This window comes from Exiguobacterium sp. SH3S1 (assembly GCF_004337105.1).
Lineage (GTDB): Bacteria > Bacillota > Bacilli > Exiguobacteriales > Exiguobacteriaceae > Exiguobacterium > Exiguobacterium aurantiacum_A.
Genome location: NZ_SJUW01000001.1, coordinates 401,559 through 458,747 on the forward strand (window position 1 = coordinate 401,559; position 57,189 = coordinate 458,747).

The window sequence follows — 57,189 nt, forward strand, 5'->3', positions numbered from 1 at the left end:
AGTTCGATCAATTTTGTCTGTGGTGACACGTACGTGAGCGGACGGATGAGTGAACGGATATCCGTCACTTCATCTCGCATCATCGAGCGAAGGAAGTCACGTTCCGACAACACCCCGATGACGTTGTCGATCGAGTCTTTATACACCGGGAGACGAGAATGCCCCCCGCTAAAGATCGTGTCTTTGACCTCTTCGAGCGTATCGTCGATATCGACGGCGAGGATGTCGATCCGCGGCGTCAACACGTCATCGACGGTGATGTCGTTGAAAGAGAAGGCGCTATGCACCAGTTCGGCTTCTTTCTCACCGAGGACTCCTTCTTCTTCACCCATATCGACGAGCACTTTCAACTCTTCTTCCGTCACCGACGGTTCTTTGTCGGCCATCCCAATCATGCGAAGCGTCAAGCGCTTGAGACCTGTAAAGATCATCGTGACCGGCTTCAGGATTTTAACAAGGAACAACAAGATTCCGCTGATCAAAAGTGAATACTTTTCAGCGAATTCTTTGGCGAGTGATTTCGGCAAGATCTCACCGAAGATCAAGATGACAACGGTCGTCGCGAACGTCGAGACAATCAAGCCGGTTCCACCCGAGAAGATACTCGTGGCGATCGCCGTCGAAACGGTCGCGGCACCAATGTTGACGATGTTGTTCCCGACGAGGATCGTCGAGAGCGTATCGTCAAACCGGTCGACGAGGTGGAGGACACGTTTGGCGCCCTTGTCCCCGTCTTCACTCATCCGGATCATCCGGACGCGGTTCACGCTCGAGAGCGCGGTCTCTGCTGAAGAGAAGAAAGCTGACAAAAATACTAGAACTGCATAAAGAATTAAACTAGACGAGGGCACAGGGTCCACGTTTACTTCACACTCCATTTCCTATTTAAAAGATTATTCGACAAATTCGAATTCAAAATCAGAGATCGCAACGACGTCGCCATCTTGAGCACCTAGCTTACGAAGGTCCTCATCGACGCCCATTTGACGCATCTGACGGGCGAATCGTTTGATCGAGTCATCGTGATCGAAGTTCGTCATCTTGAATAGTTTCTCGATGCGCGGCCCCGTGATCACGAAGCGTTGGTACTCATCGACATGAATCTGATACCCTTTCTCTTCCTTCTCGTAACGATAGACGACACGTGGTGTGGCCGTTTTCGCTTCGAGCTCTTCGAGTGGGAATTCAGGTGTCGCGTCGACGAGATTAGCTACTTCGATGAGCAAGTTGCGAAGTCCTTCTTTCGCGAGTGCCGAAATCGGGAAGACTTTGACGTCATCGCCGACTTTCTGTTGGAACTCTTTAAGAAGTTCTGGCGCATCCGGCATATCCATCTTGTTGGCGACGACGATCTGTGGACGCTCGAGGAGACGTAAATTGTACGACTCGAGCTCACGGTTGATCGTCGTGTAGTCTTCGAACGGGTCACGTCCTTCGATCCCACTCATATCGATCATATGGACGATGACTTTCGTCCGTTCGATATGACGCAAGAACTGGTGACCGAGACCGACGCCTTGGCTCGCACCTTCGATAAGTCCAGGAAGGTCGGCCATGACGAAGTCACGGTCGTCAGCTGTTTTGACGACACCGAGGTTCGGTGTGATCGTCGTGAAGTGGTACGCTCCGATTTTCGGACGTGCCGATGAGACGACCGACAAGAGCGTCGATTTCCCGACTGACGGGAATCCGACGAGACCGACGTCGGCGAGGAGTTTCAGTTCAAGACGCAACTCGCGCTCTTGGCCTGGTTCCCCGTTTTCAGCGATTTCTGGTGCCGGGTTCGACGGTGTCGCAAATCGACAGTTTCCGCGTCCACCGCGGCCGCCTTTAGCGATCGTGGCCCGTTGGCCGTGCTCGGTAAGGTCGGCAATGACAGTATCCGTCACTGAATCGAAGACGATTGTGCCTGGCGGGACTTTGACGACGAGCGGCTTCGCTTTGCGTCCGTGCATCCCTTTCGACATTCCTTTTTCACCGTTATAGGCGATGAACTTCTTAGAGAAGCGGAAATCAACGAGCGTCCGTAATCCTTCTTCTACTTCAAAGACGACGTCGCCACCGTGACCACCGTCACCACCTGCTGGTCCACCGTCTGGAACATACTTCTCGCGGCGGAACGCGACCATTCCTTTACCACCGTCTCCAGCTTTTACAAAAATATTCACCTGATCGACAAACATTTAATTCCCTCCTTTTAAACGAAACGTAGAACATTCTACAGTCTGTTCGTGCACTTCGTCTGACGTGAACACATCTCCCGGCACGTTGCCGAAGACGCGAACCGCCAGTCCGTCCGTGAACGTCACATGAATCGGTCCATCCGTTCCTGACAGAAGACGGACAAGTTTATCCGCCACGCGTGCGTCGTCCAACGACGCACGGTCGGTCGATACCTTATAGGTCAACCGCCCTTCCCAATTCGCCTGTATGATGACGAGACTAGTCGCCGGCATATTTAAGCGAACGAGCGCACTCTCCTCGTCGGCGTGCTGACGATAACGTTCGTACAGCTCCTCGAGTCTATCAGGCTCGAGCGCCGCATACAAGGAGATCATCTGAAGCCGATTCATCCATTCGTGACGGACGGTCGATAATAATTTCAGTGTTGCCTGTGAGTCCATTTGATCCTCTCCTAGTAAAAAAGACTCTAACCAAATAAGTGGCTAGAGTCTTTTGCGTGGTTCTACTTACGCAACTGGGTAAACGCTCACTTGTTTCTTGTCGCGACCAAGACGCTCGAAGCGTACTACGCCGTCAACTTTAGCAAACAATGTGTCGTCGCCACCACGGCCGACGTTTTCACCTGGGTGAATTTTCGTACCGCGTTGACGGTAGAGAATCGATCCAGCTGAAACTGTCTGTCCGTCAGCGCGTTTAGCGCCGAGGCGTTTCGAAATCGAGTCACGACCGTTTTTAGTCGATCCTACTCCCTTTTTCGATGCGAAGAACTGAAGGTTCAATTGTAACATGAGGTCCACCTCCTATTGTTCAATTTGGATATAATCACCGTAACTTTGGGCGATCGTGTCTAGTTGCACGAGCATCCCTTCTAATAACAGCTGGGTGCGAGTCATATCCTGCGGTGATAGTTCAGGATATGTCTCGACATAAAAGTAACCACCCTCTGTTTTGTCTGCCATTTCTACAAGAAGCGACTGGCCTGCGAGTACCTCAACAGCGTTATACGCCCCAAAAATGATAGCGGAAACGCCGGCACACACTAAGTCAGAACCGGGTTCAGCAAAGTTGGCGTGACCTGTCACTTCGACGGAACGAATCGACTTCGTCTCGTCTCGTCTGACCATTACTCGAATCATAAAGCTTACGCTTCGATTTTCTCGATGCGAACTTTCGTGTAAGGCTGACGGTGACCTTGCTTACGACGGTAGTTTTTCTTAGCTTTCATTTTGAAGACAGTGATCTTTTTCGCGCGACCGTGTTTAACGACAGTTGCTACTACTTTAGCGCCCTCTACGAATGGAGCTCCGACTTTAACATCGTCACCACCAACGAAAAGAACTTCACCGAATTCTACAGTACCCTCGACATCAGCATCGAGTTTTTCGATGTAGATCTCTTGACCTGCTTCAACTTTGATTTGCTTACCACCAGTTTTGATGATTGCGTACATATACGTGCACCTCCTTATTAAACTCAGACTCGCCATCCAGGGCAGGGCGAAACCGTTTCAACCCGTTCTGTGCGGTTGTAGCCATTTGGGTGCTTCCAAACGAACTAACGTTATAGATATTACCACTCTCGCGCGAAGCTTGTCAATGACGAGATACGAAGTTCTCACATTCCTCGAGTGTACCATGAAAAGCGACATCGGGCTCTCCTTCTATAAAGAACACATGAAGACCTGACGCGTCCCAGGCCCCGTCTTGCCACTTCGCCGGCAGCGACAGTACGACCGCCTCCTGTTTTCCGTCTAGCTCCATGAGCGTGCGTTCAAGCCGTGAGAACACGGCCAGCTTCGACGGTGCACCGTTATACGTCATCCGGTCTTGAATCGAACGTCCGGTCCGCTCGCGTGATAGTTCGAACAGTCCCATCCGTGTGAAGCCGTACACTTCGACACGACGTGGGTCACGGGCCCCGAGTTCTTTCATTCGTTTCAAAAGTCGGTCTTGTCCGTCTTTTGACCCGCGTAAAAAGTCGATGACGACCATGCCGCCGATGTTGCGCAGGCGGAGCTGTTCCATAATCGCATACAGTGCCGCCTCATTGATCGTGTCGGCGGCGCGTCCTTTATCTTTGACGGCGACGTTCTTGCCGCTGTTGACGTCGATGACGGTCATCGTCTCGACTTGTTCGACCAAGACGTAAGACCCGCCTTCGAGCCAGACGACACGGTTCTCGAGCTTCTCGATCGCTGTGTCTAAACGCGCGGCTTCTTTCATCCGGCCTTTGCCGATATGGCGTTCGACCGGGACGTCGAGCCGCTTCAAACGCTCTTGCGCCTCTTTATCGTTCAACAGTACCGACTCGACCGAATGGCGCCGGACGAACTGCTCACAGAGCAGTTCGTCTTGACCGCGGCGCGCCGTCTCGACGTCAGCAGCCCGGGCCCTCAACAAGGCCAGCTCCTCGCGAAGCGCCTCGGGACTGGCTTGTCCTGATTCGGTCCGGAACAACACACCTTCCGCCTCATTGAGCGTGAACACTTTCGATAGCCGGTCCTGCGTAGCGAGGTCGAGCTTACGGCTGAACAACTGGCGCCGTCCATACGGGAAGTAGACGAGATAGCGCCCTCCGAACCGAATGTTCTCGGTCACTTTGTGGTGCTTACCCCCGATGCCCTCTTTCGTCACTTGGACGAGACGTTTCTCCCCGACGACGGCCGCCTGACCGATGCCCAGTACTTCCGGGTAGACAGCGAGCGCCCGGAGCGTCTCGGCGATCGGCAAGAAAAACGTCGTCTCGCCGTTGACGAGGAAGGCGGCGCCGAGTGACGGATGGATCCGCTCGATCGCGGCTTCAAGGATCGTCCCGACCGAGAGCTGGTCGACAAAGCGCTCCTCGACTTCAAGCAGACGCTCGCCGTCGACGAGCATGGCCCGCTCGATCGACGGGGTCCGTTCATAGATGAGTTTCATACGAGCACTCCTTTCGACACAAAAAGGCAACTTTCGTTGCCTTAGGCTTTTTTCATTCCAAACTTCAATAGCAATCGTGCCCAAAATCCGGTCGGTTGTTGGTCCGTCTGGATGGACATGAGCGGCACCGACTCACCGAGAATACGGCGCGTGATGTTGCGATACGCTTGTCCTGCGTTATTGTCCGGGTTCATCGTCACCGGGACACCTCGGTTTGCCGCGGCGATGACTTCTTCATCATCGACGACGACGCCGAGCAGGTCGATCGACAGGATGCGCATGATGTCATCGATGTCGAGCATGTCGCCCGATGCGACGAGATGATTCTTCACGCGGTTGACGATGAGTTTAGGCGCCGCGACGTGTTCCGCTTGTTCGAGCATACCGATGATGCGGTCCGCGTCTTGGACGGCCGCCTTCTCAGGCGTCGTCACGACGATAGCCTCGTCGGCGCCGGCGATGGCGTTCATGAACCCTTGCTCGATACCGGCCGGGCAGTCGATCAAGACGAAATCATATTCCGTCTTCAACTGGTCGATGATCTCTTTGACTTGCTCCGGTTGGACCGACGTCTTGTCTTTTGACTGGGCCGCCGGCAACAGATACATCTCTTCAAACCGTTTGTCACGGACGAGCGCTTGGGGCAACTTGCACTGCCCGTTGATGACGTCGACGAGGTTATAGATGCTCCGGTTGTCGAGTCCTAGGATGATATCCAAGTTCCGTAGACCGATGTCCGTATCGACGAGACAGACCGAGTGTCCGGACAATGCGAGACCCGTCCCGAGGTTAGCGGTCGTCGTCGTCTTGCCGACGCCACCTTTCCCCGACGTCACGACGATGGCCCGACCTTTCTTCACTTCTTTTGCTGTATGTACAGGCTCTACTACTTGCTCCATCAAACTCACCCTCTCTGTAATTCCATTGCATATGCGTCTTTAAGCCCTGTCATGACTTGGCGGAGACGCGTCATTTCAATGCCATGATTCGTCTGATACGCGCAGCCCATCTCGATCTCTGGCATCTCGGTATCATCGTCTGGCGTGAGCACGTGCTCACCGATCGCTAGAAACAGCGGATGCAACAGACTTGCGGTAATGACCGCGTCCTCCCATCCTTCGACACCGGCCCGGACATTTCCTCGTATCGTGCCTAAACAATAGATACTTCCTGTCGCCCGAACTTCAGACCCCGGATTGACGTCGCCGATAATGAGCACCGAACCCTCAAATGAGAGCACTTGCCCGCTGCGGATCGTCCCGCTATGGTAATGGAACGTCTTTTTCCCGTAAGTCGCTTTCGCCTCTTCGGTCAACATGACCTCGCTCGACAGCTCCTCGATATAAAAAACGCCATGACGAGCAACGACTTCACGAATTTGACGTGACAGCTCCTCGTCCAAATAACGAGTACCCGCGTGCAACTTGAGTGCAATCTCCCCAGAGGGCGGCTCCATTTCTTGTAACGTGGCCTCAAGCTCTCCGAGCACCTCATCGACGCCACTCCGTGGATTGAAGTGGATTGCAATACCGTTGCGATGTCCTTTTATCGTAATGTGTCGTTTACGCTCCATCATGGCTACCCTCTTTTCGCTACAGGGCGCACCGCCACGTATCGCGTCATCGGATAATAAAGAATCGCGACGGCGATCACATTGACGACGAGCGTCCCTGGAATCTGTTCAACTAATAGTGTTTGTATGGTCATGGTCGTCCCACCGACCGCTGCCATGATACCGTATATCCCGAAGGAGAAGACGAGGATCATGAACGTGAACGTGATGACGACCGAGAAGAAGTTCTCACCTATATATTTTAACACGAAGCTGACTAAGAGAGGAATGAGTGAAAAAGTAAATAAGTAAATTCCGAGCAAGTCGGTGTAGACGATGTCATACAACAACCCGAATACGAGACCGAATCCGAGTGCCGACTCAAACCGGCCATACAAACTGACGTACATTAACCCAATCAACGTCAAATACACGAACGGCGTCGCGTAGTGCCATGAAAAGATGGCAGCCCATGTCCCTTCAATAAGAAAGAGGAGGAACAGGGCGATGAACACTTTCATGTTACTCACCCGCTGCTCCTCCTTCCTCGGGACCCGTCAAAAACGGTTCGTCTAGCGTTCGATCGATGACAAACATTTGCGAGAACTCGTTGAAGTCCGCCTCTGGCGTGATGCGGGCAACTTGAGACACGCCATATTCATCGGTCTCGATCGTCTTCACCTTACCGATGACGAGACCGGCCGGATAACGTCCGCCGAGCCCTGACGTCGAGACGATCTCGCCTTCTTTCAACTTGACGCTGTTCGAAACCTTTGTGAAAAAGAGTTCGTTCGTCTCGCTGTCGAAGCCGTCGATCGTTCCGTACGCCGCCTTACCGTCCGCATCCTTAACGACCGCCGAGACGTTGTTCGTCCGGTTGTTGTCGCTCAAGAGCTGAACTTGTGACGTATAGGCGCTCGTTTGAATGACGCGTCCGACCATGCCGCCGGCGGCCGTCACGGCCATGCCTTTTTCAACGCCACGTTCTTGCCCGACGTTGATCGTCACATAGCGCTGCCAGTCGTTCGGCGTGCGCCCGATGACCTCGGCCGGAATCAAATCAAAGTCACGGAGCGAGCTTTCGCCAGCCGCGACCATTTGACGCAACTCCTCGTTCTCACGGCGCAGGTCGTCGGCTTCGACGGACACTTCGGCGTATTTCGTCAAATGTTGCTTCAATTCGCGGTTCTCTTCATAAATATCACGGACGTTCGAAATCGAGGACACGGTACTATCCATCCAGCCGATCGGCACCGTGAACACTCGTTGGAACGTTCCGACCACATCACGCGTGACGTCTTGGTACCAGGCGGATTCCGACCGTCCTCGAATCGAAACCCCTAAAATGACGAGAAATAAGATGATACCGATCAGCGTGATGATGAGCTTTTTATTGCGTACAAACCGGCTCATCGTTTAACACCTTTCATCGACGTGACGAGATGCCTGATTTTGAACGGAGGACGTCCATCATTTCAAGAGATTTTCCAGTCCCGATCGCAACGCAATCGAGCGGTTCATCCGCAATGAGTGTCGGGATGTGCGTCTCATCAGAGATGACACCGTCCAAGTTTTTAAGGAGCGCGCCGCCGCCTGTCAGAACGATGCCGCGGTCCATGACGTCGGCTGCGAGTTCTGGCGGTGTTTGTTCGAGCGTTTGTTTCACACCGGCTAGAATCGCGTCTACCGTGTCTGAAAGCGCCTCGCACACTTCAACTGCCCCTACTTCGATCTGTTTCGGGAGACCGGTCACGAGGTCGCGTCCGCGGATCTCCATCGTTTCGTTTTCGTTCGACTCGTCGATGCGGGCCGAACCGATTTCCATCTTGAGCGCTTCTGACGTACGTTCCCCGATCATGAGGTTGTATTTGTTTTTAATGTAACGAATAATGGCGTCATCCATTTCGTCACCACCGACACGGATCGACTGGCTTGTCACGATGCCGCCGAGTGAGATCACTGCGACTTCGGTCGTACCACCACCGATATCAACGACCATCGAGCCTGTTGGTTCCCAAACTGGGAGACCGGCGCCGATTGCTGCCGCGAACGGTTCTTCAATCGTGTACGCTTCGCGAGCGCCTGCTTGCTTGGCCGCATCTTCAACCGCACGTTTTTCAACTGACGTGATGCCGCTTGGCACACAGATCATGACGTTCGTCTTCGATGAGAACAACCCGCTCTTCGATTTTTGTGCTTGCTCCATGAAATATTTGATCATCGTTGCAGTCGTTTCGAAGTCAGCGATAACCCCATCTTTCATCGGACGGCGTGCCGTGACGTTCCCCGGCGTACGTCCAATCATATCTTTGGCCTGATTACCTACGGCCTCAATTCTACCTGTATCTGTACGGAACGCCACTACGGACGGTTCACGAACAACGATGCCTTGACCTTTTACATAAACGAGCGTATTTGCCGTTCCAAGGTCGATTCCGATTTCTCGGTTAAAACTACGAAACATACGTACTGCCCCTCTCCTGGTTACACTAATTATTATTATAACGGAAAAATCATGTTTGAAAACGTTCAATCGATTACAGGTTATTTACAATCCCCTTCATCTCAGTCCTGTTCCACCGTATATTAGTGTGCCTGCTTTTCAACAAAAACGCAAATCAAAAAGCAGACGTCTGAAGGCGTCTGCTTAGATGAACCGATCATTTAGAGACCGGGTTGGAGCGGCAGCAACAGCATTGCCGCGTAAACGACGACCGAAAAGATGAGGAGCGGCCGAAAGAAACGGGACGGCCGCTCGCGCGTCGCACCCGCCAAAAAGCTCGCCATCGTCACGGTGAACAAGTAAATCCCGACGTAAACGAAGACAAGTTGCGGGATGACACGCCACGCTTGACTGTCTCCTGACGCATTTACCCAGGCGATGAACAGACCAATGTAGGCGATGAGCGACACAATTCCGAGTCCGACCCCGACGAGCGGCGGGTAGCGGTCAAGCCAATGCCCGTCTTTTGAAAACTGTTGAAATAGCGCCATACTCACAAAGACGAACAACGCGAAGACGACGAGCGACAACGCGAACGGCTCGAGCGGAACAAAACTCGCGGCGAGCGCGATTCCAATCATAACAATCCAAACTAGTTTCTCCATACGAACACCTCGATATTTATTTTAACATAATTATTTGAGCAGCAAGATTAATCAAGCGGGAGACGCTTAGCAATAAATCAAAAGGTAATTACGTTATCATTTCCTATTGTTGCCAATTAATATTAATGTTATTGTAGTATCTTATTATTGAAAGGAGAGGTTTGAATGAAGTTTTATAAGAAAACCTGGTTTACAGTCTTAACGCTGCTCTTATTTTTCCCACTCGGCTTATTTTTAATGTGGAAATATAAAAAGTTCAATAATATTGGACGAATTGTGATTAGTGTACTCTTTGGTTTCATATTTATAGGAAGCTTGTTTGGGGATGAAGCACCTGATCAAGTACATACGACTGAATCTACAGAAGAAGTTGCTAAGGCAGAGAAAGAAAAGGATGAAGAGGCTGAGGCCGTTGCCAAAGCTGAGGAAGAGAAGAAACAAAAAGCCGAAGCTGAAGCCGCTGCTAAAGCTGAGGAAGAGAAGAAGCAAAAGGCTGAAGCTGAAGCCGCTGCTAAAGCCGAGGAAGAAAAGAAACAAAAGGCCGAAGCTGAAGCCGCTGCCAAAGCCGAGGAAGAAAAGAAACAAAAGGCCGAAGCTGAAGCCGCTGCCAAAGCCGAGGAAGAGAAGAAACAAAAGGCCGAAGCTGAAGCCGCTGCTAAAAAAGACACCATGAGTACGGCTCTCGGAAACATTTCTAAACGACCGGTCATGAACGGAACTAACACTGAACGGATTGGTACTTATGTACGGGTCCATTCTGATCGTTCGCTACTAACCAAAGAAAGTTTAAAAGACTTCACTAAAAACGATTTACCTAAATTTGAAGACGCGAATTGGATTCTTGTCGACTTAAACGATGGCTATGGTATTCACTTCCTAGGAACAATGCCGATCGCTGATTATGGGAAAGCGGATGACGACTCTCTATCTGAGATTTACGAAAATTATATGATCGATGCAGACACGAATCAGATTGAGAAACATATTTATGAAGGTAAATCTGGCTATAAGCCACTCTTTTAACAACGGAGCTAACAATGAACTGCCCCATAAAAGTTGGACATGAAAATCCAGCTTCTATGGGGCAGTTTTTGTATTAACAGCAAAGGATAGATCCTAAATTTGTAGATTCACCTTTACTTTCTAGCTAAATATAACGTTAACCGTTCATATACCCACGTTGCTTCATACTGACATAATGATCTTCGCCGATGATGACGTGGTCGAGGCAAGCGATCCCGACGATGTTGCCCGCTTCGACCAAGCGCTCGGACACTTCGATGTCTTCCCGGCTCGGCGTCGCGTCCCCGCTCGGATGGTTATGCAGAGCGATGAAACAAGCCGCCGACAGCTTGAGCGCTTCGCGGAAGACGTCGCGCGGATGGACGATCGACGAATTTAACCCGCCGACGAACAATGTCTTGCGCGCAATCAATTGATTTTTCGTGTTTAAGTACAAACAGACGAAATGTTCTTGATTAAGTAGCCGGAGCTCATCACGCAGCAGTTCATACGCGTCCTGCGGCGACCGGATCGTCGGCATGTCGACTTTCGGCTCCTCGACGTAACGGATGCCGATCGTGAACGCCGCGAGCAACTGCTCGGCTTTCTTCTTCGTCATCCCTTCAATTTGACAGAGGTCGTGCACGGACGCCTGTGACAGCGCCCGAAGCGTCGGATATACATCTGACAACCGCCGGGCCGTCGCCTGCGGGTCCCCGCCCCGTCCACCGATTTGAAGCAGTCTGGCAATAGCGGATTCAACACTTCGGTCGAGCACCATAGTCATTCCTTCACCTACTCTCGCATCATTCACAGAAAGCGCGGCGATACCCCGTGACGCTCGAGCGTCTCGACGAGCGGCCGGAGTGGGAGGCCGACGACGTTATAGTAATCCCCTTCGAGCCGTTCGACGAACAAACCGCCCGACCCTTGGATTCCGTAGGCACCGGCTTTGTCGTACGGCTCCGACGAATCGAGGTAGCCGTCGAGCCAAGACTCGGGGATGTCGATGAACGTGACGTGCGTCGTCGTGACGAACAAGTCATGTCGGTTTGGTCCGATGATGCTGACGCCAGTGAGCACTTCATGGGTCGCCCCTGACAAGTGCTCGAGCATCCGGCGTGCGTCATCGCGGTCGTTCGGTTTCTCTAAAATCGTTCCGTCGAGGACGACGACCGTGTCCGACCCGATCACAATCGCGTCGCGGTTGTCCCGGGCGACGTCCATCGCTTTCTCACGGGCGAGACGTCCGACGTACTCGTCCGGATGCTCACGTCCGTCGGTTCCTTCGATGACGTTTGACGGGATCACCTCGTGCAAAATGCCGGCTTGTTTCAACAACTCGGTCCGCCGCGGTGACATCGAGGCGAGGATGACACGTTTCTGTGTTGTGTTCATTGTATCGACTCCTTCCATACTTTCGAAACGGGCTTCCTTGCCGTTTCACGCTTCTCTGTTGATTGTAGGCAAAGCGTCACCCGAACACAATCCAAGCCGCCAAAAAAAAACGCCCCTTCTTTTCGAAGGGACGCTCGTTTACGGTGTCGTGTAATCGTACACCGGGATATCTTTTCGTGGGAACGTCTGCGTCGGCACGTAGCGGTCCGGGACGAGTTGATCGAGGTCGGGCCGGTAAAACGCATCGAGTTCGACCGTGAAGTCGAGCGGTGCGGCCGGTTCGGTCGTGTTCGGGCCCGTTTCGGCAGGTCCCGTGAACTGGACGGTCCGCAAAATGTGGATCCGGTTCATCGACTCGACCGACTCGAGGAAGAGGACGAGCGCCTCATACGTCTCCGCTTGGAGCGACACCGTCGAGCGGACGGACGAGGCGTTGACCGGTGTGATCTCGACCGGTTCAGCCGGTTCAGCCGTCGCGCTCACATCGTTCGGTTCCGGTTCGGTGATCGGTTCCGGTACTTCCGATTCGGCGATGAGCCCGTCCGCGAAAGCGATGCTCGTCACGCGCACGTCAGACAGCTGGCTCGCTTGCGATAACGTCTCGACGACCGTATCGAGCGCCGGCTCCGTCGGGACTCGTGTCTGCAAGCGCTGCGAATCGGCGACGTCGACGACTTCACCTTCTTGGCGCAACAGTTCGAGCTTCGTCTGTTCGAGTGACAGCTCGCGCTCGAGCGCCTTCAATTCACCTTGGTTGATAAAGTACTGGTAGCCGAAGTACGACGGGACGGCGATGGCTGCGAACAAACAAATTGTAAAAATCAAATAAATCGTTGAACGTTTCATTCGCTCACCACCTCCTCATCTTCCTCGGGTTGTTCCGTCTCGCCTTCAGGCGTCTCAGGTTCGGTATCGATGAACGTGAACGTAAACTCTCCGATATAGCGTGGGAGCGGTTCATCTGACGCATCGAGAACCGATGTCCCCGTATCAGTTTCCGTGTCTTGATCCGTCTCTGCTTTCGTCTCGGTCGTCACGCCGAGCAGTTTGACGTTATCGAACCGCGGATCGTTCAACAGCGCTCGTTGGAACGCGTTCAAGTCAGGTAACGTCTCAAACTGGGTCCGGACGCTCATGAGCGAACCATCGGCATAGTTGTACGTCAAGACGTAACCTGTCGGCGGCAACTGTTCGGTCAGCGCACGGAGCGCCGGGACCGCCTGCTTCTCTTCAGTCGTCAGCGCGGTCACCGTCTGCTCGAGCGAGATGACTTGTTGACCTTTCGAGTTCACTTGTTCGGTCTGGTAGATGCGGACGAGCTGTAACTGTTCGTTGACTTGTGCTTTATCCTGTTCGATCCCGTTCACTTCGTAATAAAGATAGCCGGTCAGTCCGCCGCCGATCAATAAAGCGGCCAGACTCGCGACGATCGGCCAACGCAGCGTCACGTCGGTCGCGTTGATGAAGTTGGCGTCATGGTCGCGGTCGAGCGTCGCCATCCCGAGAAGCGGCAACATCTGATGTGTTAGCGGCGTCGCGTGCGACAACGGCAACGGGTCATCGATCCGTTTGATCGGGACCATCGATTCCAGTTCGATCGTCCGGACGAGGTCATCGAGCTCCGGGACCGTCCCGGAGATGATCAGCTCATCGATTGGCCGTCCGTCCGTACGGAGCGAGTAACGGTAGAAATCGAGGAAACGGGCGAGTTCGTTCAACCATTCATCGGTCCGATTCGCTAACGCCTCGTTTGAGCCGTTGAACGTATATGTAACGATGCCGTCTGTCGTGTCAGCACGATACGATAAGTCATTCTCGATGGCACGGATGAAGCGGACCTGCCCTTCCTCGAGGACGAGTAGTTGGTGCGCGAACGGTGTCACGTGCCACAATAGCGTCGACTTGAGCGGGTCGAGCGTCTCGAGTCGAGACACCCCGTTCGCGATCGCGATCGGACGCGGGACGATTTTTTTCAAGGAGAAGCCGCGTTTCTTCATGTAGGCGCGGATCGCTTTCGTCAAATCGACCGAGACGGCGTGCAACATGACCTCGGTCTTCATGTCCGTCTCGCCGAGCACTTCGTAGTCGAAGGCGACGTCGTCGAACGGCAGGATGATCGAGCTGCCAATTTCCATGAACAAATAGCCACGGATCTCGTCTTTCGGGATGTTCGATGGAATCTCGACTTTGCGGGACAGCACTTCCGTCTCCGCCATATCGACGGCGCAGACCATCCCTTTTCTTACTTTTATTTTACGGCACAACTCGTCAAAGGCGAGTCCGAACGCGTTCTCGTCTTGAATCAATCCTTCCGCATAGGCACCTTTCGCCAATTGGACGGAAGCGCTTCGTTTAAAGACGCCTTGTTTAATCACGGCTCCATGGATGCTGAGCGCATCGAACGAGAAGTACGCGACCGTTCCTTTTTCTATAGCCCGGCTCATGCTTGTTTCCCCCTACATCAAATCAAAATACCAATCAAAAAAACGTTCGCTGAACCAAAACGTCAGCATCGTACCGAGTGCGATTGACGGGACGAACGGGATCGGTTGCTTGCGGCCGATCCGTTTCAGTCCGATGAGCAACAGTCCGACGACTGCTCCGATCAAGCTCGCTAAAAATAAGGCGACCAATACGTCACGTGGTCCGAGTACGAGCCCGATCACTGTAAATAGTTTGACATCGCCGGCCCCAAGTCCCCCTTTTGAGACGAAAAAAACGGTGGCGAGGACAGAAAATCCGAGCGCCGCCCCAGCGAGCGGGCTCCACCACGTAGCTCCGGACGCATAAGCGAGGATGAGCAGTAGTGGTGCCGCAAACATGAGAATCACGTTCGGCACGAGCATCGTCGACAAATCAGACATCGCCAGTGCGAGTAGCGTCGATAAGAAGACGAACGCGAGCAACGTCGTCCCGGAGAATCCGTACAGCCAAAAGCTATAGCCGTAACCGACCGCCCCGAGCAGTTCGAACAGCGGATACGTCGGCGCGATCCGTCCGCCACAGCCGCGGCACTTGCCGCGTAACAATATGTAACCGAACACCGGGATGAGTTCCCAAGCGGACAAGACGTGTCCGCACGACGGACAATGCGACCGCGGCGTCACGATCGACTGCTTGCGTGGCACGCGGAGCCCGACGACGTTTGTGAACGAGGTGATGATCATCCCGAGCACGATGCTGTAAATGAGTCCAATGAGGTCAACCAAAACTGGTCACTTCCTTACTTGTAAGTATATGCCAAAAATAGAAAACCGGCTAGGCTGAGCGAGAGCCCAGCGCCAGCCGGAGAAAAATTATTCAACTGCAGTTAAATTAGTAGATTCTTTGTTTAAATTTTCTTCTGCCTTATTTTCAATTTTAAATTTAGAACCCACTAATGTTGTTGAGTACTTATATTTCCCACCATCCTCAGTAATTTTCACTAAGGCCGTAGTATAGTCTTTTCCAAATGGATCTTGCAATTGTGAAATGTAAGTAGAACCGTCAGCTCCAGTTGCTCCATCACTCTTACTTCCTACAAATACCAATTCAACAGGAGCATCCTTTTTAACTGGATTTGATGCCGTATACAATTTCGCTGAACTCACCATCTGCTTCGCATCAGCGACCATCGCATCTTTACGTGAGTTCTCGATGATCCCACCGATCGCGACAACCGCGATGGCTGCGATAATTCCTAAAATAACGACGACGACGAGTAACTCGACGAGTGTGAGCCCGCGCTCATCTTTTAATTGTTTCGCATCTTGCCAAATCAAATTCATTTTTTCTAACATGACTGATTCTCCCCTTTTGTGTGTTTTGCTGTATTTTGTGCTGGATTCATTACCGTAGTACTAAAACAAGTAGTACAATTTTACTATACATTCAAAATATGGAGTTGAAAAGTAGTTTATATGCATAAACTAAGAATTTTCTACTGATTTTGGATGTCGCCATAAATTTGGAACATCGGGACGACGATGGCGATGACGATGACCCCGACGATACTGGCTAACACGACGATCAACAGCGGTTCGATGATCGACTTCAACCGGTCTGTCGTCGTCTCGACCTCGGTCTCATAAAACTCGGCGACTTCGTTCAACATCGAATCTAAATCCCCGCTCTCTTCGCCGACGGCAATCATTTGGGTCATGAGCGGCGGGAAGTTCGGGTTCCGTTCGAGCGGTTCGTGGAGCGGGATTCCTTGCGCCATCATATTGCGCGCCTGCCCGAGCCCTTTTCGGATGACCCGGTTCGAAACGATCTTCTCTGTGATCTCGATCGCTGACAAGATCGGCACGGCCGCTTGCAGTAAGACGGCCAAGCTTCGCGTCAGGAGCGCGATCTGTGACTTTAGGACGATCGGCCCGAAAATCGGCATCTTCAGTAACAACCCGTCGATCAAGAACCGTTCTTTGTCGCGCTTTAACATCCACGAGAACAGGAGGACGCCGAGCAGCGCGCCACCGAACAGCAACCACCAATAGGCGGCGACGAAGTCCGAGACGGCGACGACGATCCGGGTGATGAGCGGGAGCTCACCACCGAGCTGTCCGAAAATGCTCGCGAAAGTCGGGACGACGTTCACCATCAGGAAAGCGACGACGCCGATCGCGACAATCGAGACGACGAGCGGATACGTGAGTGCCGAGATGACTTTACGTTTAATATCGTACTGTTTCTGAAGTTGCAGCCCGATTTGGTCGAGTGCTTCTTCTAAGTTACCGCTCGCCTCACCCGCAAGTGCCATCGAACTAAAGAAGTTCGAGAACACGCGCGGATGTTTTTTGATCGCTTCCGAGAAGGCGATCCCTTCTCGAAGGTCGTCCTCGACTTGGCTGAGCGTCTTCTTCAACAGCTTCGACTCCGTCTGGACGCGCAAAATCGACGTCGCCCGGACGATTGGGACGCCGGCCCGGATGAGCGTGGCGAACTGACGGACGTACATGATCAAATGTTCGATTTTGACGCGTTCCGGCAATAAGTTGACTTCCGTGTTCAGTCCGGTCGACTCGAGCTCGGACAGGTCAGTGACGAGAATCGACTCTTGCCGAAGTTTATCTTTGGCTTCCCGGAGCGACACGGCGGTGATCCGCCCTTTCTTGCGCTTCCCGTTCAGCAGTTTTCCTTCGTATTGAAAGATGGCCATAGTCTCACCTCATTTCTTCGCTTGGCACGGCGCTTGGATTGATGACCCCTTGACGGATCAGCTGTTCGATCGACATTTCCATCGATTGCATCCCGTTCTGCCGGTTCGTCTGGATGACGGTCGGGAGCTGAAACTCCTTCTCGTTCCGGATCAAGTTAGCGACGGCTGCGTTCCCGAGCATGATCTCCATCGCCGCGACCCGACCCTTCGGCACATCGACACGCGGGAACAGGCGTTGACTAACGACCCCAAGCAACACGTTGGCGAGCTGAGTCCGGATTTGGTCTTGCTGCTCGGCCGGGAAAGCGTCGATGATCCGGCTGACGGTCGACATCGCACTCGACGTATGGAGTGTCGCCATGACAAGGTGACCAGTCTCAGCGGCGGTCATCGCCGTCGAGATCGTCTCTAAGTCGCGCATCTCCCCGAGCAAGATGACGTCCGGGTCTTGGCGGAGCGCCGCCCGCAGGCCGCTCACGAACTTCATGACGTCCGAGCCGATCTCCCGCTGGTCGACGATGCTCTGATCGTGCGTGTGTAAATATTCGATCGGGTCTTCGAGCGTGATGATGCGTTTTCGCTGCGTCCGGTTGATCTCATGGATCATCGCCGCGAGCGTCGTCGATTTCCCAGACCCCGTCGGTCCGGTCACAAGGATCAACCCGTGTGGTTTCTCGATGAGCCGCTTGAGCACCGGCGGTAAATTGAGCTCGTTCAACGTCGGGATTTCCCCGGAAATAGAACGAAACGCGATGGCGATCGTGCCACGTTGATAGTAGGCGTTGACGCGGAAGCGCGACACGCGGGGCACACCGAACGAGAAGTCGAGGTCGCGCTGGATCTCAAGGCGGCCTCGCATCTCGTCGGTCATGATTTCCTGCAAGTATCCTTCGATGTGGACGGGGAGGACTTTCTCCTCGCCCATCGTGATCAGACTGCCGTCAATCCGGAAAATCGGTGGCGAACCCGCGGTCAGATGGATGTCTGAGGCACGTTGTTCGACCGCTTTCGTTAAAATCGCTTCGATTGATTGATGGATCATAGGTTCACTCCGTTATGACTGTTCTCAGTATTTCCTCGGTCGTCGTCAAACCTTGCGCGACTTTCTCGAGACCGTCGGCGAGCAAGAACCGGGCACCGGCTCGTTTTGCATGCTCGACCATCTCGGCCTCGGTCGCTTGGTTCATGATCAATCGACGTAACTCTTCATCAATCGGTACGACTTCATGGATGGCAAGCCGTCCACGATAGCCTGTAAAGTTACAAGACGCACATCCGTTTCCGCGGATGACGCGCGTGATCGTCACACGTTCGGCATCAAACAGTTCTTGCTCCCGTTTCGAGACCGGTTGCTCATGACCACAGTCGCGACAGACGCGGCGGACGAGGCGCTGGGCGACGAGGCCGGACGTTGAAGCCGCGACGAGGAACGGTTCGACCCCCATATCGACGAGGCGGGTGATCGAGCTGATCGCCGAGTTCGTATGGAGCGTCGATAAGACCAAATGTCCGGTGAGTGAGGCCCGAATCGCAATCTCGGCCGTCTCGGTGTCCCGGATCTCCCCGACCATGACGATGTTCGGGTCTTGGCGGAGGATCGAGCGGAGACCGGAGGCGAACGTGAGGCCCACTTTTGCATTGACTTGGACTTGGTTGATGCCGTCAAGTTGATACTCGACCGGATCTTCGACCGTGATGATGTTCTTCGACTCGTCATTCAGTTCTTTGAGCGATGCGTAAAGTGTCGACGATTTACCCGAACCGGTCGGCCCTGTGATCAAAATAATGCCGTTCGGCCGCTTCAACATGTCGCGATACAACATCTCGTTATGGTCGCCGAACCCGAGTTTCGTCAAGTCGGTCAACCCTTGTGAGGAATCGAGCACCCGGATGACGATCTTTTCGCCGTACATCGTCGGGAGCGTCGAGACGCGGAAATCGTACGGGCGGTCGCGCAGCGTATACTTGATCCGTCCATCTTGGGGCAGCCGGCTTTCCGTGATGTCTAGGTTACTCATCACTTTAAGTCGCGTCAGCATGACGCTTTGAATTTTCTTTGGATAGATTGCTTCCGTGCGCAAGTCGCCGTCGACGCGGAAGCGGACGTGCAGTTGCTTCTCATGCGGATCGAAATGGATATCCGACGCCCGTTGATCGATCGCGCTCAAAAACAGCTGGTTGACGAGCCGAATGACCGGGGCATCGTCGCGCGATGCCGTGTCTTGCCGCTCGAATTCCGGCGCCTCATCTTTTAAAATCTCGATGAGCGAGGCGTCCATTTCGTAATACCGGCTGATCGTCTTCCGAATTTGTTCCCGCGTCGCAATGCCAACCTCGATATTCATCCCGGTCTGTAACCGGACGTCATCGATCGCAATCAAATCAAGGGGATCCGCCGTCGCAACGAATAGCGTGTTCCCCTGTAATTCAATCGGCATGATGTCGTGCTTTTGGGCAATCGCTTTTGGCACGAGTTTTGTGACGGTGACGTTAATGTCTTGCGAATATAGTGCGATGATCGGCACGTCCAGTTGTTCATGAAGCACTTGAATCAATTGTGTCTCGGTCAAATAGTGCAACCGCATGAGTGCATCGCCGAGTTTTTCGCCTCGCCGTTTTTGGGCGAGCGCCTCGTCGAGTTGCTCGTTCGTAATCAATCCAGCCTCGATCAACATCTCGCCCAATCGTTTTTTCGTTCGTCTCACCTTACTTCACCATCCTCTGAGGTACCTCCTGCTCGACGTCTCGCTGTTCAATGAAGACGCTCAACGCTGCGCCGCCCGCTAAACCGATGACGATGAGGAGCCAAGCCCACCACGTCCGTTCAAGCGATTCCGCATACAGCATATACATACCGAGCGATAACACGGCCACAAGTACCGACACGACGAGTTTCGTCTCGCGCTTCCGTACGTATGGGATCGACAAGGCAAACAGGGTCAACGTGGCCAGCACCCAAAAGGCGAGCAGTATTACATATCCGATCATCCGACTGCCTCCTCGCTAGACGCCGGGACATCCTCGTCCACCGGCGGTTGCTCTTCAAATTCATTCAATCCGTCGTCTTCTATATCGTCATTAAACGGATCGTCGTCCAGTGTTTCGTCCGGGAACGTCGGAATGACCGGTTCAACCGGTTCTGGCGGCGGTAGCGGGACCGAACTTTTCGTCACGATCTCCGGTACCGGCTCATAGAAGTCAAAGCCCAACAGTTCACGCGTCTCGCCTGCCTCGGTGACACGGATGCGATACAACTTCCCTGACTCTCCAGTTTGACCGGATTGCGTCACTGACGAACTTCCGGCCGGGAGTGATGGGGAGAAGCGGATCACGTTCTGGTACGGCACGATTGCGACTTCTTCGACCCGCGATTCATACGCGCCGACGAACGCTTTCCCAAGCAGTTGCACCGTCATCACGTTCCCTTCATCTAGGACGATGATGGCGTAAGACGATTGTTCCGTGTTTTGGACGGCGAAGTTCGAGTCGGCATCGATTTTGACGTCGTAGCCGAGCTCGATGCCGCTCGGAAGCACTTCATGTGGGACGCGCTCGAGCACTTTGAACGGAGTCGCCGCAAACAATTTATAAAGCGACGAACCGAGCGGCGTGAGTGCTTCAAAATCTTCCCCGAACGACTTCAAGCTGAACATGTCGCCTGCATCCATTTCAAATCCGTTCATCCGTTCTAACGCCGAGCGCATTGCCGGCGTCGGACTAATCGTCATCGACGCGACGACTTCGTTCTCCGCCGCGACCATCTCAAGGGCGACGTTCGAATCGAACTTAGACGCCGAGGCGACGAGCGGTGGTGTCACCATCGTCATCGTGACGGGTTGGTTCTCTAAGTACGGAGCCATCCGCTCTTCATCGACTGATGTGATGAGCGGATAGTCCCCTGGTCCCGATACCGCTTTGAGCGTGTCGTCGATGTTGAATGATACGACGTCTTTCCCGACCTCGAGCGCCGTCCCGTCGACGAGCGTGACCGTGAACGGTGCGTTCGCGAAGTCTTTGACGGCATTATCGAGACGGACGACCGCCTCTTCTTTTGTCATCCCCGATATGTCGATCCCGGCGACACGTGTGTCTTTATATGTAGCACTCGTCTTCGCTGACGCGTCGAGATAGTTGACGAGCCCGATTGTCGGTAACGACACGAGCAACACAAGACATGTCAGGATGAAAAAGTGCATCCCATAATGCTTCATTCCGATTCCCCCTATGTAAAATGAGACTTCCGATTTACTATCCGTTTGTCCTCTAACTTTAGTATAATATGCATTGGATAGAAATTAACATTTTTTTAGGTAATCATACGCTTTTTTCCTAGTATTTTATTATATTTGAAAAGGAGGTCAATGCGTTGGCCCGTTCTGAAAAAGGTTTTACGCTCGTCGAAGTACTCGTGTCAATCGTCATTTTATCGATTGTTTCGTTCTCCTTATTAAACATATTCAGCCAAAGTCTGAAGACGACGAATGATAGTCTGAGTACGACCATCGCCAACCAAGTCGCTCAAAACGCACTGCATACATTAGATCGACGAGCCTCAGCTGTTCAAGAAACGCTTGACTTGAATAAACTGTTGAATCGAAACGGCGTGAGTTCAGAATGTGATTTTTGTTCTGATTATCGGATTCATGGTGAGACGTACGTCGCTACCATCTCCCAATTGTCAACGCTGCCGCCAAATACAATCGAAGTCGAGATTTCCGTGACGACCGATCGACTCCGAACACCTGTCACGTTGAAAGGAGTGATTTCGAATGCAACGTTACGCGAGCCGTTCCCTGAAACGGCTGTCCCAGAAAGTGAACTCGTTCAGTAAAGCATCCGAAGGTTTTACGCTCGTCGAGCTTCTCGTGACTGTCGTTGTCGCCGCGATTTTAAGCGGTGTCATCATCACTGCCTTCATTTCAGGTACGCTCGGTTTTCAATTGACGAACGAAACGAGCGAACTGCGCAGTGAGGCCGACTATTTAGTCACGTCCATCCTATCCGAAGTCAACCGGAGTGAATTTGATGCCGTCACCGAAATAAATGACACCTACCAATTCCACCAACTATCCGAACCTCGCATCTCATCGACTGGGATGATTTATCGGGAAGCCGGATACGAACCGATCAGCTTGAACTTATCAGCAGATTCATACGTGCCGAGCAACCCGAACGTCTTGTTAGATGATATTTCAATTCAACTGATCGAGCCCGTCTATGATCCACGGCGTCCGGACTATATAACGAGCGGCTTGATTGAAATCGAGATGAACCTATCGTTGAAGGCAAATCCCGATTCCATTAAAACGTTTAAAAGCTCGATCCCATTTTGAGAAGAAAGGAGGCACCACTTATGCATAAACGAGAAGAAGGCTATGTGCTCGTACTCGTACTCGTGACGATGGCCGCGCTCGCCGTCTTATCGCTCGCTGCCATGCAAGTGAACTTGGTCACGAATAAGCTGACGGTCATCCGCACGGAAGATACGCAGCTGAACGAAGACGCAAAAAGTGCGCTCAATCTGATTGCGGCGGATGTTCGAAACCGTTTCCCTCTTCATGACGCAAATGATGTACCAGCTCATATGGAGTCGGAGTCGGCTTTTAATGACGCGATTCAAGGCGCACTCGTTTCAGACGAACCGTTCCTCAATCTTCCGAGCGAGAGCGACAGTGAGATCAGCTATTCGATCCAATTAAAAGAAAATGCGGACGCAAACCTGCTCGACACCGCGCCATTCACGAAGATTTTGCAAGTGAACGTCGTCGCGAGCCGGCAAACAAATCCCGAGCAACCGCTCCTGTCGGTCGAATACACGCAAGACCTCTATTTGACGGCTCTGCCCGCTTTTTTGTATTACGTGCTCGGGTCGGATGAGCAGCTGACGGTGAACGGGATGCCGACCGTTAAAGGAAATATGTATTCAAATGGGCCGCTTACATTCATGAGAGATGCCAATTATCAACTTGGTCCCGATCGATTCACTATTAAAAACGTTGATTCAAGTCTGTTGCATTTGGATGGCCGAATCGATTTGTCGGATCAAGGAACATGCGCGAGTTGCCAACAAAAAAACTATTTCACTGCTGGAACAGAACGGGCTGGCGAAATGGCAGATGTGGGAGTCTCACCAAGTAGCTTTTCCCCATTCCAATATGACTATTCAATCATCGAATTTTTGAATCGTCGTCTCGATACCCCGCTCGCTTACACGAGCAACGTCGACTCTAAAATTTTTGAAGAGGGATTGGTTGCTTCGACCGATCAAGTCTTCGAGCTCGAACGGGTATTATCGGAAGATGGTTCATCAATTATCGAGCGACCGACTTCATACTTACGGGCGGATGCTTATAACGCTTTAAACGCCCCGACCATTTTGACACTACCGTCAACCCTGTCAGATCGCGCCATGTATGTCACCGAGTCCATCACCGAGTCAAGTGCTCCTCTTTTATTAGATGGGGACGTCGTGATTGAATCGCTCGACAAACTAACGATTGCTCGACCATTGATCGTACGAGGAAACTTGACGATTAGGGGGAACGTATCTTTTAATTCGACCGTATATACACTCAAGGACACGTTCATCGATCGTGCCAATATCCTTCCAATCGATGCAGAGAGTGGGAACTCCCTCATCCTATTGTCAAAAGGCAAGATTTTGTTGAACCGGATTAACGAGTTCGATGACACGCCGACAATACTTCAGGCGTTCATGTATAGCGACTCCGGAGAAGAAACGAAAGTATATGCGGTAGGTTCCATCCTCGAAGTGAATGGAGGACTTTATAGCAGAGGACCGCTTGTCGTGAACGTTTTCCGCGGTTCTTTTGAACAAGGTGACGGTTTGACCCCTCTCGAATATTTCGACCGCCAAGTACCGGCGCATGCGGCCAGTCAATCTCGATTGAAATTGACGTATAACGATGCCGTATTCAATCAGCTCGAAACGTTACCGGTCACGAACCAACTCCAGTTCTTTGTCAGTCATCCTGTACAAATTAAATAAGCGAGAGGCCGCGGCCTCTCGCTTATTTAATTTGTACGTTCAATTCTTTTGCATATGCGATGTCTTGAGTAGTTAACGTATACCCCTTTTCACGCAGAACCGTTAACATTTGAGGTTGATACGCACGCAGAATCAATGGAACAACTTCGTCATATGGAATGTCTTCTGGCTTCATCCGACGAATCATGTCTTCAAATGCGTTCGTATTTCCTTCTGTCACCATTATCTGTAGCAACTGTGGATATTTGACCCAATAAGAATAAGGCAATTGTTCGTGTGCAATTAGCCACTTTTCGGGGTCATCATTCATTCCATATAAACCCTCGATCAATAAACGATCGTTCTGTTTCACATCGAGAGGCGCACCTAACTCAATCATCTTTTGAAACTCATCTACAGAAGACGTGTCAGCTATTTTAATCCATTCTTCAGATTCTAATGGTAGACCTGCTTCATACAAGGAAATGACAGAAGCGGTATTGTGGTAATAGTAAGCAAGATCCATCCACTGCTCTTCCGCTTCGATGAATGGTCTGTCGAGAATCTGTTCTACTTGCTGCTGATCAAATGATACAATCGCTTCTTCTAACGCTTGTTTTTGAAGATGAATATAAACGAACGTTACAGTAATGCTTAAAAACATCACTGTAACTCCTACACCAATCCATTTCTGTTTCTTCGAAGTCATCAGTAATAGTCACCTGCATCATTTTGTGATTCTGGATTAGGGTCTGAACCTTCTTTTACGCGCACATAGAATTCAGAGTAAACAACTTCCGGGCCTTCACCAGCTCCAAAGTAACGACTAACATCCTCTGTCGCTACTTGAACTTTTGCAAGTCCTGGTCTTTTTAACTTTAACTTCGTATTGTCAATCACTTCTACAACATCATTCCCTTGCACGACTCGCATACCATAGCCACGTACGGTTGAAGTCGCAGGGTAAAACTGTGGTGCGTAGACGAACGGCGAATTTTCAACATATAGCTCTAAATTCGGAGAGACAATACGTTGTGGATATTCTTTCACAGTAATCTGTGAACTGACGAATTGATCACTAAAATCACGGAAGGCACCGGTGACGATAATCGGTCCTACAATCGGATATGTGCCTTGAATAGCTTGCACTTCGACTCGCTCCGAGGTTGAACTGCCAACGATTTGAAGCGCTGGGTCTCGATTTGCAATCGACCAAACAATCGGAAGCGGCTTGTCCGTATTTTGATTCAAATTCAAGGTCACACTTTCCCTGACCATTTCTGAGGTGAGTTCCCCATCCACTTCCTTCGTTTTTTGGTAAACCCAAAGGTCGTCCGTTTTTGGAGTCAATGTCATCGTTGGAAGTGAAATCTTCACAGTTGCCAAAATCGGTGCAATCGTTCGACCAATCGGTTGATTGACGAGTGATACTTTCACTTTTGCCGTCCCAGGTTTTTTGGCAACTACATTAACTTGTTTTGAATCCGACTGTTGTGTCACTAAGTCGTTGCCTTCCACAAATTCAAAGGCATAATTTTGATATTTTTCCGTTTTTGATTCAACAGTCGGTTTTAATGTCCCGCTTTGTCCGACTAATAGCTCAAGAGAATTCACTTTAAAGTTCTTCACGGGATCAATAACGATTACGTCAATTTCATTTGAAATAATGGTTTGATTCCCTTTTGTATAACTTACTTTCACTTTCGTGCTTCCTGGTGTTAGCCCTGTCAAAATCCCACTATTATCAACGTAACTTGGCATGACGGTTGCTACATCTTTTACTGAACTATTCCAAATCAAGTTCAACTTTTTACCTGAATCCGGTTGAATGTTTGGGACAAGCTGAAAAGTATCGCCCACTTCGAGTTCAATCGGTCCATTCAATTGGATAGAACTGATTTGTTTTTCTGTGATCGAGGTACGTAGTTCAGTTAACTTCCCATCCCCTTCTTGAACAATATCTTTACCGTTGGCGTTATTGTTCGAGGCATGGTCTCCGACAAATTTATACGTGTAGGTCCCTTGTGTAAACTCATAGTCTCCAATCGTTTTGGCTATTAGTTGAATCTCTTCATTCTCTTTGAATGGAATCCAAGCCTTTTGGAGTGCATCATAAATTTCAATCGGGTTATTGTCAATTTTACGAAGTTTCGCTGAAACTATATTCTTCTCAGCATCAATCGACCATCCTTTTGGTTGAGTTTCTGATAGAGAATAACCTTTAGGGACGACTTCATTCACTTGAATTTCCCAAGTCTCTTTCTTATATGAGTTTTCGTTCGGTCGAGAAATATCAGGCGCTTTTGTCGATACGTCGTATGTCAGTGTAGCCCTTTGATCAACCTCCACAATCGTAGGAGAGACTGTTCGCGATACGTGAACTGCTTCTTTAGAAGGTTTCACCTTCACATCAAATTTTTCCGTGGCCACAGCCCCACCGCTATCTTTCGTTTCAATCTCTACACGAAGTGTTCCGTCTCCCTTGATATCATGTTGATGGAAGAGACTTTGCACTTCATTATTTTTCACATTTTGATAGGTTGGTTTAGATGAAGTTGGTTTAGGGAAAATCTGTTTGCCGTCAATGACGACCCGGGTTTGTAAGCTTTGGTCTTTAAAATCGTAATCGATTGAGTTCCAGGCTAAATAAAGAGGTTCTACATCATAGATGGACCGTACGTTATTCTCGAGTGGTGGAGAAAGCACCTCAATTTTAGGTGCATGGTTGGATCCGATGAATGCGCGGAACATCGTGTTTACAAAAATCTGTTTTTCTGGTGTTTGAGGGAAAGTCATCTTATGACCGGCTCCAGTATACGTCAGATTATTGACGGTATACATGTAATAATGATGCGCCGCATCTCCGGGCGTATGCTTGTCACTCGAAAGGTTATACCAAACCGTCAAATCCTCGTTGGCCATGTTAAGCGAGAAATATTGACTATGCGTTTCTGAAACCATATTATTTGTCGGCTTAGTTGGCAAAGCGTAAGGGTATTCCGTGAATAACCCAGTTGCAACCTGCTCGACTTTTGTAGTTGTATATACGCCTCGTTTACCGAAGTTGATTAAATTTTTAATGGCAAAGTCTTGCCCAAATGCTGTTTCCCATTCACGCTGGCTAGTCGAATCCTCTTTATAGCCGTTTTTACCTGGCAAACGATAAAGCATGTCATGTGAGAACATCACACCTTGTCCACGTTTAATAAATTCCTGGAGGGCTTTCGTTGTATTTGGAATTGCAGCAGCATACTCCGAATAATTCTGTAAGTTTCCATTATAATCTAAACGACCAAACGAATCTTTGAATCCAAAAATGATTAAGTCTTTCTCATAAAACCATTTTTCAATAGCAGGATCATAGTCCGGAGAATTTTTATCGGCTTTTTTTATTTTGTTTTCAAAGCTCTCTAGGTCTGTGATTTCCAAATCAAAATCATAGAGCCCACTTTCATTCAGCATATTTTTGCTAGTTTCACCTACATTTTCGTCTAAGCTGTCATTAAACGTTTGAAACAAACTACTGCCATCATTTTTAGAGACTGTTACTTGTAAAATCTTCGCTTTTGCAAACTCATCTTTTAATAAAAACCGTCCCGTTCGATAATGATATGTTTGATTGGATTCATCCTTTACAATGACTTTCCAATAACGTGGGCTTGTGTAACTTGGTGCATCAATCGTATAGGAAAGTGTATCGCTCAACTTCGCCGGCACAGTCATAACTTTTTCTTCTAAAGAGAATCGGTCGTTACTGTCGAAATCAATATAGAGCTCGACCGTTGCTCCGTTAGATGGGGTTGAATTCAACGAATATGAAAAATCAATCGCTTTTCCGCGAACTGCAAAATTACCAGCGTTGGCGATTGACACCTGATTCGTTAAAAGTTCCCCATTCTGTTTGACTGTGACTTCCTCAAGTTTTGTCATTTTTCTTTGTTGGAACACTTGCTTGATTTCGTTAGAAGCGTCCGCTGTTCGGTTGAATATTTTTAAATCCGATTCATTTTTGAGTGACTCAAAGTTTCTCACGATAGACTGATTAGTTAGAGTTGAGAAAGCATCCTCGTGTACCCATACCGGAATTCCTGCTTTCATCATTCTCGATAAATCAATTACACGTAAAGTAGTTAAGTCGTTATCTTTTTCCTTTGTAGCATATAAAGACTCAATATATGCTTTGTATTTATTATCCGCTTCATTATAAGGCGTACCCTTATCCCCTACAGGTTTCTGATAGTTATATATGACTTGCTCAGGATTATATTTTTTCCCATTTTCAGCACCTGAAGGAGAAAATACGATCGCGTCATAACGCCCAAGTAGATCATAACGTAATGCATTGAATTGCTTTATCGACATTTTTTGAACGTCGAAATCATCTCCCACACTAATTCTATCGACTTTCCCGTTCACTTGTTTCGGAATATCCGTCACTTCTAAAATCACCGGTTTAATCGGCGTACTTGCCGATACGGTCGAATAAATTTCAAAAAAAGTTGTAGTAAGGAGTGATGTTAAAAAGACGATCGCGACAAGCGCTGATACGGGTCGTTTCAATCTTTGTTGACTGACCATGCTGCATTTCCTCCTTGGATGATGAAGTGATGATGACATACGTTCTCATAATCATTCATACCCCGTATTTATCCATAACGCAAGGTCATTTTTGAAAACTTTGGAAATAAGTTCTCACTTCACTAATAAAGTAAAGCGATCCCGTCACGACGAGCGTTTTCGTTTGCGGCGAACGCATCCATTCCGCCAACCAGTCTTGCCACTCGACGTAACGGGCCCCGTCTTCGATTAGGCTATCTTTCGTCCGTGATCGCGGGAAGTCGAACGTCGTCTCATAGACGCTTGCGACCGTTTCTAACGACTCGACCATCGCTTTCCGGTCCTTATCGGCAAGCGTCGCGGCAAGCACGGTGACGTCCCGTTCTAGTTTCAACTGCTCGACCAAGGCGGCAATCCCTTCCGCGTTATGCGCCCCGTCTAAAATGATCCGCGGCTCTTTTGAGATGAGCTCATAGCGCCCCGGATGTTGTGCCGTCTCAAGCCCTATCAATATCGCCTCGGTCTTCCACCCGAGATGGCGGGCGACAGCGACGGCGCACGCTCCGTTGTAGGCTTGATGATGACCCGTCAAGCCGAGCGTCACAGCAGGCAGTCCTTCATACGTAACGACCGTGTCCACTCCATCCTCGATCGACTCGATGAGCGGCGTGACCGCATGCACCGGTGCCTCCATCGTCCGCCCTTGTTGTTCGAGCAACGTGATCAACTGCGCATCGTCCAAACTATGGAACATCGGGACACCTCGTTTCATGATGCCGAACTTCTCCATGGCGATCTCTGCGAGCGTATCGCCTAGTATACCTTGATGGTCGTGCCCGATCGACGTCACGACCGTCGCGAGCGGTCGCTTCAACACGTTCGTCGAATCGAGCCGGCCCCCGAGACCGACTTCCCAAATGACGAGGTCCGGTTGCTGTTCATGGAAGTACAGCTTCGCCATGACCGTCAGCAGTTCAAACTCGGTCAACGTCTCCGGTGACTCATCGGCACGGTCACGGACACGGTTCGCGATGCGGACGAGATCAATCTCGTGAATCGGTTCGCCGTTCAACATGATCCGCTCCTCGAACTGGATGATGTACGGCGAGATGAACGTCCCAACGTTCAACCCCTGTTTCGTCGCCATGGCCCGCAAAAACGCGACGGTCGACCCTTTCCCGTTCGTCCCGGCCACGTGAATCGACGGCAATTCGTCAATTTTTAACGTCTCGAGCATCCACTCGACTCGATTCAATCCAGGCTTGATCCCAAACCGCAGTTGTCCGTTCAGCCATTCAAATACGTCTTGTCTTGTCTCCATCTTTAACCCACCCCTGTTCTAACACTTCCCTCTCATCTTACCAAAATTCTGAAGCCCTACGTAGGGAATCGGCTGTGCTATACTCGAAGCGAACAGAGATAGGAGGAATTCAGATGAAAGACACAGGTTGGAACTTTGAAGCGACATACGTCGAACTTCGTGACACGTTTTACGACCGTGGGCCGATCAACCCGGTCGACAAACCAGAACTCGTCTTATTGAATGAACCCCTCGCCGAGACACTCGGACTCGATATTGATGCATTGAAAGAAGACGTGGCGCTCCTGTCCGGTAATCGGCAGACCGACACGTCGTTCTCGCAAGCGTACGCCGGGCATCAGTTCGGCAACTTCACGATGCTCGGTGACGGACGCGCCCTCGTCTTAGGGGAACACGTCACAGCGAACGGTAAACGGGTCGACGTGCAGTTGAAAGGCTCAGGACCGACCGAATACTCACGCGGTGGTGACGGCCGGGCCGCCATCGGGCCGATGGTACGCGAATATTTGATTAGTGAAGCGATGCACGCGCTCGGCATCCCGACGAACCGGGCACTTGCCGTCGTCAAGACTGGTGAGCCGGTCATGCGTCAAGGGCCGAAGCACGGTGCCGTCCTGACCCGCGTCGCCTCGAGCCATATCCGCGTTGGCACGTTCCAATACGCGGCCGGGTCGATCGATGACGTCACCGCCCTCGCCGACTATGCGATCCATCGTCACGACTCGGACCTGGAAGGTCGTCCTGACCGCTACGAAGAGTTCCTCGGACGCGTCATCGAACGTCAGGCGAAACTGATCGCCGACTGGCAACTCGTCGGCTTCATCCACGGTGTCATGAACACGGATAACACGTTCATCAGCGGCGAAGGGCTCGACTACGGCCCGTGCGCCTTCATGGACTCATACCATCCGCACACCGTCTTCAGCTCGATCGACCGCGAGGGCCGTTACGCCTACGCGAACCAGCCGTATATCGGGTCGTGGAACTTGGCCCGACTCGCCGAGACGCTGTTGCCGCTGCTCGCCGACACGCAGGAAGCTGCCGTCGATATCGCCAACAAGCTGTTGAACGATTATACGGAGACGTATAAACAAGCATACTTCACCGGCCTCGCCCATAAGATCGGCCTCTACGTCCGAAAAGACGAGGACGACGCGCTGACAGACGAACTGCTCCGACTCATGATGGAGACCGAGGCCGACTTCACGAACACGTTCCGCGCGCTCACGCTCGGAGAAACGGAGTCACTTCCGTTCGCGTCGCGTGACGATGGGAAGGCCTGGCTTTCGGCATGGCGTAAACGTCTCGCTGAACAAGCTCTCCCAGACGAAGATGTGACGCGACTCATGCGCCAACACAATCCGGCCGTCATCCCGCGCAACCATCACGTCGAATCAGCGATCATGGCAGCTGAACGAGGTGACTTCGGTCCGACAACCGCCTTGCTTGACGTGTTGCGTCAGCCGTATGACTACGAAGCCGATTACGGGCGTTACGTGTCGCCGGGACCAGAGCGGACGTATCCGTATCAGACGTTTTGTGGCACATGAACCATCTCGCTTTCGCGGGATGGTTTTTTTAGGAACCTTTTATCGTTTGGATGCGTACTATAGACAAACGACACTCTGGAGGTTTACTATGCGACTACTTGCTTCACTCATTTCTCTCGGTTTCGCTTGTCTGATTTCTCTAGAACTGTGGCAAGGTCCGTTTTATAGTGGCTGGATTTGGTCTATGCCCGCCTTTTTCTTAGTCGTCTCGTTTTTCCAGTTCATGAAACATTTGAATGAGCTTGAATGGAGTGGTGAGAACGACACATGAAACTCGTTTATTTCACGATGATGCTTCTTGCCGGATTCCTATATGCCGTGTATCTCGTCCATTTGCATCGAGTCGGGCTGACTGATTCGCTCTACATGCACTTCCTGTGGATCACGGGAATCGGACTTTATGTTTTATGGCTACGTCGAAGAACCCCCAAACGTCGTTCGTGACGTCGGTGGTTCTTCTCGTTTAGATGCCAAAATTCTCCCAAACCACAAAAAAACCTTCCTCGGAGAACAAATTCTCCAAAGAAGGTTGATGTCTTACTTACGCAACTCTTCAAGACGCGCACGCACGGCGTCACGCTTGTCGAGGTAGTCTTTTTCTTTCGCTTTCTCTTCGTCGATGACGTGAGCCGGTGCTTTGCCGGTGAAACCTGGGTTGCCGAGTTTCTTCTGCACGCGTTCGACTTCTTTCTCGTACTTCGCCACTTCTTTTTCAAGACGGGCGATCTCTTCTTCGAAGTTGATCAAGTCGGCGAGCGGGATGAATAGTTCCGCGCCCGTCATGATCGCTGACATCGATTTGTCAGGTGCCGTCAAGCCACGACCGATTTCGAGTTCTGTTGCGTTCGTGAACTTGCCGATCGTCGCTTCGTTTTCGCTCAAGTAGCTTTGCGTCGTATCGTCACTCGTCGCGATGAACAATTGAATCGGTTTCGACATCGGTGCGTTCACTTCCGAACGGATGTTACGGACCGAACGGATGACGTTCATGACCGCTTCGAACGCCGGTACTGACTCCGCATAGTGGAGGTCGTCACGACGCGTCGGATAGCTCGCACGGACGATCGAGTCGCCTTCGTGTGGCAAGTGCTGCCAAATTTCCTCTGTCAAGAACGGCATGAACGGGTGCATGAGACGCATGATCGAGTCGAGCGTATGCGCGAGCACCGAACGTGTCGTCGCTTTCGCCGCTTCGTCTTCACCGTAGAGCGTGAGTTTCGCCATCTCGATGTACCAGTTACAGAACTCTTCCCAGATGAAGTTGTACAAGTAACGACCGGCTTCACCGAACTCATACTTGTCGACGAGGCGTGTCACTTGGTCGACCGTGTCGTTCAAGCGCGTCAAGATCCACTTGTCGGCGAGCGTCTTCTCACCTGAGAGGTCGATGTCTTCAAACTTCATCCCGTCCATGTTCATGAGGGCGAAGCGGCTCGCGTTCCAAATCTTGTTCGCGAAGTTCCATGTCGATTCGATCTTCTCCCAGTAGAAGCGCAGGTCGTTCCCTGGTGTCGAGCCCGTGAGCAGGAACCAGCGGAGCGAGTCGGCACCGTACTGGTCGATGACTTCCATCGGGTCGACGCCGTTACCGAGCGATTTCGACATCTTGCGGCCTTCCGAGTCACGGATCAGACCGTGGATGAGCACGTCATTGAACGGCTGCTTGCCCGTGAATTCGAGCGATTGGAAGATCATCCGCGATACCCAGAAGAAGATGATGTCGTAACCCGTGACGAGCGCGCTCGTCGGGAAGTAGCGTTTGAAGTCTGCTGAATCCGTGTCCGGCCAGCCCATCGTCGAGAACGGCCAGAGCGCTGACGAGAACCACGTGTCGAGCACGTCTTCGTCTTGATGCCAGTTCTCAATGTCAGCCGGCGCTTCTTTGCCTACATACACTTCGCCTGTCTCGTTATGGTACCAAGCCGGGATGCGGTGGCCCCACCAAAGTTGACGGCTGATGCACCAGTCGCGGATGTTTTCCATCCAGCGGAGGTACGTGCCTTCGAACCGCTCTGGGACGAAGTTGACTTTCGTCTCGTCGTTGCCTTGCGCTGCGAGCGCCGCTTTGGCGAGTGGCTCCATATCGACGAACCATTGCTTCGACAAGTACGGCTCGATGACCGCGCCTGAACGTTCCGAGTGACCGACCGAGTGCGTATGCGGCTCGATTTTGACGAGCGTGCCATCTGCTTCTAAGTCTTTGACGAGCTGCTTGCGGCAGTCGAAGCGGTCGAGCCCTTCGTACTTGCCAGCATTCTCGTTCATCGTCCCCGACTCGTCCATGACGAGGATACGCGGAAGCTCGTGACGGTTACCGATCTCAAAGTCGTTAGGGTCGTGCGCCGGCGTGATCTTCACGCAACCGGTACCGAACTCGACGTCGACATAGTCGTCCGCGACGATCGGGATCTCACGGTTCATGACCGGGAGCATGATCGTCTTACCGACGAGGTGCGCGTAGCGCTCGTCTTTCGGGTTGACGGCGACGGCCGTATCGCCGAGCATCGTCTCTGGGCGCGTCGTCGCGATCTCGATGTGACCTGAGCCATCAGCGAGCGGATATTTCATATGGTAGAACGCGCCTTCGACTTCTTGGTAGATGACTTCGATGTCGGAGACGGCCGTCTTTTGTGCCGGGTCCCAGTTGACGATATATTCGCCGCGGTAGATCAAGCCTTTTTCATACAAGCGGACGAAGACTTCCTGGACCGCTTTAGAGAGTCCCGCGTCGAGTGTGAACCGTTCACGCGAGTAGTCGAGGCCGAGGCCGAGTTTTGACCACTGGGCACGGATCGTGTCGGCGTACTCGTCTTTCCATTCCCACGTCTTCTCGAGGAACTTCTCGCGTCCGAGGTCGTAACGCATGATGCCGTCCTCACGGAGCTTCTGTTCAACTTTTGCCTGTGTCGCGATACCCGCGTGGTCCATCCCTGGGAGCCAGAGAACGTCATAGCCTTGCATGCGCTTCAAGCGCGTGAGTAGATCTTGGAGCGTCGTATCCCACGCGTGTCCGAGGTGAAGTTTCCCTGTGACGTTCGGTGGCGGGATGACGATCGTGTACGGCTGTTTCGAGTCGTCCTCGTCCGCCTTGAACACGTTGTTCTCCATCCAATAGTCGTACCATTTCGCTTCCGTCGCACTCGGGTCGTACTTCGTCGGCATGCTGATTTCGTTTGTTTCGTTGGTCATTGTGCCAATCCTCCTCTATCTGTCTACACAAAAAACGGCTACTCTCGTCCTTAACGCTAAGGACGAAAGAAGCCGTATCTTCCGCGGTACCACCTTAGTTCGCCAACACGTGGCGCCCTCAAAATCGAATAACGGTCGATGGACCGGACCTTCCTACTTGATTCACAAGGTCAGCTCCGAGGCGACTTCCGCACACTTCCCTCGCGACCTTGCACCAAGCGGCCGCGTCTCTAGAAAGGAGTGTTGTTGCGTACTATTCCTCATCATAGCTTTTAAACGTATCTGTTAAACAATTGTAGCGATTGAAGACGTTTCAGTCAAGATTACAGTGAAAACTCTTGTTGTAGCTCTTTGAACGTCGCTTCGACCGCCGCGAGCGTCTGATCGATATCTTCGTCTGTATGCACAGTCGACAAGAACAAGCCTTCGAACTGTGACGGTGGCAAGAACACGCCACGCGCCGCCATCTTCTGATAGTACGAGCGGAACATGTCGAGGTTCGACGTTTTCGCCTTCTCGAAGTTCGTCACTTTCTCGTTCGTGAAGAAGAAGCCGAACATCGAGCCGGCCCGGTTCGTGTCGTGCGGGATGTTATATTTCTCGGCCGCTGCCGTGAAACCTGCCGCGAGACGGTCGGCTTTGCGCTCGAACTCCTCGTAGTGCTCAGGCTTGAGTTGCGACAGCGTCGTGTAGCCGGCGATCATCGCGAGCGGGTTGCCTGAAAGCGTCCCTGCTTGGTAGATCGGCCCTTGCGGTGCGATGTGTTCCATGATCTCCCGTTTGCCGCCGTATGCGCCGACCGGAAGGCCACCGCCGATGACTTTGCCGAGGCACGTAAGATCAGGCGTCACGCCAAAGTAACCTTGGGCGCAATTGTAGCCGACGCGGAAGCCGGTCATGACCTCGTCAAAGATGAGGAGCGCGCCGTTTTGTTCCGTGATTTCACGAAGTCCTTCGAGGAATCCTGGCTGCGGCGGGACGAAGCCCATGTTGCCGGCAGCCGGTTCGACGATGACGCCGGCGATGTCGTCGCCGTGCTTCTCGAACGCGATGCGAAGCGCGTCGAGGTCGTTGTATGGGACGGTGAGCGTATGGCTCGCCAAGTCTTTCGGGACGCCCGGTGAGTCCGGGAGACCGAGTGTCGCGACACCAGATCCGGCCTTGATGAGGAGCGAGTCCCCGTGGCCGTGGTAGCAGCCTTCAAACTTCAAGATCTTCGTCTTGCCCGTATAGCCGCGTGCGAGACGGAGAGCCGCCATCGTCGCTTCCGTACCGGAGTTGACCATGCGGACCATCTCGATCGATGGGACGCGGTCGATGACGAGCTCGGCCATCTTTGTCTCAAGCTCTGTCGGTGTCCCGAACGTCCAGCCTTTTTCAGCCTGATCTTGGATCGCTTTCATGACGACCGGGTCGCGGTGACCGAGAATGAGTGGTCCCCATGAGAGGACGTAGTCGATATACTCGTTGCCGTCGATGTCGTAGACGCGTGAACCTTCACCGCGTTCGGCGAAGATCGGCGTCATCCCGACCGATTTATAGGCACGGACCGGGCTGTTGACCCCGCCCGGCATGAGTGGGAGTGCTTGTTTGAACGCTGCTTCTGAGCGAGTTTGCTTGTATGTCATGCGAATTCTCCTTCCAAATAGCGACAGACGTCTTTTGCGAAATACGTGACGATCAAATCGGCACCGGCCCGTTTGAAACCGACCATCGTCTCCATGACGATACGTTGTTCATCGATCCAGTCGTTCATCGACGCCGCTTTAATCATCGCGTACTCCCCGCTCACGTTATACGCCACGATCGGCATATCGAGCGAGTCGCGCATGTCGCGGATGATGTCCATGAACGCGAGCGCCGGTTTGACGATCATGAAGTCGGCACCTTGCTCGACGTCTGACTGTGATTCCCGGAACGCCTCACGACGGTTGGCCGGGTCCATCTGATAGCCTTTGCGGTCGCCTTCACCAGGCGCCGACTGCGCCGCGTCACGGAACGGGCCGTAGTACGCCGATGCGTATTTGACGCCGTAGCTCATGATCGGGATGTGGCTGAAGCCGTTTTGGTCGAGCCCTTCGCGGATGGCGGCGACGAAGCCGTCCATCATCGAGCTCGGCGCGATGATGTCTGCGCCCGCTTGCGCTTGCGTGATTGCCGTCTGGACGTGAAGCGGCAGTGACGCGTCGTTATCGACGTCACCGTTCTTCACGATGCCACAGTGGCCCGTCGACGTATATTCACAGAGGCACGTGTCGGCGATGACCGTGAGCTGTGGTGCCCACTCTTTCACTTTGCGGATCGCTTCTTGGACGATGCCGTGATCGTGGTACGCTTCCGTGCCTTCCGGGTCTTTATGCTCAGGTACACCGAACAAGAGAACGGACTCGAGCCCGAGGTCAACGAGCTCACGGATCTCATCTTCGAGACGATCGAGCGAGAAGTTGAAGACGCCAGGCATCGAGCTGACTTCGCGTTTAATATTTGTCCCTTCGACGACGAAGAGCGGATAAATCAAATCTTCTTTCCGAACATGGTTTTCACGTACGAGTGCACGCATCGACTTCGACGAGCGCAGACGACGGTGACGGTCGAATTGGTTCATGAAAAATCTCCCCCTACACACTGTATTAATGCATCCATAGTATAACACTCAGGCACTCGGACCGGTAACGTCGAAACTTCTCGGACGGCCCGCTCGGTCACTTCACCGATGGCGTACCATGTCCCGTGGAACCGTTCGAGGTAAGGCGTGAGCGCGTGGACGGCGGACGGACTGAGCACGAGTAGCGCCTCGACATGTTCGAGCGCGGCCGCTTGATCGGCCGTGAGTGCTTTCTCGACCGTCTCATAGACGACCCAGTCGTACACATGCGGCAATTGTCGCATATGCTCGATGTTCGCCAAATCCCCACGGGCGAACAAGACGACGTCATCCTCACCGACGACGTTCGCCAACTCGCGGAACAACGCCTCGCCCGTATACGTCTCCGGCATGAGCGAAACGGTGAATCCTTCTGCCTCGAGCGCGTCCCGCGTCTTCTCGCCGACGGCAGCGACTTGAACGTCCCGAGGAACGTCTTGAAGCGCTGGGACAGCGGTTTGACTCGTGACGACGAGCCAGTCGAACGAATCAGTTGGCGTTGGTTTCCCGGTCAGCCGTGTCTCGATCATCGGGACGTGATGAACGGAAAGACCGCTCGCGTCGAGCAAGGCCCGTTGCGAAGCGGTCAGTCGTTTTGTCCCTGTGTACCAGACGTCACACATTGACCGAGGCGAGGATCTCGCGTCCGCCACGTCCGAGCAAGTCGTCAGCGACGTCTTGACCGAGCGCGACTTCGTCCGTTGACGTTTTCGTCACACGGAGCACGTCTTTGCCGTCGACCGAGGCGATCAAGCCGGTGAGCGTGACCGTGTCCCCGTCGACCGTCGCGTAACCGCCAACCGGTACGTGGCAGCTGCCTTCGATCGCCTTCAAGAACGTCCGCTCCGCTGTGGCAGCTTTCGCCGTCACGTCATCGTGAAGGAGCTGTAAAATCTGCGTCACTTCGGCGTCGTCTTTCCGGCTCTCGATCGCGAGTACACCTTGTCCGACGGCCGGTACCATCATGTCGGCGTCGAGCGCTTCGAACTTGACGCGGTCGGTCCAACCCATACGTTCAAGTCCCGCTTTCGCGAGCAAGATGGCGTTGAAGTTCTCGGTATCGAGTTTTTTCAAGCGCGTATCGATGTTGCCACGAATCCATTGGATCTCGAAGTCCGGACGGGCCGCGAGCATCTGTGCACCGCGACGGAGCGAGCTCGTCCCGATGACCGCGCCTTGCGGCAACGTCTCGAGCGTATAGCCGTTCTCGCAAATCAAGACGTCACGCGCGTCGACACGTTTTGGCATACAGCTGATAAAGAGGTCTTCCGGCAGTTCGGCCGGCACGTCTTTCATGCTGTGGACGGCGAAATCGATGTCACCGGCGAGCATCTGCTGTTGGATTTCTTTGACGAACAAGCCTTTCCCACCGACTTTCGACAGTTGGACGTCGACGATTTGGTCACCTTTCGTCACGATTTCTTTGATCTCGAACTCGTTCTGGGCCCCGGCTTGCTTCAATTGTTCGATGACCCATTTCGTCTGTGTCATCGCGAGTTGCGAGCGGCGTGAGCCGACGATAATTTTACGCATAATGTTTAGTCCCCTTCATAGAAAAAGGCGACGAGATCCGCCGCCTTTTTGGTTTGTATTAGCGCATCAATGCGCGAAGTGGTGCTTTAGCCGCCATCGCTTCTAGCTCTTCCGGTTCTGTATCCGCAGCCGGAACGTCGACGTCTAGGGCGAACGCTTCGACGAACTGGGCGATGCGCGTGTTCGCGTCCGGTTGAGCGGCCGCGTCTTTAATGTAGTCGATCGGTTCACGAAGCATCTGGTTGATGATCGACTTCATGTGCTTGCCGATGACTTTCTTGTCCCGGTCCGACAGATGGTCGAGCTTGCGCTCAAGACTTTCCATCGTCTCTTCTTGGACGGTGAGCGCACGTGAGCGCAACTCGTTCATGATCGGCACGACACCGAGCGTGACGAGCCATGCTTGGAACTCTTGGATCGCCTCATCAATCTTCACTTCAATCTTTTCTGCCTCGACGAGACGGGCTGCCAAGTTTTTATTGACGATCCCGTTCAAGTCATCGACATCAAACAAATGGACGCCCGGAAGCGACCGGACCGCTGGATCGATATCTCGCGGCACGGCAATGTCAATGAGAAGAAGTGGTCGTTCCCGACGTAGCAATTGCGCTGCGGCAACGTCATCATACGCGATAACGGCTTCTTTGGCGCCGGTCGAGCTGATCAAAATATCGGCATCGAGCAGTCCACAGGCAATCTCGCGGATCGAGTGGGCCCGGCCTTTGAACTTGGCAGCGACCGCTTTCGCTTTACTTTCAGTCCGGTTGAAGACGGCAATTTGTTTGGCGCCGGCTTCGAACAAGTTGAGCGTTGTCAGCTCACCCGTCTCACCTGCACCGACGACGACGACTTGTTTGTCATCGAGGCGCGTGTACATCTCTTGCGCGAGCGCGACCGCAGCCGAGCTGACCGATACCGACATTTCCCCAATTTGCGTGTCAGTATGGGCCCGTTTGGCGAGCGTCACGGCTTCTTTGAACAATTTATTAAACACCGTCCCCGTCGTCCCGTTCTCTTGGGCGCGGAAGAAGCTTGACTTGACTTGTCCTAAAATCTGCGTTTCCCCGATGATCATCGAGTCGAGCCCCGACGTGACACGGAACAAGTGACGAATCGCTTCCTCGCCTTCACGGATCGACAAATATGGTGTGAACTGATCCATCTCTAAATCAAACCAGTTCGCTAAAAAACGTTTTGTATAATAACGACCCGTATGGAGCTGGTCTGTGACGACGTATAGCTCGGTACGGTTACAGGTCGACAAAATAACCGATTCAAAAATGCTTTTCTCTTCGCGGAGCGCAATCATCGCGTCCACGATTTCTTGCTCCCCAAACGAGAACTGCTCCCGAATCGCGACAGGGGCTGTCTTGTTATTTAGTCCAACGACGACAATATGCATGTACCTCTTCCCCTCATCTAAAATCACAGTGGCGGTTGTCTTTTTTTTACGTCTCTATCGTACATTATAACAATTTTTATTTAGGAACTATAATCTTCTGTTCGATTTTCGTGAAATAATTTAAGAACTTTTTGTGACGAAAAAAAGTAGAAACGGTCAAATTGGCCATTTCTACTTGTTTCGTCATTTTAGTGACGATGAATCTGTGATAATCGTACTTTCCGGCTTGTCTTCTTCTTCCGACTCGAGGTAATGTTGTCGCTCCTTCAATTTATAGATGCGGACGATGTTTTTGACGACGACTTTCGCCACCGCATAAGTCGGAACCGCGATCAACATCCCGATGATCCCAGCCAGGTTACCGGCCACGAGTAAGACGATGATGATCGTGAGCGGATGCACTTTGAGCGTCTTCCCTTGAATGAGCGGGGAGATGACGTTCGCCTCGATCTGTTGGACGATGATGATGACGAGGATGACCCAGAGCACTTTGATCGGATCTTGGATGAAGGCGACGACGACGGCCGGTGCCGCCCCGAGGAACGGTCCGACGTACGGGATGATGTTCGTCACCATCATGAAGAGTGCGAGCAAGATGGCGTAGTCGACACCGACGATCCAAAGACCGATGAGCGACGTGATCCCAACGAAGAACGCGACGATCAGTTGGGCGTGCACGTAGTTTTTAACGGTCGTATGCATGTCATTCAAAATTTTACGTGTCTCTTTCTCATAGCTCGATGGGAGCAGCTTGACGATCGAGTCCGGCAAATGCTTTCCGTCAAGCAGCATATAGAGCAACATGAATGGAATGACGACGATCGTGATGACAGCTGATGTAATGAATCCGATGACTTGGCCGAATGAAGAAGCGATATTGCCAAAAATATCACCGAGGTATGTGGTGACATTGTTGGTCAAATCGGTGAACATGTCATCGTTCTCCGCCATGAAGCGCGACAGGAACTCGTTTTGCATGAGCGAGTCACGCACTGAGAACGCTTGTTGCTGCAACTCTTTGGCGATGCTCGGCATCGCGTTGACGAGATCGGTCACTTGTTCGACGAGCACGGGCCCGAGAATACTGAAAACGAGCGTGATGATCAGGATAAGCGATGTTAGCGTGATTGCGACTGATATGCCACGTTTCCCGGACCGTCGTTCTAAATAATCGACGACTCCAACGAGAAAATAAAAGAAAAGTCCTGAAATAATAAGCGGTACCGTGACGAGCGCCAATATGACTTGGATCGGTTCGAACACGAATGAGATCTCTGTCCCGACCAAGATCACTAAGAAAATCGTCAACGTCCAAAATAAGAAGCGATACCATTTGCTTTCAAACATTTTCTGCATCTTTCCACCTCGTTCATTAATGTATTGCTATACAGTATGACAATTATACGATACTTGCCCGTTCACGTAACCCTAAAAACAAAAAGACGAGGGGGTTATCCCTCGTCGTCCGTCAACAAATCGTAGATGGCTTTCCACGCTTCGTCTTTTCCTTCCGCCGTTTCGGCCGAGAAAGAGACGAATCGGTCAGTCGATTCGAATTGAAGCTTCCGTTTCACAGCCGCCTCATGTTTTTGGCGCTGCGCTTTCTTGATTTTATCGAGTTTCGTCGCGACGACGATAACCGGAATCTCATAATGTTTCAAGAAATTGTACATCGTCACGTCATCACCCGACGGCTCGTGTCGGATATCGACCAAGAGGACGACACCTTTGAGTGCGCTTTGCGACGTCAAGTATTGCTCCATCATGACGCCCCACTTCTCACGCTCGGTCTTCGAAACTTTGGCATACCCGTAGCCCGGGACGTCGACGAACATGATCTCGTCATTGATGTTGAAGAAGTTCAGCGTCTGCGTCTTCCCCGGTTTTGATGATGTCCGGGCGAGTGCTTTGCGCTGACAGATCTTGTTGATGAATGACGATTTTCCGACGTTCGAACGGCCGGCGAGTGCGACTTCTGGCAACTCGTGGACCGGATAGTGGTCCGGTGCCACGGCACTCGTAATAAATTCTGCTTTATTGATTTTCATTGTTTTCCTCCAAATGCTACTTCTAATACTTGATCGAGCATCGTGACCGGGACGAACGTCAGTTTTTCACGGACGGTGTCTTGAATGTCATCGATGTCACGTTCATTGTCTTTCGGGATGATGATGGTCGTGAGTCCGGCCCGATGTGCGGCGAGCGCTTTTTCTTTCAAGCCGCCGATCGGCAGGACACGGCCGCGGAGCGTGATCTCTCCGGTCATCCCGATATCACGCCGAACTTTCTTCCCGGTCAAGGCCGAGATGAGCGCCGTCGCGATCGTGATCCCGGCGGATGGCCCGTCTTTCGGGACGGCACCTTCCGGGACGTGGATGTGCACGTCTTGCCGCTCGTAGAACGTCGGGTCGATCCCGAACCGTTCCGCGTTCGAGCGGACGTAACTGTACGCCGTCTGCGCCGACTCCTGCATGACGTCGCCGAGTTTCCCCGTCAACTGCAGCTTGCCTTTGCCCGGTGCGAGCGCGACTTCGATCGTGAGCGTATCGCCGCCGAACGCCGTGTAAGCGAGGCCTGTGACCGCTCCGATCGAGTCTTCCGTCTCGCCTTTGCCGTAACGATACTTCGGTTTCCCGAGGTAGTCGCTTAAGCCTTTAAGTGACACGGTGACACGTTTCTTCTCGCCGATCGCAATCTGTTTCGCCGCTTTCCGGCAAAGTGATCCGATGACGCGCTCAAGGTTGCGGACGCCCGCCTCGCGTGTATAGCGGCGGACGACTTCATAGAGCGCGTCTTCTTTAATCGTGAGTTGGCTCTTTTTCAAGCCGTGTTCTTTATATTGTTTCGGAATCAAGTGGCGTTTCGCGATCTCAACTTTTTCGAGCTCCGTGTAGCCGCCGATTTGAATGAGTTCCATCCGGTCGAGGAGCGGGGCCGGAATTTGCGAGACGTCGTTCGCCGTCGCGATGAACAGCACGTTCGACAAGTCGAACGGCTCCTCGATGTAATGGTCCGAGAACGAGACGTTCTGTTCCGGGTCGAGCACTTCGAGCATGGCCGAAGCCGGGTCACCCCGGAAGTCCGACGCCATCTTGTCGATCTCATCGAGCAAGAACACCGGGTTCTTACTTTCAGCTTGCTTCAAGCCACGGATGATCCGGCCTGGCATCGCGCCGATATACGTCCGGCGGTGACCGCGAATCTCGGCCTCGTCACGCACCCCGCCGAGCGAGACGCGGACGAAGTTACGTTCGAGCGCCGAAGCGATCGAGCGGGCAAGCGACGTCTTCCCGACCCCGGGAGGTCCGGAGAGACAAAGGATCGGTCCACGCAGCGAGTTCGTCAATTGACGGACCGCCAAGTATTCGAGGATTCGCTCTTTGACCGACTCGAGCCCGTAATGGTCGTCGTCGAGGACGCCGGCCGCATGTTTGACGTCCAATTTGTCTTCGGTTTCAATTCCCCACGGCAGCGAGACGATCCAATCGAGGTAGTTGCGAATGACGGCGTACTCGGGTGACGTCGCCGGGACGACATTCAACCGCTCCGCTTCCCGCATGACGTTCTTCCGTGTCGTTTCCGGCAAGTCGAGCGCCTCGAGCTTCTCGAGGAGACGGTTCGGTTCCGACTCTTGCGACTGGTCCCCGAGTTCTTGTTGAATCGTCTTCATCTGTTCACGTAAGTAGTACTCTTTTTGCGCTTGTTCAATCGTCTTCTTCGTCCGTTCACGCAGTTCTTGTTCGAGCTCGATGATCTCGACTTCGTGCGTCATGATCTCGAGCAGTTCGAGCCCGCGTTTGACCGCGTCTGGTTCTTCAAGCATCGCTTGGCGAATGTCGACATCGACATCGAGTTTCGATGAGATGTAGTCAGTGAGCGATTCGAGCCGCTCATACATCTCAAACCGACGACGCTCGTCCGGTGACAAGCCTTTGATTGTCCCGACGAGTTTGCCGAACTGTTCTTTCAAGAGCCGCACGAGTGCCGTCCGCTCGACTTCTTCCCCTTCAACGAGTTCGAGCGAGTCGACGTCAGCAAACCAGCCGTCTTTCGTCGCTTCGACGGCGTTGATTTTGACGCGTTCTTTCCCGACGAGGCGGACCCGTACCGTATCGTTCGACAGTTCGCTCATCTTGGCGATGTGGACCCGCGTCCCGATCGCGTAAAGGTCTTCCGGTTCAGGTGATTCTTTGCCTGTCTCTTTTTGTGTGACGACAATCAAGTCTGTCTCGTGTTCCTTTGCGGCAAGGAGTGCTCGTAATGAGAGCGGTCGCCCGACGTCGATCGTCACTCCGATCAGCGGATAAACGACAACTCCACGCAAAGGAAGAATTGGTAATTGTTCCATTACAACGCCTCCTGTGCAAAAAGGCCCAAAACTCGGTTGTGCCGAGTGTTTGAGCCTTTTTCGTTAAGAACTTTAAGCTGTTTCTTGGTTGTCCCCTGTCTGTTCGACAGTACCATCACGAAGAACATATTTCGGACCGGCAAGACCCGTAATCGTTTCGTCTGTAATGATGACTTTCTCGATATCGTCACGCGATGGGACGGTGAACATCACATCGAGCATCATTTCTTCGATAATCGAGCGGAGACCACGTGCACCTGTCTTACGTTTGATCGCAAGTTTGGCAATTTCAATCAACGACTCGTCTGTGAACGTGAGTTCGACATCGTCGAGTTCGAGCATCTTCACGTACTGACGGACGAGCGCGTTTTTCGGCTTCGTCAAGATTTCGACGAGCGCTGACTCGTCGAGTGTCATGAGCGTCGCCATGACCGGTAGACGTCCGATAAATTCAGGGATCAAGCCGAATTTTTGAAGGTCTTCCGGCAATGCGCGGGCGAGCAAGTCTTCTTGCGTCATCTCGCGATTTTCTTGTTCGTTCCCGAAACCGATGACTTTCTTCCCGATGCGGCGTTTGACGACCGCTTCGATGCCGGCGAATGCGCCGCCGACGATGAAGAGAATGTTCGTCGTATCGATTTGGATGAACTCTTGATGCGGATGCTTCCGTCCACCTTGTGGCGGTACGCTCGCAGTCGTTCCTTCAAGAATCTTGAGCAAGGCTTGTTGGACCCCTTCACCAGACACGTCACGCGTGATCGATGGGTTTTCCGACTTGCGGGCAATCTTATCGATTTCATCGATATAGATAATCCCTTTTTCAGCCTTCTCGACATCGTAGTCAGCCGATTGGATCAGCTTGAGCAAGATGTTCTCGACGTCTTCCCCGACGTAACCGGCTTCCGTCAAGCTCGTCGCATCCGCGATTGCGAACGGGACGTTCAAGACGCGAGCCATCGTCTGAGCGAGAAGCGTTTTACCGCTACCAGTTGGTCCGATCATGACGATGTTCGACTTCGAAAGTTCGACATCATCAGAACGGCCACCGGCGTTGATGCGTTTATAGTGGTTATAGACAGCTACCGAAAGCGCACGTTTCGCCCGGTCTTGGCCGATGACATACTCGTCAAGGACGTTACGGATCTCTTGTGGTTTTGGAATGTCTTTGAATTCGACTTCTTCTTCGACACCGAGCTCTTCCTCAACGATTTCATTGCAAAGTTCAATACATTCGTCACAAATGTATACGCCAGGACCGGCGACTAGTTTACGGACTTGTTCTTGCGATTTCCCGCAAAACGAGCATTTAAGTTGTCCCTTTTCCTCGTTAAATTTGAACATTCGGTACACCCCTTCTGAATGAAAATGGATGTAAGTGCGATAAATCGCCTATTTGTATTTTCAGGTGCAAAGCACTCACGAAAAAACATTTACATCTCTGCGTTGCAATAATTGTAGCATGAACATATAGCGACATCAAAGATTAACACATACAAAGTGTCATTACAGAAAAAAGGACGACTGCGTGGCAGTCGCCCTCCTCTCATCTAATTACTTCGCTTTACCAGTTTCAACGAGGATGTCGATCGCCTTACGGAATTTGAGGTCACCTTTAAGTGTCTCGATTCCGCCTTGCGGTGCGAGCATCGTACGGAGTTGGTCCGGTGCGATGTTGTAGAGTTTAGACATTTCTTCGAGTTCTTTCTCAGCATCTTCATCAGTTACTTCGATCGCTTCTTTTTCAGCGATTGCTTTCAAGACGAGACGAGCTTTAACGCGCTCTTCAGCTTGCTCTTTCATCTCTTCACGCATAGCTTCTTCTGTTGTGCCAGTGAGTTCGAAGTACATGTTGAGGTCGATGCCTTGTGAAGATACACGAGTACCGAACTCTTGAACCATGCGGTCTACTTCTTGGTCGATGAGGATTGCAGGTACGTCGATTGTCGCGTTAGCAGTTGCTTGCTCAACGAGTTGGTCGCGCATCGTGCCATCAGCTTCTTGTTGCTTCGCAGCTTCTAAGCGCTCACGAATTTTCGCTTTCAACTCGTCGAGTGATGCTACTGACTCGTCGATGTCTTTTGCGAACTCGTCGTCGAGCTCAGGAACTTGCTTCGCTTTTACTTCGTGAAGTTTGACTTTGAACGTCGCTGGTTTACCCGCCAAGTTGTCAGCGTGGTACTCTTCAGGGAATGTTACTTCGATGTCTTTTTCTTCACCAGCAGTCATGCCTACCATTTGCTCTTCGAATCCAGGAATGAATTGACCTGAACCGATTTCAAGTGTGTAGTTTTCAGCCGTGCCACCTTCGAATTGCTCGCCTTCAGCGAAACCTGCGAAATCAAAGACAGCTGTATCGCCGTTTTCGACTGCGCCTTCTTTAACAGCAAGTTCTGCGCCTTGCTCTTTGAGGGCGTCAAGTTCTGCTGCGACTTCTTCGTCTGTGACGTTCGTTTCTACAGCATCGTACTCGAGACCTTTGTAGTCGCCGAGCTCAGCTTCTGGTTCAACCACGAATGTTACTTTGAAAGTAACCGGCTGACCTTTTTCGAGTGTGCCATCAACGTCGATGTTTTCGAGAGCCATTGGTTCGAAACCAGCTTCTTCGACTGCAGATTGGATTGTGTCACGGTAGAGGATATCAAGCGCATCTTGGAAGAGTGCTTCTTCTCCGTACATTTTGTTGAACATTGGACGTGGCAATTTCCCTTTACGGAAGCCAGGTACGTTCAAGTTTTTGACGACATCTTTAAATGCTGCGTCGACTGCTTTATTGAATGCTTCTGCAGGTGCTTCGTACGTGAGTACGCCTTGGCTACCTGATGTTTTTTCCCATTTTGCTGTCATGCTAAGTCCCTCCAACAAATTCGTTTATTCTTCTATACCGTACAAAAATGTACAACAATCAGTATTATAGCATAAATCCGGTGACTGCACACAAGGATTTAGTCTAGAAACGCTTGCGTGAAACGGATATCCGCCTCTAAAATTTCAGCCGCGAGCCCGTCTGTTCCTTCATCGTTCAGGATCGCTGCTTTCGCTCTCACGACGGCTGTTTCGATTTCAGATGCCTCACCCGGTGTGAACGGATAGTGCGTATACATGTAGTTCATGAGCAGTTGCGTCGCGATTTCGTCGCCTTTGACGGCCTTCTGCAAATCATGGACCGCATGCTCCCATTCGTCCATCTTCACCTGTGCCTCTGCCTGCGTCAGCCGATGATGCGTTTCGAGGTCGACCCATTCGATGACGGACAGTTCTTCGAACGCTTTTTCGAGCACGATCAGCTTCATCAATTTCGGGCGATCTTCAAGGAGCAGTCCCTTCAATACGTTGTCGAGTACGTCATCGATATTGAAATGGACGTGCTCGAGCAGTTCAATCTGTTCCCCGACACTGCCACGATGAACCGTCCGTTTCAGTTTGGCGATGGCCGCCGGAAACTCGGTCATCTTAAGTACTTGGAGCACTTGGTAAGCTTGGGTGTTCACTTGATCGGCCTTGTCTTGCCACTCTAAATATTGATGGATCCAGTGTGCCGCCTCGAAAGGTTGGTCACGCATGATGTAGTACTGGGCAATTTGAAGCCCGCCGGCTGCCGGTTCTTCTGCCTCATGAATCTGCGTCGTGACGAGTTCTTCGAGTTTTTCAAGCGTTTCCGGCTCTTCCGGACGCTCCATCAAACATTGAAAAATTTCCATGAAAATAAACTGATCGCCTTTGACGGCCGCGTACCAATCCCATAGGATCGGCTCGACCCGTTGCCGCTCCCCGGCCGCGTCCGCTTCTTGAATCATCTTCTGCAGCCGCGACCAGTTCCCTGGAAACGGGTACTCCCGCTCTTTTTCCATCTTCACACACCCTTTCTTCCATCCATCTCCATCTTCCTTAGGAATTGCTGCGTTGTCAATCAATACCCCGGAAAACGAAAAAAGAGACAACCTCCGTGGAGGCTATCTCTATTTTAAATGGAAGTGTCCCAAGAGGGATTCGAACCCCCGACCGACGCCTTAGCTTACCACCATGGCTTTCGCCACCAACGCATGTTGTTTGTAGTCTGGACTATATCTTCACCATTTCAGGTGCGACACGTGTAGTCTCTACGGAACCTCACGAACAAATTGTTCCTTCAATGGTTCTACCTCTAAAGGCTGACCCTTTAGTCCTTTGAACCACCTTGACCTCGAAAGGATACAAGTTTCCTCGGTATTACCATCAGCATGATCTGTTAAGGCTTCACCGATATAGTGTCGTCCACTCTATAGGTTTCTGTTTCCCTATAAAGGCTCCTATTTGTCTTGAAGGGCGTTGCTCTATCCAGCTGAGCTATTGGGACATTGACAAGAAAACTATAATAGAAAAATGCTTTGCTGTCAATTGGTTCTTTCTGTTTTGTTCAAAGTTGTCCGGACAAGTCCAAATCTTCGACGGGCGTCCCGTCCTCAGACCGGTAAAACCGGACCGCTGCCTGACCGGCGTCAAGGTCGATCAACGCGTACGTCTTGTCCGAGCGTCCGCGCGGCATCCGGATCGAGCCAGGGTTCACGTAGAGCACACCGTCTTCGATGACGGCCCCGGCCACGTGCGAGTGGCCGTACAAGACGACGTTCGCCCCGATTTCCTCGGCCCGATAACGCAACCGGTTCAAATCGAACTTCACGTCATGGTGATGGCCGTGGACGATTAAAACCGTACCTTCAGGTGTCTCTTCGACCCGTTCGAGCGGCAAGTCGCCCCCGAAGTCACAGTTCCCGCGGACGGTCCGATACGGCAACAAGTGCTCGTCGACGAGCGCGAGCTGGGAGTCGCCGCAATGAAACGCGTCCTCAATCTCAGTTTCATGCCGAGTAAAGATAGTCGATAGTTCGTCTGTCAATCCGTGACTGTCACTGACTACGAGAAAACGCATACACCTCAACCTTTCATAAATGGAATGATTTCTGCCTCTAGTTTTCTTAACGCCTGTCCGCGGTGACTGACCGCCGCCTTTTCGTCACGCTCGAGCTCTGCTGCCGTCTTATGGAGCGACGGGACGATAAAGAGCGGGTCGTAACCGAATCCATTTTCCCCGTGGGGCGCATAGCCGATCGTGCCTTCGATTGCCCCGCGCACCGTCAACGTCTCGCCTGTCGGTTTGGCGAGGCAGAGTGCGCAGACGAAGCGGGCCGAGCGGTCGTTCGCCCCGTTCAACTTCTCGAGCAGGAGCGCGTTGTTCGCCGCGTCCGACTTCTCAGGACCGGCGAAGCGGGCCGAATAGACGCCTGGGGCACCGTCGAGCGCATCGACTTCAAGCCCCGAGTCGTCGGCGAGGACGGCGTGCCCAAAGTAACGGGCCGCCTCGGTCGCTTTCAGTTCGGCGTTCGCTTCGAACGTCGTGCCCGTCTCATCCGTTTCCGGTGCATCCGGATAGTCCAAGAGCGACTCGACTTCAAAGCCGAGCGGCGTGAGCATCCCTTCGATTTCAACCACTTTCCCTTTGTTGCGTGTCGCGACAATCAGTTTCATATCGTTTCCTCCATTTGTTCCCCGACATACCACCATGAGGCACCGAGTGCGTCTTCTGCTGCTTTGAACAGCGTCTCGATCCCGCCTTGGGCCATCTGTAGCATCTCATTCATTTCTTGCAGCGTGAACGTCGCTTCTTCACCCGTGCCTTGCACTTCGACGAAGCGTCCGCTCGCCGTCATGACGACGTTCATGTCAACTTCGGCCGCCGCATCTTCTTCATAGTTCAAGTCGAGCAACAGCTCGTTCGTCCGACCGACCGAGATGGCGGCGACGCCTTCTTTGATCGGCGTGTCGCCGAGTTTGCCTTGACGGATGAGCGCGTCGATCGCGAGCACGAGCGCACAAAAACCGCCTGTGATCGACGCTGTCCGTGTGCCACCATCTGCTTGGATGACGTCACAATCGATCCAGATCGTCCGTTCACCGAGCCGTTCCAAGTCGACGACCGAACGGAGCGAGCGCGAAATCAACCGTTGAATCTCCATCGTCCGTCCTGTCTGCTTACCGCGAACGGATTCCCGGACGGTCCGGTTACCCGTCGCCCGTGGCAGCATCGCGTACTCGGCGTTGATCCAGCCCTGTTTCTTCCCGCGCAGGAAGTTTGGGACGCGTTCTTCGACCGTCGCCGTACAGATCACTTTCGTGTCCCCGATCGAGATCAAGACCGAGCCTTCGGCATGTTTGTTCACGTGCGGAATGATCTCAACGGTCCGCAGTTCATCATGTTGTCTTTCGTTACGCATCGACACCAGACACCTCTACTTTCTCCGCTTTCACGGGTTGGCCAAGCCACTCTGTCGCCAATCGGTTGAAGATGGCGACATCCCCGGTCGCATAAAACTGATGCGTCGGGACGGTATCCAAATCGTTCTCAAGTTCTTTAAAATCAAGGATCGCCGCCACTTCGAGCGCCGTCTCATCACCTGACGAAATCAAATGGACATCGGGTCCGACGACGTCTTGGATGACCGGCGCAAGCAACGGATAATGGGTGCACCCGAGGATGAGCGTGTCCATCTCCGAAGCTTGGAGCGGCAGGATCGTCTCGGCGACGATCGACCGGACGCGTTCGCCGCTCAGTTCGCCCGCTTCGACGAGCGGGACGAACGGCGGGCAAGCGAGCGAATAGACATCAATCTCGCCCGCGACGTGACGGAGCGCCGTCTCGTACGAATTGCTTTCGACCGTCATCTTCGTGCCGATAACACCGATATGTTTGTTGCGCGTGCCTTTGACGGCAGCCCGGGCGCCCGGGTCGATGACACCGATGACCGGGATGTTGAGGCGTTTGCGCGCTTCTTTCAAGACGACGGCCGTCGCCGTGTTGCAGGCGATGACGATCATCTTGACGTCTTTCTCTAATAGGAATTCAATCAATTCCCACGTATATGCTTCAATCTCATCGTGCGGGCGCGGCCCATACGGACAGCGCTCCGTGTCGCCGATATAGATGATTTCTTCTTTCGGCAGCTGGCGGATCAGTTCTTTGACCACGGTCAAACCGCCAACACCTGAATCGAGTACTCCAATCGCTCGTTTCATGAATATCACTTCCATTCCCATCTATCTTACCAAAAAAGCCGTATCCAAAAAAGAAACGGTGTCATGACAAACAAAAAAAGACGAGGTAGCCGATTGGCCGCCTCGTCCGTTGCCCGAATTACTGAGCAAGACCTTCGCTAGTGAGCATGTCAGAAAGCGTGTTAACCGCTTCTTCTGCATCGTCTCCTGCTGCAGTGATCTTGATTGTTGAATCTTTAGCGATTCCGAGTGAAAGTACACCCATGATCGACTTCAAGTTAACTGTCTTACCGTTGTACTCAAGGTTGATATCTGATTGGAACTTAGAAGCTGTGTTGACCAACTGAGTAGCTGGACGAGCGTGGATTCCTGAATCAGCAACGACTGTGAATGTTTTTTCCATGACGTGATAGTCTCCCTTCAAATCTGAATTCTGCAGGCGAACCGGCAGAAATTTTTGTTTGTGAACTCATTATCAAATGATAGCGGATTCGCAAAAATTCTGCAAGCGATTTTTATATTCTGGAGTCCATTCGGCCGGGCGACCGGCTTTTGACAAATGCACGAGGCTCGTACGGCCCGCGAACATGAGTTGATCTCCATCATATGCGCCGTAATGAATATCACATGAAGTGTTTCCGACCGTCAAGACATTGGCATACACTTTCAACAGTTGCCGCGGCATCACTTGTCGGACGTAATCGCACTGGGCGTCCGCCACGACGACGAAGCCGTCTTTCAAGGAAAATCCTGTCGCTTCGAGCAGCTCAATCCGCGCATCCTCAAAATAGATGAACGGGATCGTGTTATTCATATGGCCGTACGGGTCGCACTCCGAAAAGCGGACTTTGACGTCGAGCTCGATTCCTGACCTGACACGCGTTTCCCAACCGGGTTCCCGAAAATACTTTGGCATCGACAAACGTTACGCCTCGACCGCAGAACCGGTGCGACCTTTGTCGCTGCCGAAGAACTGTTTGAACGAGTGAAGCGTCGTCTGACGGTTCATCGCGGCGATTGACGTCGTGAGCGGAATGCCTTTCGGACAAACTTCGACACAGTTTTGTGCGTTTCCGCACTGCATGATGCCCCCGTCTTCCATGAGCGCTTCGAGACGTTCTTCCGCGTGGAAAGCGCCGGTCGGATGCGAGTTGAAGAGACGGACTTGTGAGATCGCGGCCGGGCCGATGAAGCTCGACTTGTCGTTGACGTTCGGGCAAGCCTCGAGGCAGACACCGCACGTCATACATTTCGATAGTTCATACGCCCATTGACGTTTGTTCTCTGGCATCCGCGGCCCTGGACCGAGGTCGTACGTGCCATCGATTGGTACCCATGCCTTCACTTTTTTCAAAGCGTCGAACATGCGCTGACGGTCGACTTGAAGATCACGGATGACCGGGAACGTCTTCATCGGAGCAAGGCGGATCGGCTGCTCGAGTTTATCGACGAGCGCCGTACACGACTGGCGCGGCTTGCCGTTGATGATCATCGAACAAGCGCCGCACACTTCCTCGAGACAGTTCATATCCCAGTTGATCGGTGTCGTCTTGTTGCCTTCGGCGTTGACCGGGTTGCGGCGGATCTCCATGAGCGCCGAGATGACGTTCATGTTCGGACGATATGGGACCGAGAACTCTTCCGAGTAGGTCGCTTGATCCGGACCGTCCTGGCGTTCGATGATAAAACGAATATCTTTATGCTCAGACTGCATCGGCGTCGTCATTTCGTCTTCGCCCCTTTCTTCGAGTAATCCCGTTTACGTGGCGGGATTAACGAAACGTCGATCTCTTCAAACGAGATATCGACTTCCCCTTCGTTGTAACGTGCCATCGTCGTCTTCATGAACAACTCGTCATTCCGTTCCGGGAAGTCCGGTTTGTAATGAGCGCCACGGCTCTCGTCGCGTTTAAGGGCGCCGAGCGTGATGACGCGCGCGAGGTCGAGCATGTGGTCGAGTTGACGGATGAACGAGGCACCTTGGTTGCTCCAGCGCGCCGTATCGGTCGCTGAGATGTTGTTGAAGCGTTCGCGTAGCTCGCGTAGCTTCAAGTCTGTCGCTTCGAGCTTATCGTTGTAACGAACGACCGTGACGTTGTCAGTCATGAGTTCGCCGAGTTCCCGGTGAATCTGGTAGGCGTTCTCCGTACCTTCCATCGCGAGGATGTCATTGAACCGCTCGATTTCTTCACGTTCGTTGAAGTTGAAGAGCGCTTCTGGCACGCTCTCGGTCGCTTGGTCAAGACCGCGCATATAGTTGACCGCCGCAGGACCGGCCTCCATCCCGCCGTACACAGCAGACAAGAGTGAGTTCGCGCCGAGACGGTTCGCCCCGTGCATCGAATAGTCACACTCGCCGGCTGCGAACAGCCCTGGGATGTTCGTCATTTGATCGTAGTCGACCCATAGTCCGCCCATCGAATAGTGAACGGCCGGGAAGATCTTCATCGGTACTTTACGCGGATCGTCGCCGACGAACTTCTCATAAATTTCAAGAATACCGCCGAGCTTGATGTCGAGTTCTTTCGAATCTTTATGCGACAAATCGAGATAGACCATGTTCTCGCCGTTGACGCCGAGCTTTTGGTTGACGCAGACTTCGAAAATCTCACGTGTCGCGATATCACGCGGTACGAGGTTGCCGTAGTCCGGATACTTCTCTTCAAGGAAGTACCAAGGTTTTCCGTCTTTGTATGTCCAAACACGTCCACCTTCTCCACGCGCCGACTCACTCATGAGCCGAAGCTTGTCGTCCCCTGGGATCGCCGTCGGGTGGATTTGGATGAACTCCCCGTTGGCGTAGACGGCACCTTGGCGGTAAACCGCACCGGCCGCTTGCCCTGTGTTGATGACCGAGTTCGTCGATTTGCCGAAGATGACACCTGGGCCGCCTGTCGCGAGGATGACCGCATCCGATGGAAACGCTTTAATTTCCATCGAGCGTAAATCCTGACAGACCGCACCGCGGCAGATACCCGTTTCGTCGACGATGGCACGGAGAAACTCCCAGCCCTCATATTTCTCGACGAGACCTTGCGCCTCGAAGCGACGGACTTGTTCGTCTAGCGCGTACAAGAGCTGTTGCCCTGTCGTCGCGCCGGCGTAAGCCGTCCGATGATAGAGCGTGCCCCCGAAGCGGCGGAAGTCGAGCAGACCTTCCGGCGTCCGGTTGAACATGACGCCCATCCGGTCGAACATGTGGATGATCTTCGGTGCCGCTTCCGCCATCTTTTGGACTGGCAGTTGGTTGGCAAGGAAGTCCCCGCCATAGACCGTGTCATCGAAGTGTTGCCAAGTAGAATCCCCTTCCCCTTTCGTGTTGACGGCTCCGTTGATACCACCTTGAGCACAAACTGAATGTGAACGCTTGACCGGTACAAGCGAGAATAGTTTAACCGGAACACCCATCTCTGCCGACTTGATTGTCGCCATGAGTCCAGCCAGACCGCCACCGATGACGATCAAACTTTGATTTGCCATATACATTTCCCCCTATTACAAGATGCCCGCGAACGTCAAGATTGAACGGATGCCGACAAAAGATAGTGCCAAGAACACAGCTCCAGAGACGTAGCTCATGAAGTGTTGTGAACGCGGCGACTGTGTGATTCCCCACGTGATGGCAAACGACCAGAGACCGTTCGCGAAGTGGAACGTAGCCGAGAGGATCCCGACTATGTAGAAGATGAGCATGAGCGGGTTGTCGACGATGTTTTGCATCATCTCCGCATTGACCTCGACGCCACGCAACTTCGCCAAGCGCGTTTCCCAAACGTGCCACGCGATGAAGATGACGAGGAATACGCCCGTGAAGCGTTGGATCATGTACATCCAGTTCCGCGCGTACGAGTATCGGTTCGTGTTGACCGAACCGAGGAAGGCGTAATACACGCCGTACACACCATGGAAAATCATCGGCAAAGCAATGATTGTCACTTCAAGGAAGTACAAGTACGGTAAGCTCTCCATAAATTTTGCTGCCTTGTTGAACGACTCCACCCCATCGACGATATAGTAGTTGACCGACAAATGGACGATCAAAAACAGACCGATTGGAATGACCCCAAGTAGCGAATGGACTTTACGACTGAAATAGTCACGACGCGCTGCCATTCTAGTTCCCCCTTTTCACGAGCCCTTGGCTCGTTTTGTAAATAAAAGCGTTTTCAAATGTAAATATAGCTTTATGTCTCCTATTCTACTCTTGTGAAATTTGTATGACAAGATAACCTAGCCGATTTGTCCCACATTCTTTTAGAAAATACCCGGTGACCAAATCCAAATTGGTCGTTATAATAGTATAGAGAGATTGGAGTGATGGAAGAAAAATGGAAACGATGAGCCAACCCACTTTCGCGATCGAACTGCTTCGCGACTATGTGTTGACAGATTTGCTTGGAGACGATTATGCCCAAGTCATCTATTGGTCCGGGAAACGGGTCGCCCGCAAATTCCCGACGATGCCGAATGAAGAACTGACCGCGTTCTTTTCGGAAGCCGGTTGGGGGCAGTTGACGCTCGTGAAAGAAAAAGAGAGCAAGTTCGTGTTTGAACTCACTCCGCCGCCTGCGACCCAAGAGAAAGCGAACGGATATTACCAGCTCGAGGCTGGTTTTTTGGCCGAACAGATTGCCGGTCGTTTCCAATGCGTCGCCGAAGGCTATGCCGATCCGGGGCGTCAGACCGTCCACATCACCGTCCAGTTAGACCGAAAAGATACGTACGAATAAGAAGAGCCGATGCGACCGCATCGGCTCTTCTTCATATAGCTTGGAGTTTCCGGTGTGCAAATTCGCGGAACGCATCCAACTCGTTTGCGGAAAAGTAGATTTCACCACCCGCATAAGACACCGAAGCTTTCTTGAGTGTCTGGACATATTCTGACGGAAACTTCCTGTGGCTCGCCCAGTCGAGTGCTTCCTGTTTCGATAACACGAGGCGATCTGAGCAGTATGCCAAAACGCGGGTAAGATTGAGCACGCTATACACCGGCGTGTCATGAATCGAGTCGAGACAGTCGTTTGCATCGCACATAAGAGCGTCCATATAATCTGCTTCCTTGAAGCCGACAATCACATCCTTGAGCGCTTCGCCATAGAGGACGAGACCTCTTTCACATGTGACTCGCACATGAGCCGCCAAGTCTGGGTCGGTCATCCCTGATTGGAGCATCGCCACGCCCCGGTTCCGAAGCGCCGACTCGAAGCGCGTACGCCATCCTTCGCTATAGTGAAAATCGAATGGACTCGGATGTCGCCAGGCGGTCAAATCACGAACCGTGAGTACGCTCAGCTCGATTGGATATGGCTCGTTTGATGTCACGAGACAAAGA

56 protein-coding genes and 2 other annotated features (2 of these 58 running past the window's edge) are annotated in these 57,189 nt (G+C 52.2%); of the genes, 7 read left to right on the plus strand and 49 right to left on the minus strand.

Features of this window, described 5'->3' with window-relative positions; genetic code table 11:
* From EVJ26_RS02040 to EVJ26_RS02100, 13 genes are all read right to left on the minus strand, one after another.
* Positions 1-878, minus strand: partial view of a hemolysin family protein gene (locus tag EVJ26_RS02040; RefSeq protein ID WP_328590997.1) — the 5' portion only. Its footprint begins 409 nt before the window's first position; only the first 878 of its 1,287 coding nucleotides appear in the window; it begins with the start codon at positions 876-878; its stop codon lies beyond the left edge, outside the window.
* 15 nt (positions 879-893) lie between these two features.
* On the minus strand, positions 894-2,183 hold the full coding sequence (gene obgE / locus EVJ26_RS02045) for a GTPase ObgE (RefSeq protein WP_070327688.1): 1,290 nt from the start codon (positions 2,181-2,183) through the stop codon (positions 894-896).
* On the minus strand, positions 2,184-2,624 hold the full coding sequence (locus EVJ26_RS02050; protein ID WP_070327689.1) for a Spo0B domain-containing protein: 441 nt from the start codon (positions 2,622-2,624) through the stop codon (positions 2,184-2,186).
* A gap of 66 nt (positions 2,625-2,690) precedes the next feature.
* Positions 2,691-2,972 (minus strand): 50S ribosomal protein L27, encoded by a 282-nt coding sequence (gene rpmA, locus EVJ26_RS02055; protein ID WP_016508537.1) that lies wholly within the window; start codon positions 2,970-2,972, stop codon positions 2,691-2,693.
* Positions 2,973-2,984: 12 nt separating this feature from the next.
* A complete protein-coding gene (locus EVJ26_RS02060; protein WP_131468626.1) occupies positions 2,985-3,320 on the minus strand; it encodes a ribosomal-processing cysteine protease Prp in 336 nt (111 codons plus the stop codon).
* A 5-nt stretch (positions 3,321-3,325) separates the two neighbouring features.
* On the minus strand, positions 3,326-3,634 hold the full coding sequence (gene rplU, locus EVJ26_RS02065; protein ID WP_070327691.1) for a 50S ribosomal protein L21: 309 nt from the start codon (positions 3,632-3,634) through the stop codon (positions 3,326-3,328).
* Positions 3,635-3,649: 15 nt separating this feature from the next.
* Positions 3,650-3,721, minus strand: a sequence feature (ribosomal protein L21 leader region).
* Between the two features lie 55 nt (positions 3,722-3,776).
* Positions 3,777-5,102 (minus strand): ribonuclease E/G, encoded by a 1,326-nt coding sequence (locus tag EVJ26_RS02070; RefSeq protein WP_131469644.1) that lies wholly within the window; start codon positions 5,100-5,102, stop codon positions 3,777-3,779.
* Positions 5,103-5,143: 41 nt separating this feature from the next.
* Positions 5,144-6,001 carry a septum site-determining protein MinD gene (gene minD / locus EVJ26_RS02075; protein ID WP_131469645.1) on the minus strand — a complete coding sequence of 286 codons (858 nt, stop codon included), beginning with the start codon at positions 5,999-6,001 and terminating at the stop codon, positions 5,144-5,146.
* A 5-nt stretch (positions 6,002-6,006) separates the two neighbouring features.
* Complete coding sequence (locus EVJ26_RS02080; protein ID WP_236633412.1) at positions 6,007-6,675, minus strand: septum site-determining protein MinC; 669 nt, start codon at positions 6,673-6,675, stop codon at positions 6,007-6,009.
* A gap of 5 nt (positions 6,676-6,680) precedes the next feature.
* Positions 6,681-7,175, minus strand: a complete 495-nt coding sequence (gene mreD / locus EVJ26_RS02085) for a rod shape-determining protein MreD (RefSeq protein WP_131458828.1) — start codon at positions 7,173-7,175, stop codon at positions 6,681-6,683.
* Between the two features lies 1 nt (position 7,176).
* On the minus strand, positions 7,177-8,067 hold the full coding sequence (mreC, locus tag EVJ26_RS02090) for a rod shape-determining protein MreC (RefSeq protein ID WP_131458811.1): 891 nt from the start codon (positions 8,065-8,067) through the stop codon (positions 7,177-7,179).
* A gap of 13 nt (positions 8,068-8,080) precedes the next feature.
* Positions 8,081-9,118, minus strand: coding sequence for a rod shape-determining protein (locus EVJ26_RS02095; protein WP_070327697.1), 1,038 nt, complete (start codon positions 9,116-9,118; stop codon positions 8,081-8,083).
* Between the two features lie 200 nt (positions 9,119-9,318).
* Positions 9,319-9,762 carry a hypothetical protein gene (locus tag EVJ26_RS02100; protein ID WP_236635479.1) on the minus strand — a complete coding sequence of 148 codons (444 nt, stop codon included), beginning with the start codon at positions 9,760-9,762 and terminating at the stop codon, positions 9,319-9,321.
* A gap of 165 nt (positions 9,763-9,927) precedes the next feature.
* Here EVJ26_RS02100 and EVJ26_RS14445 point away from each other — a divergent pair, with 165 nt between their 5' ends.
* Positions 9,928-10,785 carry a hypothetical protein gene (locus EVJ26_RS14445; RefSeq protein ID WP_201738314.1) on the plus strand — a complete coding sequence of 286 codons (858 nt, stop codon included), beginning with the start codon at positions 9,928-9,930 and terminating at the stop codon, positions 10,783-10,785.
* A 136-nt stretch (positions 10,786-10,921) separates the two neighbouring features.
* Here EVJ26_RS14445 and radC read toward each other — a convergent pair whose 3' ends face one another.
* The 11 genes from radC to EVJ26_RS02160 form a co-directional block, all read right to left on the minus strand.
* Positions 10,922-11,551, minus strand: a complete 630-nt coding sequence (gene radC, locus EVJ26_RS02110) for a RadC family protein (RefSeq protein ID WP_131468620.1) — start codon at positions 11,549-11,551, stop codon at positions 10,922-10,924.
* 23 nt (positions 11,552-11,574) lie between these two features.
* A complete protein-coding gene (locus tag EVJ26_RS02115) occupies positions 11,575-12,162 on the minus strand; it encodes a Maf family protein (RefSeq protein WP_236635480.1) in 588 nt (195 codons plus the stop codon).
* Positions 12,163-12,300: 138 nt separating this feature from the next.
* The gene (locus tag EVJ26_RS02120; RefSeq protein ID WP_131458814.1) at positions 12,301-13,008 is read right to left on the minus strand and encodes a hypothetical protein; all 708 of its coding nucleotides are present in this window, start codon (positions 13,006-13,008) and stop codon (positions 12,301-12,303) included.
* Positions 13,005-14,606 (minus strand): pilus assembly protein PilM, encoded by a 1,602-nt coding sequence (gene pilM, locus EVJ26_RS02125; protein ID WP_131469647.1) that lies wholly within the window; start codon positions 14,604-14,606, stop codon positions 13,005-13,007. Before pilM ends, EVJ26_RS02120 begins: the two co-directional genes overlap by 4 nt.
* A gap of 12 nt (positions 14,607-14,618) precedes the next feature.
* Positions 14,619-15,371, minus strand: a complete 753-nt coding sequence (locus EVJ26_RS02130; protein WP_131469516.1) for a prepilin peptidase — start codon at positions 15,369-15,371, stop codon at positions 14,619-14,621.
* Between the two features lie 87 nt (positions 15,372-15,458).
* A complete protein-coding gene (locus EVJ26_RS02135) occupies positions 15,459-15,941 on the minus strand; it encodes a prepilin-type N-terminal cleavage/methylation domain-containing protein (RefSeq protein WP_131469515.1) in 483 nt (160 codons plus the stop codon).
* A 140-nt stretch (positions 15,942-16,081) separates the two neighbouring features.
* Positions 16,082-17,299, minus strand: a complete 1,218-nt coding sequence (locus EVJ26_RS02140) for a type II secretion system F family protein (RefSeq protein WP_070327704.1) — start codon at positions 17,297-17,299, stop codon at positions 16,082-16,084.
* 4 nt (positions 17,300-17,303) lie between these two features.
* Entirely contained in the window at positions 17,304-18,341 is a 1,038-nt protein-coding gene (locus EVJ26_RS02145) for a type IV pilus twitching motility protein PilT (RefSeq protein WP_131469648.1), read from the minus strand.
* Between the two features lie 4 nt (positions 18,342-18,345).
* Positions 18,346-20,004: a GspE/PulE family protein gene (locus tag EVJ26_RS02150; RefSeq protein ID WP_131469649.1), complete on the minus strand. Its 1,659-nt coding sequence runs from the start codon at positions 20,002-20,004 to the stop codon at positions 18,346-18,348.
* A gap of 1 nt (position 20,005) precedes the next feature.
* Positions 20,006-20,287, minus strand: coding sequence for a hypothetical protein (locus EVJ26_RS02155; RefSeq protein ID WP_070327705.1), 282 nt, complete (start codon positions 20,285-20,287; stop codon positions 20,006-20,008).
* Positions 20,284-21,510: a G5 domain-containing protein gene (locus tag EVJ26_RS02160; protein ID WP_236635481.1), complete on the minus strand. Its 1,227-nt coding sequence runs from the start codon at positions 21,508-21,510 to the stop codon at positions 20,284-20,286. Before EVJ26_RS02160 ends, EVJ26_RS02155 begins: the two co-directional genes overlap by 4 nt.
* A gap of 155 nt (positions 21,511-21,665) precedes the next feature.
* Between EVJ26_RS02160 and EVJ26_RS02165 the strand changes: the two genes are divergently transcribed.
* The 3 genes from EVJ26_RS02165 to EVJ26_RS02175 are packed head-to-tail and all read left to right on the plus strand — an operon-like array spanning position 21,666 to position 24,308.
* Complete coding sequence (locus tag EVJ26_RS02165) at positions 21,666-22,130, plus strand: type II secretion system protein (RefSeq protein WP_131469511.1); 465 nt, start codon at positions 21,666-21,668, stop codon at positions 22,128-22,130.
* Positions 22,069-22,632 (plus strand): prepilin-type N-terminal cleavage/methylation domain-containing protein, encoded by a 564-nt coding sequence (locus EVJ26_RS02170; RefSeq protein WP_236635482.1) that lies wholly within the window; start codon positions 22,069-22,071, stop codon positions 22,630-22,632. Before EVJ26_RS02165 ends, EVJ26_RS02170 begins: the two co-directional genes overlap by 62 nt.
* Before the next feature lie 20 nt (positions 22,633-22,652).
* On the plus strand, positions 22,653-24,308 hold the full coding sequence (locus EVJ26_RS02175) for a hypothetical protein (protein ID WP_131469650.1): 1,656 nt from the start codon (positions 22,653-22,655) through the stop codon (positions 24,306-24,308).
* Between the two features lie 22 nt (positions 24,309-24,330).
* Here the strand turns inward: EVJ26_RS02175 and EVJ26_RS02180 are convergent, their stop codons facing one another.
* The 3 genes from EVJ26_RS02180 to EVJ26_RS02190 all read right to left on the minus strand — a co-directional run bounded on the left by EVJ26_RS02180 (position 24,331) and on the right by EVJ26_RS02190 (position 30,165).
* The gene (locus EVJ26_RS02180; RefSeq protein ID WP_131469651.1) at positions 24,331-24,996 is read right to left on the minus strand and encodes a hypothetical protein; all 666 of its coding nucleotides are present in this window, start codon (positions 24,994-24,996) and stop codon (positions 24,331-24,333) included.
* A complete protein-coding gene (locus EVJ26_RS02185) occupies positions 24,996-28,865 on the minus strand; it encodes an Ig-like domain-containing protein (protein WP_161567598.1) in 3,870 nt (1,289 codons plus the stop codon). Before EVJ26_RS02185 ends, EVJ26_RS02180 begins: the two co-directional genes overlap by 1 nt.
* An 85-nt stretch (positions 28,866-28,950) precedes the next feature.
* Complete coding sequence (locus EVJ26_RS02190; protein WP_131469653.1) at positions 28,951-30,165, minus strand: bifunctional folylpolyglutamate synthase/dihydrofolate synthase; 1,215 nt, start codon at positions 30,163-30,165, stop codon at positions 28,951-28,953.
* Between the two features lie 113 nt (positions 30,166-30,278).
* Between EVJ26_RS02190 and EVJ26_RS02195 the strand changes: the two genes are divergently transcribed.
* Both EVJ26_RS02195 and EVJ26_RS14370 read left to right on the plus strand, forming a co-directional pair.
* Positions 30,279-31,715: a protein adenylyltransferase SelO gene (locus EVJ26_RS02195; protein WP_131469654.1), complete on the plus strand. Its 1,437-nt coding sequence runs from the start codon at positions 30,279-30,281 to the stop codon at positions 31,713-31,715.
* A gap of 267 nt (positions 31,716-31,982) precedes the next feature.
* Complete coding sequence (locus EVJ26_RS14370; protein WP_161566974.1) at positions 31,983-32,159, plus strand: hypothetical protein; 177 nt, start codon at positions 31,983-31,985, stop codon at positions 32,157-32,159.
* A gap of 93 nt (positions 32,160-32,252) precedes the next feature.
* Here EVJ26_RS14370 and EVJ26_RS02200 read toward each other — a convergent pair whose 3' ends face one another.
* The 21 genes from EVJ26_RS02200 to EVJ26_RS02300 form a co-directional block, all read right to left on the minus strand.
* A complete protein-coding gene (locus tag EVJ26_RS02200; protein WP_131469655.1) occupies positions 32,253-34,904 on the minus strand; it encodes a valine--tRNA ligase in 2,652 nt (883 codons plus the stop codon).
* A gap of 55 nt (positions 34,905-34,959) precedes the next feature.
* Positions 34,960-35,180 (minus strand) — a binding site (T-box leader).
* A gap of 47 nt (positions 35,181-35,227) precedes the next feature.
* On the minus strand, positions 35,228-36,532 hold the full coding sequence (gene hemL, locus EVJ26_RS02205) for a glutamate-1-semialdehyde 2,1-aminomutase (RefSeq protein WP_131469656.1): 1,305 nt from the start codon (positions 36,530-36,532) through the stop codon (positions 35,228-35,230).
* Positions 36,529-37,509: a porphobilinogen synthase gene (gene hemB, locus EVJ26_RS02210; RefSeq protein WP_071399362.1), complete on the minus strand. Its 981-nt coding sequence runs from the start codon at positions 37,507-37,509 to the stop codon at positions 36,529-36,531. The genes hemL and hemB overlap by 4 nt, the downstream gene beginning before the upstream one ends.
* The gene (locus EVJ26_RS02215) at positions 37,506-38,171 is read right to left on the minus strand and encodes a uroporphyrinogen-III synthase (protein ID WP_131469702.1); all 666 of its coding nucleotides are present in this window, start codon (positions 38,169-38,171) and stop codon (positions 37,506-37,508) included. The genes hemB and EVJ26_RS02215 overlap by 4 nt, the downstream gene beginning before the upstream one ends.
* On the minus strand, positions 38,164-39,081 hold the full coding sequence (gene hemC / locus EVJ26_RS02220) for a hydroxymethylbilane synthase (RefSeq protein WP_131440976.1): 918 nt from the start codon (positions 39,079-39,081) through the stop codon (positions 38,164-38,166). The genes EVJ26_RS02215 and hemC overlap by 8 nt, the downstream gene beginning before the upstream one ends.
* Before the next feature lie 58 nt (positions 39,082-39,139).
* Positions 39,140-40,483: a glutamyl-tRNA reductase gene (hemA, locus tag EVJ26_RS02225; RefSeq protein ID WP_131469252.1), complete on the minus strand. Its 1,344-nt coding sequence runs from the start codon at positions 40,481-40,483 to the stop codon at positions 39,140-39,142.
* Positions 40,484-40,666: 183 nt separating this feature from the next.
* Positions 40,667-41,839, minus strand: a complete 1,173-nt coding sequence (locus EVJ26_RS02230; protein ID WP_236635483.1) for an AI-2E family transporter — start codon at positions 41,837-41,839, stop codon at positions 40,667-40,669.
* 95 nt (positions 41,840-41,934) lie between these two features.
* Positions 41,935-42,531 (minus strand): ribosome biogenesis GTP-binding protein YihA/YsxC, encoded by a 597-nt coding sequence (yihA, locus tag EVJ26_RS02235; protein ID WP_071399358.1) that lies wholly within the window; start codon positions 42,529-42,531, stop codon positions 41,935-41,937.
* On the minus strand, positions 42,528-44,831 hold the full coding sequence (gene lon, locus EVJ26_RS02240) for an endopeptidase La (RefSeq protein ID WP_131457400.1): 2,304 nt from the start codon (positions 44,829-44,831) through the stop codon (positions 42,528-42,530). Before lon ends, yihA begins: the two co-directional genes overlap by 4 nt.
* Before the next feature lie 72 nt (positions 44,832-44,903).
* Positions 44,904-46,172, minus strand: coding sequence for an ATP-dependent protease ATP-binding subunit ClpX (gene clpX, locus EVJ26_RS02245; RefSeq protein ID WP_016508522.1), 1,269 nt, complete (start codon positions 46,170-46,172; stop codon positions 44,904-44,906).
* A gap of 210 nt (positions 46,173-46,382) precedes the next feature.
* Entirely contained in the window at positions 46,383-47,675 is a 1,293-nt protein-coding gene (tig, locus tag EVJ26_RS02250) for a trigger factor (protein WP_070327725.1), read from the minus strand.
* Positions 47,676-47,773: 98 nt separating this feature from the next.
* Positions 47,774-48,679, minus strand: coding sequence for a hypothetical protein (locus EVJ26_RS02255; RefSeq protein WP_131469657.1), 906 nt, complete (start codon positions 48,677-48,679; stop codon positions 47,774-47,776).
* A 545-nt stretch (positions 48,680-49,224) separates the two neighbouring features.
* Positions 49,225-49,737 (minus strand): metallophosphoesterase family protein, encoded by a 513-nt coding sequence (locus EVJ26_RS02260; protein WP_131469658.1) that lies wholly within the window; start codon positions 49,735-49,737, stop codon positions 49,225-49,227.
* A 5-nt stretch (positions 49,738-49,742) separates the two neighbouring features.
* Positions 49,743-50,333, minus strand: a complete 591-nt coding sequence (locus EVJ26_RS02265) for an XTP/dITP diphosphatase (protein WP_131457408.1) — start codon at positions 50,331-50,333, stop codon at positions 49,743-49,745.
* Entirely contained in the window at positions 50,330-51,079 is a 750-nt protein-coding gene (gene rph, locus EVJ26_RS02270; RefSeq protein WP_071399353.1) for a ribonuclease PH, read from the minus strand. The genes EVJ26_RS02265 and rph overlap by 4 nt, the downstream gene beginning before the upstream one ends.
* The gene (racE, locus tag EVJ26_RS02275) at positions 51,072-51,878 is read right to left on the minus strand and encodes a glutamate racemase (protein WP_131469257.1); all 807 of its coding nucleotides are present in this window, start codon (positions 51,876-51,878) and stop codon (positions 51,072-51,074) included. The genes rph and racE overlap by 8 nt, the downstream gene beginning before the upstream one ends.
* Positions 51,879-51,996: 118 nt before the next feature.
* Positions 51,997-52,260 carry a phosphocarrier protein HPr gene (locus EVJ26_RS02280; protein ID WP_021066838.1) on the minus strand — a complete coding sequence of 88 codons (264 nt, stop codon included), beginning with the start codon at positions 52,258-52,260 and terminating at the stop codon, positions 51,997-51,999.
* 72 nt (positions 52,261-52,332) lie between these two features.
* A complete protein-coding gene (locus EVJ26_RS02285; RefSeq protein WP_131469259.1) occupies positions 52,333-52,773 on the minus strand; it encodes an acyl-CoA thioesterase in 441 nt (146 codons plus the stop codon).
* Positions 52,774-52,782: 9 nt separating this feature from the next.
* Positions 52,783-53,571 (minus strand): succinate dehydrogenase iron-sulfur subunit, encoded by a 789-nt coding sequence (sdhB, locus tag EVJ26_RS02290; protein WP_201738323.1) that lies wholly within the window; start codon positions 53,569-53,571, stop codon positions 52,783-52,785.
* 8 nt (positions 53,572-53,579) lie between these two features.
* Positions 53,580-55,337, minus strand: a complete 1,758-nt coding sequence (gene sdhA / locus EVJ26_RS02295; RefSeq protein ID WP_131457418.1) for a succinate dehydrogenase flavoprotein subunit — start codon at positions 55,335-55,337, stop codon at positions 53,580-53,582.
* A 15-nt stretch (positions 55,338-55,352) separates the two neighbouring features.
* Positions 55,353-55,970 (minus strand): succinate dehydrogenase cytochrome b558 subunit, encoded by a 618-nt coding sequence (locus tag EVJ26_RS02300; protein ID WP_070327733.1) that lies wholly within the window; start codon positions 55,968-55,970, stop codon positions 55,353-55,355.
* Positions 55,971-56,194: 224 nt separating this feature from the next.
* Between EVJ26_RS02300 and EVJ26_RS02305 the strand changes: the two genes are divergently transcribed.
* Positions 56,195-56,587 carry a YslB family protein gene (locus tag EVJ26_RS02305; protein WP_236635484.1) on the plus strand — a complete coding sequence of 131 codons (393 nt, stop codon included), beginning with the start codon at positions 56,195-56,197 and terminating at the stop codon, positions 56,585-56,587.
* Between the two features lie 31 nt (positions 56,588-56,618).
* Here the strand turns inward: EVJ26_RS02305 and EVJ26_RS02310 are convergent, their stop codons facing one another.
* Positions 56,619-57,189, minus strand: the 3' portion of a protein-coding gene (locus EVJ26_RS02310) for an aminoglycoside adenylyltransferase domain-containing protein (protein ID WP_131469659.1). The gene runs 215 nt beyond the window's last position; only the last 571 of its 786 coding nucleotides appear in the window; the start codon falls outside the window, past its right edge — the gene reads right to left on this strand; its stop codon occupies positions 56,619-56,621.

What these genes read in the sequence shown, in the direction of transcription:
- obgE (WP_070327688.1), bottom strand. Translation starts at nt 2,183, where the DNA reads ATGTTTGTCGATCAGGTGAATATTTTTGTAAAAGCTGGAGACGGTGGT.
- EVJ26_RS02050 (WP_070327689.1), bottom strand. Translation starts at nt 2,624, where the DNA reads ATGGACTCACAGGCAACACTGAAATTATTATCGACCGTCCGTCACGAA.
- rpmA (WP_016508537.1), bottom strand. Translation starts at nt 2,972, where the DNA reads ATGTTACAATTGAACCTTCAGTTCTTCGCATCGAAAAAGGGAGTAGGA.
- EVJ26_RS02060 (WP_131468626.1), bottom strand. Translation starts at nt 3,320, where the DNA reads ATGATTCGAGTAATGGTCAGACGAGACGAGACGAAGTCGATTCGTTCC.
- rplU (WP_070327691.1), bottom strand. Translation starts at nt 3,634, where the DNA reads ATGTACGCAATCATCAAAACTGGTGGTAAGCAAATCAAAGTTGAAGCA.
- EVJ26_RS02070 (WP_131469644.1), bottom strand. Translation starts at nt 5,102, where the DNA reads ATGAAACTCATCTATGAACGGACCCCGTCGATCGAGCGGGCCATGCTC.
- minD (WP_131469645.1), bottom strand. Translation starts at nt 6,001, where the DNA reads ATGGAGCAAGTAGTAGAGCCTGTACATACAGCAAAAGAAGTGAAGAAA.
- EVJ26_RS02080 (WP_236633412.1), bottom strand. Translation starts at nt 6,675, where the DNA reads ATGGAGCGTAAACGACACATTACGATAAAAGGACATCGCAACGGTATT.
- mreD (WP_131458828.1), bottom strand. Translation starts at nt 7,175, where the DNA reads ATGAAAGTGTTCATCGCCCTGTTCCTCCTCTTTCTTATTGAAGGGACA.
- mreC (WP_131458811.1), bottom strand. Translation starts at nt 8,067, where the DNA reads ATGAGCCGGTTTGTACGCAATAAAAAGCTCATCATCACGCTGATCGGT.
- EVJ26_RS02095 (WP_070327697.1), bottom strand. Translation starts at nt 9,118, where the DNA reads ATGTTTCGTAGTTTTAACCGAGAAATCGGAATCGACCTTGGAACGGCA.
- EVJ26_RS02100 (WP_236635479.1), bottom strand. Translation starts at nt 9,762, where the DNA reads ATGGAGAAACTAGTTTGGATTGTTATGATTGGAATCGCGCTCGCCGCG.
- EVJ26_RS14445 (WP_201738314.1), top strand. Translation starts at nt 9,928, where the DNA reads ATGAAGTTTTATAAGAAAACCTGGTTTACAGTCTTAACGCTGCTCTTA.
- radC (WP_131468620.1), bottom strand. Translation starts at nt 11,551, where the DNA reads ATGACTATGGTGCTCGACCGAAGTGTTGAATCCGCTATTGCCAGACTG.
- EVJ26_RS02115 (WP_236635480.1), bottom strand. Translation starts at nt 12,162, where the DNA reads ATGAACACAACACAGAAACGTGTCATCCTCGCCTCGATGTCACCGCGG.
- EVJ26_RS02120 (WP_131458814.1), bottom strand. Translation starts at nt 13,008, where the DNA reads ATGAAACGTTCAACGATTTATTTGATTTTTACAATTTGTTTGTTCGCA.
- pilM (WP_131469647.1), bottom strand. Translation starts at nt 14,606, where the DNA reads ATGAGCCGGGCTATAGAAAAAGGAACGGTCGCGTACTTCTCGTTCGAT.
- EVJ26_RS02135 (WP_131469515.1), bottom strand. Translation starts at nt 15,941, where the DNA reads ATGTTAGAAAAAATGAATTTGATTTGGCAAGATGCGAAACAATTAAAA.
- EVJ26_RS02140 (WP_070327704.1), bottom strand. Translation starts at nt 17,299, where the DNA reads ATGGCCATCTTTCAATACGAAGGAAAACTGCTGAACGGGAAGCGCAAG.
- EVJ26_RS02145 (WP_131469648.1), bottom strand. Translation starts at nt 18,341, where the DNA reads ATGATCCATCAATCAATCGAAGCGATTTTAACGAAAGCGGTCGAACAA.
- EVJ26_RS02155 (WP_070327705.1), bottom strand. Translation starts at nt 20,287, where the DNA reads ATGATCGGATATGTAATACTGCTCGCCTTTTGGGTGCTGGCCACGTTG.
- EVJ26_RS02160 (WP_236635481.1), bottom strand. Translation starts at nt 21,510, where the DNA reads ATGAAGCATTATGGGATGCACTTTTTCATCCTGACATGTCTTGTGTTG.
- EVJ26_RS02170 (WP_236635482.1), top strand. Translation starts at nt 22,069, where the DNA reads ATGCAACGTTACGCGAGCCGTTCCCTGAAACGGCTGTCCCAGAAAGTG.
- EVJ26_RS02175 (WP_131469650.1), top strand. Translation starts at nt 22,653, where the DNA reads ATGCATAAACGAGAAGAAGGCTATGTGCTCGTACTCGTACTCGTGACG.
- EVJ26_RS02180 (WP_131469651.1), bottom strand. Translation starts at nt 24,996, where the DNA reads ATGACTTCGAAGAAACAGAAATGGATTGGTGTAGGAGTTACAGTGATG.
- EVJ26_RS02185 (WP_161567598.1), bottom strand. Translation starts at nt 28,865, where the DNA reads ATGGTCAGTCAACAAAGATTGAAACGACCCGTATCAGCGCTTGTCGCG.
- EVJ26_RS02190 (WP_131469653.1), bottom strand. Translation starts at nt 30,165, where the DNA reads ATGGAGACAAGACAAGACGTATTTGAATGGCTGAACGGACAACTGCGG.
- EVJ26_RS02195 (WP_131469654.1), top strand. Translation starts at nt 30,279, where the DNA reads ATGAAAGACACAGGTTGGAACTTTGAAGCGACATACGTCGAACTTCGT.
- EVJ26_RS14370 (WP_161566974.1), top strand. Translation starts at nt 31,983, where the DNA reads ATGAAACTCGTTTATTTCACGATGATGCTTCTTGCCGGATTCCTATAT.
- EVJ26_RS02200 (WP_131469655.1), bottom strand. Translation starts at nt 34,904, where the DNA reads ATGACCAACGAAACAAACGAAATCAGCATGCCGACGAAGTACGACCCG.
- hemL (WP_131469656.1), bottom strand. Translation starts at nt 36,532, where the DNA reads ATGACATACAAGCAAACTCGCTCAGAAGCAGCGTTCAAACAAGCACTC.
- hemB (WP_071399362.1), bottom strand. Translation starts at nt 37,509, where the DNA reads ATGAACCAATTCGACCGTCACCGTCGTCTGCGCTCGTCGAAGTCGATG.
- EVJ26_RS02215 (WP_131469702.1), bottom strand. Translation starts at nt 38,171, where the DNA reads ATGTGTGACGTCTGGTACACAGGGACAAAACGACTGACCGCTTCGCAA.
- hemC (WP_131440976.1), bottom strand. Translation starts at nt 39,081, where the DNA reads ATGCGTAAAATTATCGTCGGCTCACGCCGCTCGCAACTCGCGATGACA.
- hemA (WP_131469252.1), bottom strand. Translation starts at nt 40,483, where the DNA reads ATGCATATTGTCGTCGTTGGACTAAATAACAAGACAGCCCCTGTCGCG.
- EVJ26_RS02230 (WP_236635483.1), bottom strand. Translation starts at nt 41,839, where the DNA reads ATGCAGAAAATGTTTGAAAGCAAATGGTATCGCTTCTTATTTTGGACG.
- yihA (WP_071399358.1), bottom strand. Translation starts at nt 42,531, where the DNA reads ATGAAAATCAATAAAGCAGAATTTATTACGAGTGCCGTGGCACCGGAC.
- lon (WP_131457400.1), bottom strand. Translation starts at nt 44,831, where the DNA reads ATGGAACAATTACCAATTCTTCCTTTGCGTGGAGTTGTCGTTTATCCG.
- clpX (WP_016508522.1), bottom strand. Translation starts at nt 46,172, where the DNA reads ATGTTCAAATTTAACGAGGAAAAGGGACAACTTAAATGCTCGTTTTGC.
- tig (WP_070327725.1), bottom strand. Translation starts at nt 47,675, where the DNA reads ATGACAGCAAAATGGGAAAAAACATCAGGTAGCCAAGGCGTACTCACG.
- EVJ26_RS02255 (WP_131469657.1), bottom strand. Translation starts at nt 48,679, where the DNA reads ATGGAAAAAGAGCGGGAGTACCCGTTTCCAGGGAACTGGTCGCGGCTG.
- EVJ26_RS02260 (WP_131469658.1), bottom strand. Translation starts at nt 49,737, where the DNA reads ATGCGTTTTCTCGTAGTCAGTGACAGTCACGGATTGACAGACGAACTA.
- EVJ26_RS02265 (WP_131457408.1), bottom strand. Translation starts at nt 50,333, where the DNA reads ATGAAACTGATTGTCGCGACACGCAACAAAGGGAAAGTGGTTGAAATC.
- rph (WP_071399353.1), bottom strand. Translation starts at nt 51,079, where the DNA reads ATGCGTAACGAAAGACAACATGATGAACTGCGGACCGTTGAGATCATT.
- racE (WP_131469257.1), bottom strand. Translation starts at nt 51,878, where the DNA reads ATGAAACGAGCGATTGGAGTACTCGATTCAGGTGTTGGCGGTTTGACC.
- EVJ26_RS02280 (WP_021066838.1), bottom strand. Translation starts at nt 52,260, where the DNA reads ATGGAAAAAACATTCACAGTCGTTGCTGATTCAGGAATCCACGCTCGT.
- EVJ26_RS02285 (WP_131469259.1), bottom strand. Translation starts at nt 52,773, where the DNA reads ATGCCAAAGTATTTTCGGGAACCCGGTTGGGAAACGCGTGTCAGGTCA.
- sdhB (WP_201738323.1), bottom strand. Translation starts at nt 53,571, where the DNA reads ATGCAGTCTGAGCATAAAGATATTCGTTTTATCATCGAACGCCAGGAC.
- sdhA (WP_131457418.1), bottom strand. Translation starts at nt 55,337, where the DNA reads ATGGCAAATCAAAGTTTGATCGTCATCGGTGGCGGTCTGGCTGGACTC.
- EVJ26_RS02300 (WP_070327733.1), bottom strand. Translation starts at nt 55,970, where the DNA reads ATGGCAGCGCGTCGTGACTATTTCAGTCGTAAAGTCCATTCGCTACTT.
- EVJ26_RS02305 (WP_236635484.1), top strand. Translation starts at nt 56,195, where the DNA reads ATGAGCCAACCCACTTTCGCGATCGAACTGCTTCGCGACTATGTGTTG.